Origin of the sequence: Campylobacter canis, assembly GCF_045504005.1 — a bacterium.
Lineage (GTDB): Bacteria > Campylobacterota > Campylobacteria > Campylobacterales > Campylobacteraceae > Campylobacter_A > Campylobacter_A canis.
In genome coordinates this window covers 1-57,671 of sequence record NZ_JBJJXH010000003.1, presented here as the reverse complement: position 1 = coordinate 57,671, position 57,671 = coordinate 1, and the positions used below count along the sequence as shown (strand labels likewise).

The following is a 57,671-nucleotide window of genomic DNA, read 5'->3' as shown; positions in this document are numbered from 1 at the left end:
ACAAGTGCGATTTTAAAAGCTGCAAACGAGCTCATAGATCACAACAGGAACCGCCTTGGAAAGAAGCTTGTAAGCACCAAAGAAGCAGGCGAAGAGATAGTGTTTCTGGAGTCAAACGATGAGAGTATGGAAGCTAGCAAGATAGCAAAGCATATAAAAGATCTCTTAAATAAAGGCGTAGACGCAAGCGATATAGCCGTTTTGTACCGCATAAACGCCCTTTCTCGCTCGCTTGAAGAGGGTCTTAATAAAGAAAAAATCCCCTACAAAATGGTCGGCGGAGTGAAATTTTATGAAAGAGCCGAAGTTAAAGACGTCATCAGCTACTTAAGGCTTATCACAAATGAAAACGATGATTTTTCAATCAAGCGTATTATAAATCGCCCTAAACGCGGACTTGGCAAAGTAAGTCTAGCCAAAATAGAAAAGATAGCCTACGAAAACAAAATTTCCATTTTTGAAGCGATTTTAAATTTAGATGAAAAAGATGAAGCGTTTAGCAAAAAAATCATATCCGCACTTAACGAATTTGTCCTAAATTTAAAAGATCTGAAAGAGTGCGACTCTTTATATGAGCTCATAGATAAGCTTGAAGCGAAATTCGGTATCAAAAAATACTACGAAAGCCTGCCTGACGGAGCTGAAAGAGTAGCAAACATCGATGAATTTTATGCGATGATAAAAGATCAGATAAAGCAAAATCCAAATTTCGAGCTTGAAGAATTTTTAAACGAACTAACTCTTCAAAGCGAGCAAGACGGCATAAGCGAAGACGCCATATCAATCATGAGCATACACGCAAGCAAAGGGCTTGAATTTGATCATCTTTTCGTAATCGGTCTTGAGGAGGGATTTTTCCCGCTAATCGGCGAAGGAAGCGACATAGAAGAGGAGCGAAGACTGGCTTACGTAGCCATAACAAGAGCCAAAAAAACGCTCACGCTAAGCTGCGTAAATTCAAGATTTTACAAAGGACAGCGCACAAGACTTGAAAGAAGCAGGTTTTTAAATGAAGCGGGCGTATGCTCCGGAAGCATTATAATCCAAACGCAAACTTCAAACGAATATAAAAAAGGCGATTTGGTAAAACATAAAATTTTCGGCATAGGTCGCGTTACCGGCGTTAGTAAAGTCAAAAAAGAGCTCAAACTCAGCATAAATTTCGGCGGCATAGAGCGTGATATCATGTCAAGCTTCGTTGAAAAAGTCGTATGAACGCGATTTTTGTTGCAAATAAACCCATAGGAGTTAGCTCAAACCGCTTTTTAACACGCTTAAAGCGTAAATATGGCGTGAAAAAGGCAGGCTTTTCAGGCACTCTTGATCCTTTTGCAAGCGGGTGTCTTTTAGTAGCACTCGGAAGCTATACTAGATTTTTTAACTACATAAATAAAACGCCAAAAGTTTACATAGCTACTATTTGGTTTGGGGCACAAAGCGAGAGTCTGGATAATGAAAATATAAGCGAAGTAAAAAACGTAAAAAAGCTAAATTTAAGCGACATAAAGCGAATTTTAAGCGATTTAACGGGAGAGATAGCTTACACTCCGCCAAAATTTAGCGCAAAACATATAAACGGCACAAGAGCCTATAAACTCGCTCGCGAAGGAGTGGAATTTAAGCTTAAAGAGCAGATCATGAGAGTATATGAAGCTCAAATTTTAAGCTATATGCATCCGTTTTTAACGGTAAAGCTAAGTGTAAATGAAGGCTCATACATCCGATCTTACGCACAAATTTTAGCCTCAAAACTAGGTCAAAAAGCTACGCTTAGCGCGCTTCATAGACAAAGCGAAGGCGGGCTAAAATTTGAAAACGAAAAATTCCTCAATCCTCTTGAAATTTTAAACCTACCGCGCAATGAATACCTAGGCGATACAAGAGACTTAATGGACGGCAAGAAGCTAAATGCGGCGGATTTCAAAGAGAGAGAAAATAAAATATATTTAATATCTTTTGATAAATTTTTAAGCATCATTGAGATAAAAGATCAAACGGTTACGTACCGATTAAACAAGGCTAAACTATGCTAATACTTTCAAGGAAAGAAGATGAGAGCATACTTCTTGGTAAGGATATCAAGATCACGGTCGTTGGCATATCAAAAAGCGGCGTTAAGCTTGGTATAGAGGCTCCTAAAAATATGATTATACTACGCTCCGAGCTTGCTCAGGAGGTTGCAAGCAAAAATAAAGAGGCTATAAATTTAGCCGATGATGCAAGTCTAAGCGAGCTTAGTAAAAAAATACAAAAATGAAAAGCTTTGCAAAGATAAATATCTTTTTAAAAGTTATCGGAACCAGAGGAAACTATCATGAGATAGTTTCTAGGTTTGTGCTTTGGCGCAGGCTTTTTGACGATATAAATTTCGTTCGCTCGGACAAATTTAGCGTAGAATGCAATAATCAAAACATAAAAAACAATATAGTCTTAAAAGCAAAAGAAGCACTTGAAAACGCAGGCTTTAAAGACGAGCTTAATGAATTCTTTAGCTCGCATAAAGTCATAATCAATAAAAACATCCCGATAGGCGCAGGACTTGGCGGCGGAAGCAGTAACGCAGCGACATTTTTAAAGATGACAAACGAGGAGCTTAATTTAAAAATTCCACGCGAAAAACTTTACAAGATAGCCGAGCAAATCGGAGCTGACGTGGCGTTTTTCGTAAGCGATTTTGAGGCTGCAAACGTAAGCGGCATAGGCGAAGTGATAGAGGAATTTAAAGATGAAATTCCAAGTTTAGAGCTATTTACTCCTGAAATTTTCGCTTCAACTCCTGCGGTTTATAGCGAATTTAGAGCAAATTTTATAAACAGGTTAGACGCAAATTTAGCGAACAAAATGTCAAATTTGACTAGCGAGCAACTGCTTGCAGGCTATAAAAACAGCGAACTAAACGATCTTTATGCACCATGCTTTAAGCTTTATCCGCAAATGCAAAAATATAAAGATATGTTTTTAAGCGGAAGCGGAAGCAGCGTGTTTTGTTTGAAATGAGAGAAAAATGGGCAAGGACTTAGCAAAAAATAAAAAAGCGCTTCATGATTTTACTATACTTGAAACTTTTGAAGCGGGTATCGTACTAAAAGGTAGCGAAGTAAAGGCTTTGCGCGCAGGAAGGGCAAATCTAAAAGACAGCTTCGTGCGTGTGATAAAAGGCGAGATGTTTCTGCTAAACGCTCACATCAGCCACTTGGATACGACGCATTCGCACTTTAGACCCGATGAAAGAGCGCCAAGGAAGCTTTTAATGCACAAAAAGCAGATAGATAAGCTGTTTGGTGCGGTTACGCAAGAGGGGCTAACGCTGGTTGCGCTGGTACTTTATCTAAACGATAAAAATATAGTTAAAGTAAAAGTCGCTCTTGCAAAAGGTAAAAATTTGCACGATAAGCGCGAAAGTCTCAAAAAACGCGAAGCCGATAAAGAGGCTCGTGCCGCCATGAAAAGATATATCTAGCCTTGCAAATTTGAGCGTTTTTTCGTAAAATCTATAAAAACTAAAAAAAGGAAAGAGATGAAAAAGATATTTGTAGCGCTTTTATGTGCGCTATTTTTAGTGGGTTGTGGCAAAGAGGATGAGAGCGCAAAAGCTCCTAAAAAAATAGAAGGATACAAAACAGGCGAAGAGATTAAGCTTACAAGCGTATTTGGCAAGGAGCTAACTCTAAAAAGAGTTGATGGCGGATTTGTGATAAAAGGCGATGAAAGCAAAATCATTATGTTTGATATTTTTGGAACTTTTTGTCCGCCATGCCAAAAAGAAGCGCCTGAACTTATGGATTATCAGCTTAAAAACGACAAAGATTTCATACTTATCGGACTTACTCATTTTGAAAACGTAACAAACGAGTACGTAATCGAAAATTTCGCACAAAAATACAACGCTTACTATTTTATATCAAACGATATGCCTATAAATGACAAGATAAGCGCGCAACTGCTTGAAGACATCAAATATCCACGTCTTGAATCGGTGCCGATTAAAATGGTGCTTAAAAACGGCATTTATCAAACACTAACCGATATCGGAAGTGGGAATTTCGGAGTGCCTTACTATCTTGGCGGAATTCACATGGGCAAGCTTGAAAAGGATATGGAGCGCATTAGAAATGCCAACTAAAACAGGCAAGCAAGAACACGAATTTACAAGCCTAAAAGACAAGTTGGAGTTTCCGAAGAAATTTAAAGTCATCTTGCTAAACGATGATGTTACGAGTATGGATTTTGTGGTTGATGTATTAACGCAAATTTTTCATCATAGTGCCCAAAACGCTATAACGATAATGCTTAAAGTGCACAATGAAGGAAGTGCGATTTGTGGAGTGTATCCTAAGGAAATCGCACTCAGTAAGCAAGAAGACGTGCGCAAAGCTGCGATTGGCGCCGGGTATCCTTTAAAAGTAAAGGTTGAGGAGGAGTAATGCTGGATTCAAATTTAAGCTATTTTTTAGAAAAAGCGGAGCAGTTTGCTTACTCGAATTCTCACGAATACTTAACTAGCGAGCACATACTCTTCGTGCTTATAAATCTAAACGAAGAGAGCAGAGATATACTCATAGCAGCTGGTCTTAACGATATAGAGTCTCTTAAAAACGACCTAAAAAAATATCTTTCGCAAAATAACGAGCGCATAACGCCGGTTAAGCATCCTCGCATGACCCTTTTGCTGGAGCAAATTTTCAAAGAGCTTGGCGATGAGGTAAAAACTCAAAATAAAAATATCGGAATAAAAGATCTGCTCTATAAAATCGCTACAAGCAAGGATAGCTTTTGTGCAAAAGCGCTTGAATTTTATGGAGTTGAAGCGGATAAGCTAAAACAAGAACAAGCAGAAAAGAGCGATAAAGCTCAAAATTTATCAAAATTCTCTATAAATTTAACCGATCTTGCAAGAGAGGGCAAGATAGATCCGCTTATCGGAAGAGAAGTTGAACTTGAACGCATGATGCAAACCTTAAGCCGCAGAAAGAAAAACAATCCCTTGCTTGTAGGAGAAGCGGGTGTCGGAAAAACTGCCATAGTTGAGGGCTTAGCGCTTAAGATTGCAAATAAACAAGTGCCCGATAAGCTTCAGGATGTGCAAATTTTCGCTCTTGACTTGGGCGCTATGATAGCAGGCACAAAATATAGAGGTGACTTTGAAAAACGCCTAAAAGACGTGATAGATGAGGCAAGCGAGCAAGAAAACGCGATAATCTTTATAGATGAAATTCACACGATCATAGGCGCGGGCTCTACAAGCGGCGGAAGCCTTGATATGTCAAATTTACTAAAACCCGCCCTTGCAAGCGGTGCTATTCGCTGCATCGGCGCTACTACTTATGCGGAATACAGAAGCTTTTTCGAGAAAGAAAAAGCTCTCTCAAGACGCTTTGCAAAGCTTGACGTAGAAGAGCCCAGCATAGATGAGAGCTTTGAAATTTTAAAAGGGCTTAGAAGTAAATACGAGAAATTTCACGGTGTAAAATATAGCGATGAAATTTTAAAACTAAGCGTGGAGTTGGCTAAAAAATATATAAACGATAGATTTTTACCCGATAGCGCCATTGATCTGGTAGATGAAGTCGGAGCCAGCCTCTCGCTAAAACAAGCCAAAAATACCAAGGTCAAACAAAGCGATATAACCGCGGTCGTAAGCAAGATAGCAAACATCCCTGATACAAATTTAAAGACTGACAATATCTCATTTCTTAAAAATTTAGAAAGCAAACTCAAGGCTGAAATTTTCGGTCAGGATAGCGCGGTTAAAACTCTAGCCGATGCGATCAAACGCTCATACGCCGGGCTTAAAAACCCAACCTCTCCCATCGGAGTGTTTTTATTTACAGGCTCAAGCGGAGTCGGTAAAAGCGAGCTAGCCATATCGCTGGCAAGAAATTTAGGCATAAATTTCGAGCGCTTTGACATGAGCGAATACATGGAAAAACATAGCGTTTCAAGACTCATCGGAGCGCCTCCGGGGTATGTCGGCTTTGAAGGTGGAGGCATGCTTACAAATGCTATCAAAAAGCATCCTTATAGCGTGATATTATTTGACGAGATAGAAAAGGCAAACGACGAGCTTGTGAACGTATTTTTACAAATTTTTGATAGTGCAAGCCTAACCGACAATACCGGCGCAAAGAGCGATTTTAGAAATACCATCATCATAATGACATCAAATTTAGGCTCAAAAGAGGCTCCTAAAATGGGCTTTAGCAAGGATGAAAGCGGCAAAGCAGATAGTGCGGTTAAAAATTTCTTTAGCCCGGAATTTAGAAATAGAATCGACGCAATAGTGCATTTTAACGACCTAAACGAAAATGTGCTAGCCCTCATAACTCAAAAGATACTAGATGAGATAAGCGCAAGCTTGCAAGATAAAAAAGTGGTCATCAAAGCCGACATGAAAGCCAAAAAATACCTTTGGGAAAAAGGATACAGCAAGGAATTTGGCGCTAGAAATCTAAAGCGCGTGGTCCAGGATGAAATTTCAACCAAGCTTAGCGAGGAAATTTTGTTTGGCAAGCTTAAAAACGGCGGTGTTTTAAATATCGGTGTAAAAGACGGCAAATTAGATTTTAAATTTGATAAATTAGCAAAATAAAACAGATAAGAGCGAGCCTGGAAGTGGAATTTACAAGAATTTACAACTTCCCCGATCCAAGCCTTGCTCCTTCAAATGCTCCGCTTTGCATAGGCGGAGATTTAAGCGTTGAGGCACTTTTACAAGCTTACGACAAAGGAATCTTTCCTTGGTTTTTACCGCACGAGCCGATATGCTGGTGGTGTCCCGACCCGCGCGCAGTGCTATTTCCAAAAGATATCAGAATCCAAAAAAGCATAAAATCCGCACTTAAAAAATTTAACGTCAAATTTGATCACGACTTTGCAAGTTTTTTACAAATTTGCAAAAACGAACGCGCCGCAAAGGAAGACACTTGGCTAAGCGATAACATCATAAAAGCCTATACTGCCATGTTTAAAGCCGGATATGCTCATAGCGTGGAAGTTTATGAGGATGAAAAACTAATCGGCGGACTTTACGGGCTAGTTTTTGGCAAAGTCTTTTGTGGAGAGAGTATGATAAGCCTAAAAACAGGCGCTTCAAAAGTCGCTCTCATAAAGCTTTGCGAGGCTTTAGGCAAATTTGATTTTATGATTGATTGTCAAGTGATGAATAATCACCTTAAATTTATGGGCGCAAAAGCTATGAAGCGCAATGAGTTTTTAAAAATATTTGAAATTTTAAAAAAAGAGACAAGCGGATTTGAAAATTTTAAAGATTTGCAAAATTTAGTTTAAAATTTAGAATTTTAGGAACAAAACTTGCTTATAAATCTAGTGAAATTTAATCAAAAAGGCTAAAGATGTTTGCAGGAATATCAAGTTCAAAATCAAAACAGCTAGTAGAAAGCGCACTGGCTAGCAGAAATTTGCGCCAGCAGCTCATATCAAGCAATATCGCAAACATCAACACGCCGTTTTATAAATCACGCGATATCGCATTTGAAAGCGCTCTAAGCGAAAGAGCGGCTGAAATTTACGGCAAAAAAGAAAGCAAAGAGCTTGAGCTTGCCAATACTGACGAGGCTCATTTGCCAAAGGTAAAATTTCCCAACTCAAAGCTAGCTACGATCTTTCTTCGTGACGGACACATGGCTAGAAATGACGGCAACACGGTCGATCTTGATGTAGAGACAACCGAGCTTAGCAAAAATGCGATCATGATAACTGCGCTTGATAACGCAATGAAGCGCGATAGCGCGAACTTTAAAAGCGTGATTGAAGCAAGTAGCAAGATTTAAAGGAAATTAAGATGAGTTATTTAAGCGATTTTGATATAAGCGGATACGGACTAAGCGCACAGAGATTTAGAATGAACGTAATTAGCTCAAACATAGCTAATGCAAACACTACAAGAACGGCCGAAGGCGGACCTTATCGCCGACGCGAAGTGATATTTAAAGCGGTTGATTTCGATAGCACACTAAATGAGCAAATCGCAAAAAAAACGAACATGCTTGAGTATGAAAACCCGCTTGATGATAGCTTTTGGCAAAAAGACGCAAAACCTGCTATAATGAGCGTCGTAGTTGATAAAGTGGTGCGCGACGATAAGGATTTTAAACTAAAATACGATCCAAGCCACCCTGACGCTAATGCCAAAGGATACGTCGCATATCCAAATATAAATCCGGTCATCGAAATGGCTGATCTGATCGAGGCTACAAGAGCCTATCAGGCAAACGTCTCTGCATTTCAAAGCGCAAAGACGATCGCTCAAAGTGCGATAGAACTATTAAGAGGTTAATAAAAATGACAAATATCGATAAAATCAGCTCTGTTGCTTCGCCATTTAAAAAAGAAAATGCAAATTTGACCCAAAAAAACCAAAATGAATTTGCAACCATGCTTGATAATTCGCTTAAAGAGCTAAACGAAGTACAAGTAAATGCCGATAAAGCAATCGCCGATCTAGCAACAGGCGAAGTAAAAGACCTTCATCAAGCCGCAATCGCTATAGGCAAGGCGGAAACCAGCATGAAGCTAATGCTTGAAATCCGCAACAAGGCGCTAAGCGCATACAAAGAGATATCAAGGACACAAATTTAGCCTTAAATGAACTCTAGAAAATCAAAAATTTTAATTTTATTTTCACTGATCTTAATAGGGATATCCATATTTTTAGCGGTTATCTTTTATAGGGCAAACATCGAAAGACGCTTGCCAAAGCTTGAAACAAGCGAAGTAAATACCGCACTTCGCGGCAATATAGTCACAAAAGACGGATTTAGCGTTGCAAGCAGTCAAAAACTATATAAAGTGATGGTTGATACAAGAAACATCGATCCAAACAAAAAAGATCTCTTTATTAAGCTTTATTCACTTTACAGCGGAGATGATCCAAAAAAAGTTAAAAAAAGCATAAACAGCACAAAAGGGCTTGTAACTCTCTCTTATAAGATCGACTCCAAAGGCGCTGCTTACCTTCAAGAACTTGCAAGAAAGCTATACAGAAAGAAAATTTTTGTTCCTTACGAAGATCCTAATACCGGCATAGCCTCTCTTCGCGGCATGAGTATAGTCGAAAGCGGCGAAAGCAGGCAGTATATGGCAAAAGATGCCTTAACTCCGCTTATAGGCTACGTAAAAAAGATAGAAAAGGAAAATATCACCAAAGTTACCGGCGTAAAAGGAGTTGAGAAGTCATACGAATACTACATTTCGGCCATTCAAGATGCTAAAATTTTAGGACCCAAAGATATCGGAAACAACATCATCTTAACAAGCGATTCAAATTTAGCTAACCGCGTAGACGGGTATGATACCATCTTAACCGTTTCTCTTAAATTTCAAAGCGCGCTAGAGCAAATCATAGACGAAAGAAAAGAATTTCTAAACGCAAAAGAGATAATCGTAGGCGTTATGGAGTCTAAAACCGGCGAACTGTTGGCGCTTGCAACTACTTCAAGATACAATCCTTCAAATATAAAAAAGCAAGATTATAAATCCTTAAATTCATCGGCAACCGAATATGCTTACGAGGTGGGCTCGGTATTTAAGCCGTTTATTTTTGCACTTTTGCTTGCCGAAGATAAGCTAAATCCCTTCGAGCGCATAAACACCTATAACGGCAAATATCAGCTTGGCAAACGTATAATAAGAGATACCCATCCGCAGCCCTTTATGACCGCAGAAGACGTGCTTGCGCACTCATCAAATATAGGCATGATACAAATAGCCCAGCGTCTTGAAGGCTCTCAAATTTACTCGGGGCTTTTGAATTTCGGCTTCACGCAAAAAACGGGTATCGATATGCCGTACGAACAAGTGGGCAATATGCCTCCCGTAGCAAAGCTAAACTCGCAAATTTATAAGGCAACTATCAGCTACGGATACGGGCTTCAGGCGACTTTTATACAGCTTTTAAAAGCATATAACGTCTTTAACAACAAAGGAGTTATGGTAACGCCAAAAGTTGTGAGCTCTCTTTACAAAAACGGTAAATTTTATGTAGTAAACAATCCTGAGCCTACGCAGGTACTCACTCAAGATGTAGCAAAACGCATGAAGCGAATACTCATCAAAGCCGTTGAGAGCGGAACGGGCAAAAAAACAAAAACTTCCGGACTTGAAATAGGCGGTAAGACAGGCACGGCTCACATCGCATCTGCAGGCGGTTATTCAAACAAATATAACGGTTCGTTTTTTGGATTTGTAAATGACAGTGAAGGCAACAGCTATACTATCGGGGTTTTAGCAAGAGAGCCGAAGAAACCATACTATCACTTTGGAGCTCAAAGTGCTCTACCTGTATTTAAAAAGACGGTTGATCTGATGATTGAAGAGGGATTTTTAAAACCAAGCGATGAGAATTTAACCCAAGATAAAAACGCTAAATAAATCTCAGTCTAATAAAAATTCTAAAACAAAATACTTTATTGGCTTTGATGGAAAAATAAAAAGCTAAAAATGAACTTTAAATTTTGATATCCAAACTATTCATGAGAAGTATAGACGAGCAAGCCATAAAAACCATCAAAAGCCCTGCTATCAAAAGCCTATCTTTTATAAAATTTCCGCTTACTATATCTCTTAGATTATAAGCCGTTACGCATATCACGACAATCGAGCTAAAATAATAAACAAACCAACTAAGTCCGTCAAGACTAAAAGAGTGAAGCAACACAAGAGCGTTAAACGAGATAGATATCACGGCACAAATGACGGCTATAGTAAATGAAACTCCGTAGGATATGAAGCCCGCGTGATCTTTCATATATGATTTCAAAGCTCTTGAGCAAAAAAATATAAAAGTAACGGCTATGATTATATAGTTTTTCATAAAATCAACCGCCATATCGTATAAGACGGTGATTCCGCTTGTAAGCAGATCAAGCTCCATCATTATGTTATAAACTATGGCTATAAAAAGTATAGATACAACCAAAACGATAAAAGTAATAACCGAAGAGACGATCAGCGCTAAAAGCACCGCCCAGAAAGTTTCAAGCACTCCGTAGGGCTTAAGATCGCTATTTTTTATAAATTCTTTTAAATTCAACCAAAACTTCTTTTATAAATTTCTTAGTCCATATAAATAACAACAGGGCTTGTCTAAATGCAGATTTAAAGCTAAAAGCAAGCTCAAATATATTATAAATAAAAATTTAAGGCTGAAATATTAGCATAATTTAAATTATATTCAAAGCCAAATTCAAAGGCGATGCGTGTCTAGCAAGCTTTTGTTGCTTTTCAAGAAGCGAGTTATCCTGAGCTCTAGCAAGTAAATCTTTTCTAAATTTTTCAAGCATATCTTCAAGCACGCCAAGAAGCTCTTTGATCTCATTTGCGCTTTTGCTTTTAGTGCTCTCTTCATCAAGCCCAAGAGTTTTGATGAGTTCTGCTCGCTTTGCCTCGACCTTCTCTTCTATCTTTAGCTCGTTTAGATAGCTTATAAATTTAATTGACCCCATCTTAGTTAAATTTTGTCTAAAGCTATCTACATCCATGCTCTTTAGCGAGCTTTTAGCCTTTAAATTTATGCTTTCTAGCTCTTTTTGAAATTCGCTTTTGTCGTTTTGAATGATTTTTTGAGTCTTGTAAAGGTTGTTTAAATCCTCTAAAAATTTAAGTGTGGAATTTTCGCTTGATATCTTCAAATTTTCTCCTTACGGCAAATAATCATTAAAGATAAAAAGCAAATTTTATTCCGTTTAAAATTTAGTGCCGCCAAATCAATCAGCGACACCAAAGACGCTTTTAAGCATGATGATAGTCGTCGTATATCACTTTGTTTGTTTGAAATTTCTCGCGTTTTAACTCCCTAACGCGTAAAAATTCATCCTCGTCTATCTTTTTAATCTGAATTGCCGCTTTAAATGTAGGAGTTTTACTTATAAAGTCCCATCCGCTACTTGTTATCTCATTACAGCAACTCTCCCAGTAGTGATAAGTCATTTGTATGATTCCATCGGGCACGATATCGGTCACATCAGCCTTAACTACGATGTAGCCGTATCTGCTCCAAGCCTTTATAAAATCACCGTGTTTTATGCCGTATCGCTCCGCTAGCGCAGGGCTCATCTCTGCTATAGGCCCTACACTGTCACCGCCTTCTTCTATCGCCTTTGAGCGACGAGTCATCGCTCCGCCTGCATACTGATAAACTTTGCGAGTAGTAAGTAGCTGGATAGGATACTCCTCATCCGCAGGCTCATCGACACTTCCTGCCATTATCGGATAATCAGCCGGCATATTCATTCGTTTTGCAAATTCCGCTTTAGCAGGCTCTATATCGGCGACACTTTTTACATGCAGACACGGCACAAATTTGCCTTTGCCATCAGGTGTAAAAAATTTCCTGTCCAGATACAAGCTTTGTCCGCCCATATCATCCTCCGTAGGACATGGCCAATGAAGCCCGTAATACTTCTTAATACGATAATAACTCATTCCGCCGTATCTATAAGGATCGCACTTGCGTTCCTCTTCCCAAATTTCTTCAGGAGATTTGAAGTTAAATCCCTCTTTGGCACCAAGCCTTCTAGCTATCTCACAGATGATCCACCAGTCTTGTCTAGCGTCTCCGGGAGGCGTGATGACAGCTTCATTATGCTGCACACGGCGCTCTGCGTTGGCAAAGAGACCTTCCTTTTCACTACTTGCGACACCCGGCAAAACAACGTCCGCCTTACGTGAAGTTTCAGTTAAGAATATATCTTGCACAAGATACATATCCACTTTTGATATCGCTTTTAAGAAGTGGTTTGTGTTTGGATCGGTCATTACGGGATTTTCACCCATTGTCCAGAAGAAATGCACCCTTCCATCAAGTATCGCGTCAGGAACTTCGGTCTTATGAATGCCTATCTTGTTGCTTAAAAATCCCGGCTCCAAATTCCAAACCTTCTCAAACCAAGCAAGCTGCTCAGGATCGGTCACTGAACCCAAATTTGGCAATACGTTTGGAAGAACACCCATATCGCAACAACCTTGGACGTTTACTTGACCACGTATAGGAAGATCGCCACTTCCAAGCTCGCCGATATTGCCGGTCAGTAAAAATAAATTTGATATATCACAAACTCCGCCTACGCCGTGGTTAAAGTGAGTAACACCCATGCCATGAGTAATAACCGCAGGTCTTATAGTAGCATACATTCTGGCGGCTTTTCTGATATCTTCGGGGTTTAAATTTGTATATTTCGCAACCGCTTCAGGTGAATAATCCCTAACAGCTTCGCGCACGTACTCTACGCCGGTCGTGCACTCATTTACAAAATCCCAATTTACTAAATCCTCTTCAAAAATGACATATAAAAGCGCATTTATAACAGCAATATTATGCTCTGGTGCAAGTTGCAAATGCACGTCCGCACGGCTGGCAAATTCCGTCTTAATCGGATCGATTACGATTAGTTTCGCACCTCTGTTTAAGGCTCTTTGAATATGCATGGCAGCTATCGGGTGTCCGTTTTCAGGATTTGATCCGATCATCATAATGCAGTTGCTGTAAGGACCTATCTCTATGAAGCTATTTGTCGCGGCTCCGTTACCGATTGTCTTGGCAAGACCTGCCACAGTCGGAGCGTGTCAAATTCTAGCGCAGTGATCTACGTTATTTGTTCCTATTACTGCACGCATGATCTTTTGAGCGACATAGTTATCCTCAAGCGTACATCTTGCAGAGAAATTTCCCACGATCGCATCAGGACCGTATTTTTCCTTTACTTCTTTTATTTTTGAAACGACCAGATCAAGCGCCTCATCCCAACTCGCTTCCTCCAAGTCTCCATCTTTGCTAAAGACGCCATCTTTTTTTCTTATAAGCGGGGTAGTGAGTCTATCAGGAGCTCCTACATAATCCCACCCATAAAATCCTTTTAAGCAAAGATTGCCTTGATTTACAGGATTTTCTTCAACTCCGGTTGCATATTTGATAACATTGTTTTCAACATGCAACTTGATCTGACAGCCTGTTCCGCAATACGGACAGATTACTTTTCCTTCTTTTGTCATGTTTTCCCCTTTTTATATATGCAAATACGGCATATATTAGATATGCTATATTTGCATATATCTGCTTAAATTTAAATAAATTTATTAAGAAAAAAAATCAATTTATAAATTTAATATTTATTTAATATTATTTGAATTTAATTAGTATTAATTGCCTATATTTAGGGATTTAAAAATTTTATATTAAGTATTTAAATTTTAGAATTATTGATAAAAATAGACGATATGAGAATGTAAGATATTAAATCTTAACCATATAATAAAATATATTTTTTAATTTATACAGTTAAGATTTTAATGATAATAAATTTATTTTAAGGCTATTTGAATTAAAAATTTAGCAAATTCTTCGCTGTCGTTAGGGCAAGTAACAACATCATAATACTCAAATTTAAGCTCATTGGCTACATCTTTATACTCTTTTGCCAGCTCAAAAACGCTCTCTGAATTATCTATACAAAAGGATATAGGATAGATTAGCGCTTTTTTATTTTCAAGTTTTGCCAGTTCATCGCCAAGTGCCGGCTCAAGCCATTTTACCGGTCCTAAACGCGACTGATAAGCAACGCGAATTTCTTTAAATTTCATCTCTTTATTGATTAAAGCAGAAAGAATTTCAACATGCTCTAAAGTATGCTTTTCATAAACATCGCCATTATCTATAATCTTTTGAGGCAAAGAGTGAGCCGAAAATATAAGCGTTATCTCCTCTGTTTTTAAATCCCTTACCATATTTTTTATAGAATTTACTATGACCTGATTATAAAGCTCATCTTTATAAAACGGCTCTATGATTTTCACTTTAGCCTTTAAATTTAGCTCCTCAAACGCTTTGTTAAAGTCATTTAAGCTTGAAACCACGGTTGTTATAGAGTGATGAGGATATAAAGGCAAAACTATAATCTCATCAAAATTTTCATACTTTTTAAGCACCTCTTTTGCAAAAGGCGGCGTGTAGTTCATAGCAAAATCAACCGCATCAAATTCATCGCTTAAGCTTGAAATTTTACCGCATAGCTTTTGGGTTATCTCGCAAATAGGCGACTTGCCTCCGATTTGTTCGTAGTTATGCGTAGCCTCTTTAAGCCTAGAGCGAGTTATCATAAAGGCTATAAATTTACGCAAAAATTTATTTTTAATCCCTAATATACAGGGGTCGTTAAACATATTTTTTAAAAATACCTCAACCTCGCTAAGATTATTTGGTCCGCCCATATTTAAAAGCAACAAAAGCCTTTTCATGCGCACACTCCATAAACCTTAAGCACCTCGTCAAAGCTTGCCAAATTTTCGAATTTTCCCAATTCGCAAAGCTTACCAAATTCTATCTGAGCCATTCTTGCAGGCGATATATCACAATTTACTTTCAAATTTTGCTGTCCTTCGGCAGTATATTTATTAAGTTTGAGTCCAAGCAAATCGCCAAAATAAATTCCGCTCTTTGCCGCTACTTCCACTATAAAACGGTTGATAGGATACTCTTTTGAGCCGTGAATACTAACCAAAGCTTGATTTTTCATCTTTAGCTCATAAAGCATACTAAGAGCCTCTTTTTTGTTGTCGTTTTTGGATTCGAATTTAAAAAATCCCCCCACTTCACTGCTTGTTAAATACCTTGCCAAATCGATATTATAAAGCATTTGCATAGACAAATTTTCATCCTTGCAAATACCGCAAGTAATATTTATAGAGTAAATTTTCTCCTCTTTTTCAAGAGATTTTTTTAAAGAGGCTATCACAGGGTTAAATCTATCGCAAAGGCACATAGCACTTACGGCTCCGCTTAAATTCGAGCAGTATTTCATCTCCTGAATAGCGCTACTGCTTTTAGCCAAAGGTGCGTTTATAAAGATAAATTTAGATGCTTTTACGCACTTTGAAAACAGATCAAAATACTCTATTCCGTCAGTTATTATAAGCGCTTCGGGATTTGTTATCTCAAAAAGCTCGTTTATATCATCGTAAATTTCAACTCTGGCATGATTATCGCCGCATTTATTACTATAAATTCCCACTAGTTCAAAATCATCAGATCTTCTAAGCTCGTTATAGTGCATTTTGCCGGTATCTTCAAAGCCTATGATCGCAAGGCGTTTTTTCATAATCTCATCCGTTTTTTGATAGACATTATATTTTATTTTGGTAATTATATGTTTAATCCACTTTAAATTTCGTAAAATATATTTTACAATGTAACAAATTTCAAACCCTCTTACCTCTAACTTTAAAACCAAGCCTTTAAAAATTTAATGAAAAATATGGTAAAATCAGCACTATTTTATAAAATTTGATAGGAAAAATTATGGATATCAGACAGGCTTATTTGGATTATTTTGCAAGCAAAGGTCACGAGATCATACCTTCATCGCCACTTGTGCCAAACGATGCGACGTTACTTTTTACAAACGCGGGAATGGTGCCTTTTAAAAGCATATTCACAGGCGAAGTTCCACGCCCTACTCCGCCTATCCGCACTAGTTGCCAAACCTGCATAAGAGCGGGCGGTAAGCATAACGATCTTGATAATGTGGGCTATACTGCGCGCCACCACACGTTTTTTGAAATGCTTGGAAATTTCAGTTTTGGCGAATACTTTAAAAAAGACGCGATCGCTTACGCTTGGGAATTTGTTACAGATGTGCTAAAGCTGCCTAAAGATCGCCTCTATGTCACGGTTCATGAAAGCGACAACGAGGCTTATGCTATGTGGCAAGAGCACATATCAAAAGATAGAATTTACAAATTTGGCGACAAAGATAACTTCTGGCAGATGGGCGATACGGGTCCTTGCGGCCCTTGTTCGGAGATTTTTTACGATCAAGGAGCGGAGCACTTTAACTCAGACGAGGACTATATGGGTGGAGATGGCGATAGGTTTCTTGAAATTTGGAACCTTGTCTTTATGCAATACGAAAGAAGCGCGGACGGCAAGCTAACTCCGCTTCCAAAACCGTCAATTGATACCGGTATGGGTTTAGAGCGCGTAACTGCGATAATGGAAGGCAAATTTAGCAACTACGATAGCTCACTTTTCATGCCGATTATAAATGAAGTGGCTAAAATTTGCGGCAAACCTTACAAATACGAAAGCGGTGCTAGTTACCGTGTGATTAGCGATCATATACGCTCGGTTACATTCCTGCTTGCTCAAGGCGTAGGCTTTGACAAAGAAGGGCGCGGATACGTCCTAAGAAGAATTTTACGTCGCGCGATTCGCCACGGATACCTACTTGGTATTAAAGAGCCGTTTATGTATAGGCTGGTTGATCAAGTATGCGAGCTGATGGGCTCTCACTACACTTATCTAAACGAGAAAAAAGATGCGGTTAAAGAGCAAATTCGCCTTGAAGAGGAGAGATTTTTAACCACTATCGCTTCGGGTCTTGAGCTATTTAACGATGAACTGGCAAAAACAAAAGAAATTTTTAGCGGAGATGCGGCATTTAAGCTTTATGATACTTTCGGCTTCCCGCTTGATCTAACTGCAGACATGCTTAGAGACAAGGGATTAAAAGTTGATGAGGCAAGGTTTGATGAGCTTATGAACGAGCAAAAAACTCGTGCAAAAGCCGCATGGAAAGGAAGCGGAGATAAGAGCGCAAAAGGCGATTTTAAAGAGCTTTTAGAGGAATTTGGCGAAAATAGATTTAGCGGGTATGAAACCTTAGAGCAAAAGAGCAAAATTTTAGCTCTGCTTGATGATGATTTCAAACGCGTTTCAAGCTTAAAAGCGGGCGAAGTTGGCTGGATCATGCTTGATGTAACGCCGTTTTATGCTCAAAGCGGCGGTCAATGCGGAGATGCGGGCGAAATTTTAAACAGAGCCAAAGTGCTTGATACGCAAAAATTCTTTGGGCTAAATTTATCTCAAATTTCAGTTACCAAAGAGTTAAAAGCAGGAGATGAAGTTGAGGCGAAAGTTTCTAACGAAAGAAGCGAGATAGCGCGCCACCACAGCGCAACTCACCTTTTGCACTCGGCTTTGATTAAAATTTTAGGCAGTCATATAGCACAAGCCGGCTCAAGCGTAGAGGCAAATAAGCTTAGGTTTGACTTCTCGCATCCTAAAGCGCTAACCAGCAAAGAGCTTGAGAAGATAGAAAACTTCGTAAATAACGCGATAGCAAAAGGAGCACAAGCCAAAATAGAGATCATGGACTTAGATGAAGCCAAAAATAGCGGAGCTATAGCTCTATTTGGCGAGAAATACGGCGAAAAAGTGCGCGTGCTAAGCTTTGGCGATGTAAGTAAAGAGCTTTGCGGAGGAACGCACGTAAAAGATATAAGCGAGATCGGAGCCTTTTTTATCGTTAAAGAAAGCGGAGTAAGTGCGGGCGTAAGAAGAATAGAGGCGGTTTGCTCTAAAGCTGCGCTAAATTTAGCAAGAGAGTTTAGAGCCGAACTTGACGAGCTAAAATCCGAGCTAAAAAGCGTCGAGCCTATAAATGCGGTTAAAAAACTAAAAAACGAGATAAAGGCGCTAAAAGACGAGCTTAAAAACGCAGGCGGGTCAAAAGCCATAAATTTAAGCGAGCTAAACGGCGTAAAATTTGGAGTCGAGATCCTTCAGGGCGGAGATATCAAAACCGCAATCGATGAGATAAAAAATGCGAACGAACGCGTTGCAGTGCTGTTTATGCAGGAAAAAGAAGGCAAAGCGATAATCGTCGCAGGAGTCAAAAACGCAAATTTAAAAGCCGGAGAATGGGTTAAATTTATAGCTCAAATTTTAGGCGGCAACGGCGGAGGAAGAGATGACTTTGCTACCGCAGGCGGAAAAGACATCGGCAAAATGAACGAAGCAAAAGAGGCAGCGGTGAAATTCGCAAAAGAAAAACTAGCATAATGAGCAAAGATAGCTTGCGTCCTTTGCCGTATTATTTTTAAAAGGATAAAAATGCCCGAATTTAACATCGCATTTGCAAAGTTAAGCCATATAATTCCGTTTTTGCACATAAGCGCGACTATAGTATTTATAGGATTTCAGGCTTGCTTTTGGTTTATGTGTAAATTTTTCATGCAAGGCATAGCAAACAACCACAAAAGATACCTGATGGTTATAGAGGCTCTTAAGCGCCTTGGATACGCGGTTTATGCGGCTTTATCGGTGATGGCGGTAACGGGCATTCTTATCAAGGATAGCGACTATTCAAAGATCGCAGATCCTATGTCAAACACGATAATAGCGACAAAATGGACGATATTTGCCTTCTTGCTCATAAACGTCCTTTACGTAACATATAGGCTAAAAAAAGCTATCAAATCAATCGATGACAGCGAGTATATAGAGCTTCACGAAAATTTAATCGTAATAATTTATTATTTCATACCGCTTAACGTTGTTGCGGCTTTATTTGCGACCTATCTTGGTGTCGCATATAGGGGGTTTTAATGATAATTTTAGCTTCAAGTTCAGTTACTAGAGCTAAAATTTTAGAAGAAAACAGAGTAACTTTCAAGCAAGTTTCCTTTGAATTTGACGAAAGCGGCATAAGTAAAAAACTGCCTCCTGCAAGCTATGTCCTAAAAATTGTTCAAAGCAAAAAAGAGCAGTTTTTAAAAGCCTATCCAAATTTAAAAAATATACTTCTTGCAGATAGCGCTGTCGTGTGTGGGAATGAAATTTTAGGCAAGGCAAAAGATGCCAAAGATGCTATCAGAATGCTAAATTTACAAAGCGAAAGCGTAACTAAGATAATAACCGCAATGATATTTTTAGGCGAAAATTTCGAGCTTATAAACGTAAGCGTGGCGGCCTATGAGTTTGGCAAATTTGACGAAAAAGAGCTTGAGGCCTACATCAAAAGCAACGAGTGGCAAGGCAAAGCCGGAGCCATGATGATAGAGGGCTTTAACAAAAAATACATCCTAAAACAAACAGGCAACGAAAGCACAGCCAGAGGGTTAAACTACGAACAATTAAAGGCATTTTTATGAGATATATAGTTTCGTTTCTTTTTATCGTATTTGTTTCCGCGTCCGCGGCAATTATCTATCTTTACTCGCAAATTCGATTTGATGCGACAAACATCATCGAATTTAAGCCAAAACTAACGACTCAAATTTACGATAGAAACGGCGAGCTAATCGCTAATATCTTTGATGAAGAAAATAGAATTTACGCAAGATACGACGAGATACCTCCGCGCCTCATAGAAGCTCTTGTGGCGATCGAAGATACGAGCTTTTTTGAGCATGGCGGAGTAAATCCCGAAGCCATCACAAGAGCGATCATAAAAGACATCAAAGCCAGAAAGCTTGTAGAAGGTGCTAGCACCATCACTCAGCAGCTCGTAAAAAATATGGTCTTAACCCGCGAGAAGAAATTTACAAGAAAAATAAAAGAGATGGTTCTTGCTATGAAGCTTGAAAACGAGCTTAGCAAGGAAGAAATTTTAGAGCGATACCTAAATCACGTATATTTTGGACATGGTTATCACGGTATAAAAACAGCCGCAAGGGGGTATTTTAGAAAGGAGCTAAACGAACTTAGCCTAAAAGAGATAGCCATACTCGTGGGTCTTCCAAAAGCTCCAAGCACATACGATCCTACCAGACATCTTGACTTGTCGCTAAGTCGCGCAAACAACGTTCTTTGGAGGCTGAATATACTTGGCTGGATAAATAAAGAAGAGTATGAAAAGTCTCTCATGGAAACGCCTGTAGTATATGATGATACCCTTACGCAAAACAAAGCTCCTTATATCGTAGATGAGGTTATAAAAGAGGCTTCAAAACACTTTAACGACATAAAAACGGGCGGATATATCATCGAAACAAGCGTTGATCTAAAGATTCAGGATATGGCGATAGAGGCGCTTAAATTCGGGCATAATGAAATTTTAAAGCGAGATAAGGACGCAAACGCTTCGGTGCTAAACGGAGCTATCGTAGTAACATCACCCAAAGATGGGGGTATCTTGGCACTTGTCGGAGGAGTTGACTACTCCAAAAGCAACTACAACCGCGCTACGCAGAGTATGAGGCAACCGGGCTCCAGCTTTAAGCCATTTATCTACCAGATAGCGCTTGATCTGGGCTACTCGCCGATGAGCAAGGCTGCTGATATCTCGCGTGTGTTTGATACGGGTAAAAATCAAGAGGCGTGGAAGCCTAAGAACTATAGCGGCGGCTTTCAAGGCTATATCACACTTAAAGACGCGCTTCGTCAGTCAAGAAACTTAGCTACCATAAATTTACTTAGCGAAATCGGACTTGACACGGTTTATAAGCGTTTAAGCGAGCTTGGCTTTAAAAACGTGCCAAAAGATCTGTCTGTAGCGCTTGGAAGCCTTGGGATCTCTCCGCTTGAGTTTTCTAAATTCTACTCTATATTTTCAAATCAGGGCGAGATGGTTGAGCCAACGCTCATTCGAAGAGTTATGAGCGCGCAAAACATAGAAACTATCTTCGAGCCAAAACGCACAAGAGTGACCGAACCTGAGCAGGCATACCTGATGAACGATATGCTAAAAACCGTCGTAAACAGCGGCACCGGACAAAATGCCAAAATCGCGGGCGTACAGGTTGCGGGCAAAACGGGAACCACAAACAACAACATAGACGCATGGTTTTGCGGTTATACTCCTGAAATTCAAGTGATCGTATGGTACGGCAACGATAACAACACTCCGATGAGAAAAATCGAGGGTGGCGGACGAACAGCTGCACCTGTATTTAAAAAATTTGTGCAAAGTTATATGAAGGAATTTCCAAATTCAAAGAAAAATTTTACCGAGCCCGAAGGTGTTTTTCACACGATATATGAAGGCAAAGACGAACTTTATACGAAAATTTCACCGCTTCCAAAGCAAGACGCTCAGGATAATCTAATCAAGCAAGATAACGAAGGGATGATATTTTAATCATCCTCTTGCTTAATACATTTGATTAACATCAAAACAGCCAAAATTTAGACAACAACAAGAAATATGAGCGGTATATTTCAGCTCTTGCTAAACTTCGCTTTTTGGTTCAAATTCAATTTTATTCGCCCAAACGCAAGCTATAAAAACCAAAAAACAGATAGGATATGAAAATGCAAGAAAATTTTCCACAATCCCAACATCCAAGTAATCAATAAAAAACAACATAATAAACAAAATCAGTAAATTCCCAATAAACATAAAAAACAACACAGCCATTTCAAGTTTAAAAATTCTAAGGCTAAGCCTAGGGTTATTTACAAACAAAAGGCTAAATTTTAGGCTCTTATCTCTCCTTACTCTACGCAAGAAAAAAGCAAGAGAAAAAATAAAAACACCGATACATGAAGCCCAATAAACACTATGCTCAGGAGTTTGAAGCGAGCTTGCGATAGACTTTAAAGCAAATTCAAAAGGCATAAGCAAGATAAACAAGGCAAGCACGCAAATCTACGCGTAAAAAGGAGCTAAAACGTAAGCTCTAATTTTTCTTAGTGCATTAAATTTTAGCTTTAGATATCCCGGTATCAGGATAAATTTCTCGTCCAAATTCAAGCACGGCTTCCTTGCGCCCTACTCTACTAGCCTTAATTGCTGCTCGCAGATACTCTTCCACGAACTTTCAAAATTTAGCTCCAAGCACTCTTTTATATAAGGCTTCGCCTCGCTTGGTTGCTTACGCTTTATATAAATCTCTGAAATTTGAGCAAGCGCTCTGGCTCTATCGCTTGGCAAAAGTCGCGAGCCTACAAGCTCTTTTGACGCTTGCACCGCTTCATCAAGCCTATCAAGCCTATTTAAAGAATCAATGTATTCAAAATTTATTTTCGGGCTAAAGGTAGTGATATTTAGCCTTTTTTGTAGATCAATGGCTTTTTTGGCATAGACGGCGGATTTTACAAAATCGCTACTTGCATAAGTTACGCTTGAAATTTTGTCATAAGTTTCAATAACCTTAAAATCATCTTCTCTAAGCGTCTCTATCGCGCTTATGGTAGCTACCGCGTCGCTTATTCGGTTAAGTTTAAGTAAAGCTTCAAAGCGATAAAAAAGCACAGGCGAAACGTCCGCATACTCTTCTTTAGTTGCGATAGCAAGCGCCTCATCAGCCACGCGCAAAGCCTCGGCATACTTTTCTACTTTGATAAGTGCGGAGCTTAAATTTATGAGCCACTCGATACGATCAAGCATATCTTGCGAATTTATATTAGCACGTGCTAGCTCATAAGCGCTTTCAAACCTTAAAAGCCTCATATAGCAATTAAACAGCTTAAATTTCGCATCTATACTGCCGCTTATCTCATAGTTTTCCACTAGCGAAACCACCGTTTTGCAGTTGTCTTGGCGAATCATCTCATTAGCAAGCGCCAAAGCCGCATTATTTACGCTAATGATCGCCTCCGTATCGTTCATATCGCGAGCCGTGTTTGTATAGCGAAGCACATCGCTGAATTTTCCCTCTTTTAGATATAAGCCGGTCTGCTCTTTAAGAGCTCTTTGGGCTATTTCGTTTTTACCATATTTATCCATAAGAGTATCGTAGTATTCGTGAAGTTTGGTTGCATTATTTTCGTTAAGTTCAAAAAACAGTCTATCAAGACCCATTTGAACTTGCGAGATAAATTCGCCCTCCTTAAACTCATCTTTATAGCGTTTTAAGTAGTCGTAGGCTTTATTTACATCTTTTGTACTACTTAAGCTAAGGGCTAAATTTTTAAGCACTATTTCATAGTGATCATCGTTTCTATTAGAGTTTTGGGTTATGATCTCATAAATTCTTGAAGCCACATCGTCCATTTTACGCTCGTGAAACACGGCAGCAAGCTCCATAGCTTGAGGTATATCGTTTAGCAGATAGCTCTCATTTGCGTTTAGAATTTTTAGTATATAATCTTTAGCTTGCTCAAATTTCGCTGCATTTATACTGGTTTGCGCTAGGGCTAAAGCGGCTCTGCTTGCCACATCTACGCTACTAGTTGAGTAAAGAACCTTTTCATACATTTTTATAGCGTCGGCGGCTTTGCCCGTTTTGTAAATTTTATCTGCAAATTCAAGTATCGCCATCTTCGTCCAAAGCGAGTTTGAATGCTCGTTCATCAGTATATCAAGAGTGTAGTTAGCATCGCTCATCATATCTTGTCTGATGTATGATTTGGTAACGAGATAAAGCACTTCGGAGTAATTTTCATCAGAAGCAAATCGTCTCATCCATGCTTTGCCTTCGTTTGCGATATCCATAGGCAAAATTTCATTATAACTCTCTTCTTTTTCTAAAATTTTATCAAGAGCTCGCAAGCGATAAAGCATAAACTCGCTTGCAAATATACTGTTTGCATATCTTTTTAAAGCCGTTTGAGTTGAAACTAAAACCGCTTCGTAGCGCCTAGCGTCATAGTCTTTTTTGATTTCAAGATATAAATTTATATCGTGGCTGTCCAGGTTTTCTATCGGGGCTTTGTTCAGATCAAGAGCTCCCACGCTTGGAAGTTTCATATCATTAAAGCTGGGAGCGAAATTTATGCCGTCTCGTTTTGGCTTATCAAATTCGCTTAAAGCAGGATCTATGAGTATCGTATGATGAAGAGCGAATTCATCTTTGCTTTCTTTTACGTCGCTACTTCCAAAAAGCGGGCTTTTATAGCTTATCAGCTTTGAATTCGCGTGCGGAGTTATGGTTATCTTGGTCGTATTTTCATCTTGAGTGAAATTTATCTTGACCAAAGAGAGTATCTTGTCATCTATTTTAGGGATTGAGCTACTAGAAATTTCGCATACATAAAGCTTTTTATCGTAAGCTAAAATTTGCTCCTTGCAGCTAAATTCCTTCTCGTCTTTTAGATGAAGGACGCTATAAGTTCTATTTGCCTCTTTGCCTGAATTTAAGGTCAAAGAAAAGCCAAACGCAAGAAGCGGAGCAAGAAGAAAAATAGGTAAAATGGCTAATTTTTTCATATTGATATTATATGATGTTTAATTTTAAAAACCACTTGCAACTACAAATTTGGCGATAAACTCAAGCAGTGGATTTATCATAAGCATCGCCGTTAAAGTTGTGATGACCGCAAAGCCGACGATAACTTTAAGAGCGTTTGAAGTATTTGCGATGTAGAGGTTTTTATCTTTAACCACAGGCTCTTTTAAAAACATATAAACAACAAGCTTTAGATAATAATAAATCGCCAAAGCGCTGTTTAAAACCATAATCACGGCTAAGACGATGTGGTCGGTTGCAACGGCTGCAAAGATGAGATAAATTTTGCCCCAAAAGACGCTAAAAGGAGGAATCCCTGCAAGGGCAACCATAAAAATAGCCATTATCACGGCATAGCTTGGCAAAGTCTTTATAAGTCCTGCAAATTTCTCGTAAGGGTGCTTAAATCTCCTGTCCCAACACACCGTATCATCGCAGCGTGCAACCCAAAGCATCGAAAATGCGCCCAAATTCGCAAACAAAAACATAATCCAATACAAAAACAGCGCAGTATTAGCACCGCTTGTGCCGACAACTATCGCGCAAAGCACAAAGCCCGCGTGAGCTATGGAGCTAAGAGCAAGCATTCGCTTGACGTCGCGCTGCACAAGAGCCATCGAATTTGCTATAGTCATCGTTAAAACCGCACTTATATAAAGCATATCGTGCACCCACTGGATACCGGAATTTGCAAGACTTTCAAAAAGCCTCATCGCTACGATAAATCCCGCAACCTTTGGCACTACCGACATGTATCCTGCAAGAGGGGCGTTTGTGCCCTCATAGACATCTGGCACCCATGTATGAAAAGGTATCAAAGATAGTTTAAATCCAATCGCGCTAAACATAAAAACGCACCCTAATATAACCACCATGCTATCTTGCAAATTTAAATCCCTGATAACCTCTCCGGTGAAATTTATCTCCAGACTTCCGCTTGCAAGATAAAACATCGCCGCACCAAACACGAAAAATCCGGCACCCAAAGCACCCATAGTAAAATATTTAATCGCAGCTTCTATGGATTTTAGTTTATTATGAAGCGCGATAAGCGTATAAAGCGCTAGAGATGAGGTCTCAAGCCCGATAAATATCAAGATAAGGTTGTTGCTACTAACCATAAATTCAAATCCGGCTATCATAAACAAAAATAGCGCGTAGTACTCGCTCATCTCGTATTCAAAAAACCGCTTCGTACTAAGTGCAAGCGGTATAAACAGCGCAGAAGCCGTAAGTATGACAAGCTGAGAGATGATAGATATGCCATCTATCACCATAAGACCGAAAAATCCGCTCATCATGCGGTTTGAATCAATAACTATGCCGATATTTAGCATTATGGCGATAAGGCAAAAAACAGTATAAAAAGTGCGCGAAAGATCCTTTTTAAAAGTGCCGATGCATAGTATAAACAGCCCAAAAACTATAAGCGAAAGCATAGGCGCTATGGAGGCTAAATTTAGCTCTTGTAAATTTAAAAGAGTAAGATTACTCATCGCTCCCTCCTAGCTTGTTTGAATGCTCTATAAATTCCTTTGCTTTTTTGGTTTTTGCATTTACATGCATCTTCTCAACCATGGTTTTCACGCTTAGATCAATAGGCGCTAAAACCGCATTGGGTCTAACGCCAAGATAAATAACAAGCAAGCAAAGTGGCACAAGAGCGACTAATTCGTTTAAATTTAGATCACAAAGCTTTAAATTTTCTTCTTTGCATTCTCCGTAAAATACCCTAGCAAAAAGATGAAGCATATAAACAGCGCCCACTATCACGCCGACCGTGCCTAAAATTCCATAAACGAAATTCGCCTTAAAAATTCCAAGCAGACTTAAAAATTCTCCCACAAATCCTATCGTAAGAGGAAGCCCTATGCTACCAAACATCACTACGCCAAAAGCAAGAGCAAAACGAGGCATTACCCCAGCAAGCCCACCAAATTCGGCTATCATCTTGGTATGTCTTCGCTCATATATCACGCCTACAAGTAAAAACAGAGCGCCGCTAGTTACGCCGTGGCTTATCATTAAAAACACCGCCCCGCTAACGCCTTCTACGTTCATAGAAAATACCCCAAGCACCACAATACCCATATGAGATATCGAACTATAGGCGATTACTTGCTTCATATCATCTTGAGCGTAAGCTATAAACGCGGTATAAATCACCATTGTAACAGCCAATATCGCTACTATATCAAACATCATCACGCTTGCATCGGTAAATAACGGCAGTAAAAATCTCACCATGCCGTAAGTTCCCATCTTAAGAAGCACCGCGGCAAGCAGCGTAGAACCTATGGTAGGGGCTTGTCCGTGAGCGTATGGAAGCCATGTGTGAAACGGAAACATCGGAGTTTTTATCGCAAACGCTATAAAAAATGCTAAAAAGAGCCAAATTTGAGTATTTTCGGGCAAATTTAAACTCTGCCAATCAAGAAGCGAAAAGCTCCAAACTCCGTTCATATCGTAGTGATAATAAGCCATCACCAAGATCGCAACAAGCATAAAAACAGAGCCAAAAAACGTATATATAAAAAACTTAACCGCAGCGTAAATTCGCCTGCCGCTTCCCCATGCGCCGATGATATAAAGCATAGGAAGCAGACTAAGCTCCCAAAATATATAAAACAAAATCGCATCAAGCGCTAAAAATACACCCATCATAGTCATCTCTAAAAACAAAATAGAGATGATAAGATGCTTTAAATTTTCTTTTATAGTAAGAGCGATTAAAGATACAAGAGTCATAAACGCACTTAAAACAACCAAAAACAAAGAAATTCCGTCGATGCCCACAAGGTAGTTTATGTTTAGAAATTCAATAAGCGAAATTTGATTTACGAAGCTGTATCCGCTATTAGCCGAATCAAAGCCAAGCCATATGAAAAGAGTAAGCAAAAGCTCTATAAACGCTATGCAAACCCCATAGACTTTGATACTTTTTTCCTCTATCAAAAACCCAAGCATCGCAGCAAGCGCAGGGAAAAATATAACCAAACTAAGCATAAATAACCTTAATAAAAAACGCCAAAGTAAGCAGTATAACAAAGCCTATAACCATAAGGCGCAACATAAGAGATAGATTTCCGCTTTGCATGCTGTTTGAAAAATTTGCAAATTTATATATCACAACCGCAACCAAATCGACACTCTTATCTATAACCGCTTCGTCTAATTTCTTACAAATTTTAGCCAAATTAAAGTATCCGTTTATAAAAACTCTCCTATAAATTTGCGGGATAAAATACTCGTTTTTTAGCAGCTTGTAAATTTTAAGCTCCTCTAAACTACTTTTAAAAATCTCTTTTTTGTAAGCAAATACCGCAAAAATCGTAGAGATCAAAACAAGCGCAAGCGTGGCAAATATCATGATTAGGCTCGTGCCGCTTGGTATATCAAATTCGAATTTAGGCAAGATATTTTCCGTTAGAAGCTCGAATTTATGCTCAAAAAACCCTGCAAACAAAGCCAAAATCACAAGCGGCATAAGCGATATGAGAGCGGGTCTACTTGCTTCATGTGGTTCATGCTCAAATTTAGCTTTGCCAAAAAATACAAGCATAATCAGTCTAAAACTGTAAAATGCCGTCATAGCAGCACCGGCTAAAAGCAAAGCATAGATAATAAATTTATCGCTGCTAAAAGCCGCTTCTAAAATTTTATCCTTTGAGAAAAAGCCGGCAAACGGATAAAATCCTGCAAGTGCCACCGAGCCTATTATCATAAATACCGCGGTTATTTTCATAAATTTATAAAGCCCGCCCATCTTTTTTATATCAAGCTCATCGTTCATAGCGTGCATTACGTTGCCCGCGCACAAAAACAGAAGCGATTTAAAAAACGCATGCGTAGCAAGGTGAAAAAGCGCCACCCAATACGCTCCAAGCCCTGCGGCTACGAACATATATCCAAGCTGAGATAGCGTCGAGTAGGCGATTATCTTTTTCAAGTCGTTATTCACAACCGCCATAGAGGCTGCAAAAACCGCCACAAATACTCCAAGATACGCTATGAAGTTTGAAATTTCAGACACGGCGGCAAAGATGGAATTTGCTCTAATTACCAGATAAACTCCTGCCGTTACCATAGTAGCTGCATGTATAAGCGCCGAAACGGGCGTAGGTCCTTCCATAGCGTCGGCAAGCCAAGTGTGAAACGGAAACTGCGCACTCTTACCCATCGCACCTATAAATAAAAACGAAGCGATCAAAGCAAGCAAGGCATCGTCTGAATTTGGCACCATCCTAAACACATCTACATATCTCACGCTTGCAAATTCGCGGTATATCAAAAATATCGCCACAAGCATGCCAAGATCCGCGATTCGGTTCATGATAAAGGCTTCGTTTGCAGCCCAGCTTGCACGAGGCTTTTTATACCAAAACCCGATAAGCAACCACGAGCAAAGTCCTACGCCTTCCCAGCCGATAAACAGCCCTATAAAATTATCGCTTGAAACCAAAACGAGCATAGAAAAGACAAAGAGTCCAAGATAACTAAAGTATCTGTTAAATCCGGTATCATTAGCCATATAGCTGATCGAGTAGATATGCACGACACTCGCTACTACGCCCACTACGCACATCATAATAACGCTTACGTCATCAAGCATAAAGCTAAAATCGCTCTCAAACCCGCCCGCTATAATAAAATCCATAATATAAACTTCTATCGCACCCGCAACGCTTACTAAAGTAAGCAAAGCTATGGATGCAAGTGCGCTTGCAACTATCAAAAACGAGCAAGCTATGCCCACAAAGGCTGACCTTGCAGTATGTGAAAACGCACCTGCCAAAATGCTTGCAAAAAGCGGAGCAAATAAAGCCACGGCAAAAAGAGTCATGATACTCATCACTCGCTCCTCATGCTTTTTAAGCTTGAAATTTCGATCGAACCCGTCTTTTTATACCAAAGCACAAGCAAGCCAAGACCTATAGCTACTTCGCTTGCGGCAACGGCGATAATAAAAAACGCAAAAATTTGCCCTATCATGTCACCGTTAAATTTCGATATCGCGGCAAGCGCTACGTTTGCCGAATTTAGTAAAATTTCGGTTGAAAAAAAGAGCATTATAAGATTTCCTCGTTTTATTATGCCCACAAGCCCGAGCGCAAACATCAGCGCAGCGACGATGAGATAGTGGCTAAGCGTTATCATCGCTCACTCCTTTATCCATATCCTTATGCACAAGCGCGATAGCTCCTACCATAGCGACAAGCAACATAACAGCAGCCAGCTCAAAGACGACAAGATACTTGGTAAAAAGCAAAATTCCAATCATCTCTATATTGCCCATGGTTTCAACGATGGGATATCTAGCCTCTAAATTCGCAGAAGCTATCGGAGCTGCAAATATAAGCACAAGTATAAGCGCGCTAAGTATGCCAAGCGTATATATGAGCCTTGAAGCGGCCTTGCTTCTGCTCTCGTTTACATCTTTACTAAGGTCAAAAAACATCATCGAAAATGCATATAGCACCATAACGGCACCCGTATATACGATGATCTGCACCACTCCTAAAAACTCCGCATCAAGCAAAAAGAAAAATCCCGAAACAAATATCATGCCTCCTGCAAGCGAAGTCATCGCGTAAAGGATATTTTTGCTAAACACGCTTATAGCAAAACAAGCAATAGTAAATGCTGCAAAGATATAAAACGCAACAGCCTCAAGCATCGCTTCCGTCCTTTGTATCTTTTACGCTTTCTTTAACCGCTTGCTCGGCATTTAAATTTTCATCCGAATTTAGCTCTTTGGGCTCTTTTTCTTTCAAAGCTTCCTCTCTTGAAATTTCCTCATAAACCTCTTCACGTAAAATTTCATCTAAATTTTTATATGCAGTAGGCGTTTTTTTCACAAACCTATCCGCATCTTCGCCAAGCGAACCAAATCCGCTAAATTCGACTTGGCTTTTAAGCTCGCTAATTGGAGTTAAAAGATCTTCTTTAAGCCCAAAATACGCTCTTTGTTCGCTTGCGTTTTCATATTCGCTTCCATGCACAATAGCAAGCTCGGGACAAACTTCCGCACAAAGCCCACAATAAACGCACCTGCCGTAGTTTATGGAGTATTCAAGTACCTTCTTGCGCCCATCTTCGCCCTCTTTAGTCTGCATGGCGATACAGTTACTTACGCAAATTTTCTCGCACAGCCCGCACCCTATGCAACGCTCATTTTCGCTCTCGATAAACCTCATGAGTCTATGCACCGAGCGATATCTTGGGCTTAGCTCGATCTTTTCAAGCGGATATAAAACGGTATGAGACTTACCCCATATCATCTCGCGCAAAACGACCCAAAGCCCCGCAAATAGCTCAAATTTTATCGCGCGAGAGACAAATCTTTTAAATTTCTCAAATTTACCGCTCGGCGGAGTCGGAGTATCTATCAAAACATATTCGCTCATACCAGCACCAGCCCCGTTATCAAGATATTAGCCACAGCCAAAGGCATCAAAACCTTCCAGCACAGCCCCATTAGTTGATCGGCTCTTACGTGAGGCCAAGCCGCTCTCGTCCAAATAAAAAAGAAAAATATAAATGCCGTTTTTAAAATGATCATAATAGCACCTGGCACGAACCAGACGGGATTAAATCCGCCTAAAAATATAAGACTAACAAGAAACGACGCGGTTATCATATTAGTATATTCGCCGATAAAAAACATACCCCAGCGCATGCCCGAATACTCCGTGCCATATCCTGCTACAAGCTCGGTTTCATTTTCCGTTAGACAAAACGGCGTTCGATTGGTCTCCACAAATGCCGCAATCAAAAAAAGTCCAAACGCAAGCGGCTGCCTAAAGATAAGCCAACCGCCAAGTCCCGCGTCTTGGTAGTTGTTTATGTCTATTAGCGAAAGTGAGCCTACCATCATAATGACGCTTAAAAGCGAAAGTCCCGTAACGACCTCAAAGCTAACCAGCTGCATACCTGCACGAGCAGCCGCGATAAGAGCGTATTTGTTATGGCTTGCAAGCCCTGCAAGAAGCGGGGAAAATACGCAAACGGCACTTACTCCAAGCACATAAAGCACACCGACTCCCACATCGGCCAGTATTGGCCTAACCGTATGCCCAAATAGCTCAAATTCGGGCAAAAAGGGCACCGTAGCAAGCGCTGCAAAAGCTCCTATTGCCGAGATTAAAGGCGCTATTAAAAATACTTTTTTATTGGCAAATTGCGGCACGATATCCTCTTTGGTAAAGAGCTTGATCATGTCGGCGACAAGTTGAAGTATGCCGGCAGGTCCTACCATACTAGGTCCAACGCGCCTTTGCATATAAGCTAGCACCTTTCGCTCCGCATAGGTTCCAAGTCCCGCAAGAGTAGCAAAAACCGTGATGATGATAAGAGCTTTTACGATGGTTTCTACGATATAAAATCCGCTCATCTATCACCCTTTAAAATCTCTAAATTTGCATATCTGCTCTCAAAAAATGCGTCTATATCTATCTTTTCGTCAAATTCGCCAAGATACGCCACGCATGAGCTTAAATTTTTATCAAGCTTAACGTGAAGGGCTAAAATTTTATCGCCCAACTTTATCTTTACCGCCTCATTTTCGCAAAGCTCAAATTTATCCAAAAAAGCCTGCGAAGCATAAAGAGCTCCTACTTCGTTTAACTGCGAAGCTCTGTTTGTAAATTTTGAAAACTGATGAATAGGATTTGCTTTATAAACGCTAAATTCCTGCTCATCAAATTTCAGCTTATCAAACTCAAATTTAGCCTGCACCTCTATATCTACGGCATTTAAAAGATATCCGCGGTGGGAATTTCCCGCATTATCGTAATAGTTTTGCAAATCATCAAATTTCACTTCGCTAAATTCACTAACTCTGGCAAGCTTTGGAGTGTAGTCTATGGTGTAGCGAGATTTAAGCCCAAGCTCGTTTGCAAGATCGTTTAGCGTATAGCCAAGATATGGCAAAGCCGCATTTGTAGGCACTACGCGCTTGTCGTAACTTACAAATGTGCCCTCTTGCTGCGTTAGTGCAGGCGCGCAAAGATCGCCTCCATATACGCTCATACTAAAGTCGGCTTTTTCGTTGTAGCCGAAGCTAAAGCCGCTTTCGCGCTCACTCAAAGTGCAAATTTTAGCAACTCCAAGCGAGTTTGTGCGAGGCGGCAATATAACAATCTTAAATTTGCTGAATTTAGCGATCATTCCTAAAAGCGAAGCCAAATTTAGCGCCTCTTTATGATAGATAAAATCCTCTCCGATAACGAGAGCAAAGCTCTCTTTTTTAGCTCTAAGTTCGGCTATTTTAGCTTCATCAAGCCCAAGCTCGTCGGCAAATTTTAGCTGCTTTTTGATCTTAGTCTCTTCGCCTTCAGCCACTTCAATATCTATCAAATTTCTATCCAGAAATTCCTTTGTATCTTCATCTAAATTCTCGCCAAATTCATGCAATATCCATAGCAAAATTTTAGCCTCAACGCCCGCCTTATGCTCTATGAAAAGCAAATTTTTGGAGTAGGATTTCACAACCTCATCAGCAACCGTATGAAAATAGATCGCCGATGATTTGTTTATCTTAAGCGCGTTGTTTAAGGCATAACTAGCGTTTGGAGCGTCATATCTTAAGAAGCTTCCCGCGGTTATAATGAAGTCCGTTTTGCTTAGGCTTGCCGCGTCGCCGTTATATAGGCTCTCGCCGCTAAATTTAGCATACTCGTTTAAAAATTCCTGATATTTTTTTGCCTCGTTATTTACTAAATTTAAGCCAAATTTCTCCCTTAAAAGCTCTAAAATAAGAACCTCTTCATTTGTTATGAAGCTGTTAAATATGATATTTTTAACCTCTCCTAGGCGAAATTTCTGGGCTATATTTTTAAAATTCGCCTCATCTTTTAAGGCGTTTTCATTGGCAAAGTCATATCCGTATCTTGCGGCGGGATTTAGTGTAGCGAAGTGAAAATCGTTGCTGACTCTATAAATTTTCCTTTTTCGCTCGCTTATGCCCGTGGTTTTTACATCATAATAAATCAGCTCGCAGTCGCTTGAATGCGGATTTGCGGCAGGGATTTTTTCTAGCTCCCATACGTTTGAGCTGTATTTAAATTCACTTCCCACAAGCGCTCCTACGGGACATACGCTCGTACACTCCCCGCAAAAAGAGCAGTCAAGCTCCTCGCCGCCGCTTGGCGCTATAAGGCTCTTTTGAAATTTACTCCATACGGCAAAAGCGTCTTTTGGCATGAGATCTTTCATCTCTTTTGCGACCTGATCGCCTCCGCGCGCAGTGGTTTTTAAAGCGCCCTCGCCTATTTTGTCCTTACAAACCGTTATGCATCGCTCGCAAACTATACAAAGAGCGGGGTCATAACTTATCTTGCCCCATTTTACGTGTGGTTTATGAGTGTCTTTTATCGCGTAGTTTTGAGCGGTAACCTGCATAAGAGCGGTTAAATTTTGCAATTCACACTCGCCGCTTTTATCGCATACTCCGCATTCCAAAGGGTGATTTATGCAGTAAGTTTGCATAATGGCGTTTCGCTCGGATATTATCTCTGGCGAATTTGTAACTACGGCCATGCCGTCTTTTGCCTTGGCGTTACAGCTGTATACTCGCTTCCCTTCGGCTTCGACCATGCAAAGTCTGCAGGCAAGCGTAGGCGAACAGCCGCTAAGATAGCAAATCGCAGGGATATAGATACCGTTGCGCCTTGCGATATTTAGTATGCTCTCACTTTCATCCGCCTTGCAGTGGATACCGTCGATAAAAACGCTTATTTGCTCGCTCATATTTAGCCTATTTTTGAAATTTTTGCAACCTTAAAGTTATAGCCGTCAACCTTTGCGTCGTTAAAAATTCCAACCGTTCCTTTCATCAAGCTATCAAGCCTAAATTTACGCGTTATGTCAAGATCGCGCGCTTTTATACTCACCTCATCGCCGTCTTTTATCTTAGCAGCCGCCGCAAACGAAGCAGATCCTACAAGCTCACTACTCTCTCCGACAAGCCCAAAAACAACGCTTCCGTCAAAGCTTTCAAGCTCTTTTAGTTCGGTTAAATTTCCGCCGGTCTCAACCTCTTTAGCTTCGCCGTCCGCTAATATGACGTTTAAATTAAGCAAATTTAAAAACTCAAAGATAAGCTTTGAATCAGGATGAGTAAAAAACGTGCTGTCGATGATGATGTTTTTGGCATTACCTAAAAACTGGGCAATAGCTTCAAATTCCTCTTCTCCTACGCTACTCTCGCCACTTAAAAATCCCTCATCAAGCTCGCTTAGATATTCGCGCGCCTTAGGAGTTAAATTTAATCCCTCCGCGCAGTATTTACAAATAAGAGCAAGCACATAGCTAACAGCTCCTATCTCGCATCTTATTAGATTTTCGTTGCCTAAATTTTGATCCTCAAAGCATGAGATATACAAAAACTCGTTTTGTTTTAACCTCTCAGCCAAATTTGGATTTTGCACGCTAAGCAAACTTGCCATACTTAAAGTCTTGCCGCCGTTAAATTCACTAAATTTCATATCCCGCCTTTTAATTCTTCTTTATCGCCATCATCCAATCAACTTGGTTAAATTTAAGCGAATTCATTATCTCACACCCGTTTCTAACAGCCAAATTCGCACACCTTTCTATACACTCAAAATCCCCGATCTCAAAAAGATAGATACATACCTCGCCGCTTCTTAGCTTCAAAACACATCGTTCAAATTCGCGTTCAAATTTGGCTTTTAAATGCCTCAAATCAACTCTTTTCATCTGTCTATCTCGCCTAAAATGATATTTGAACTGCCGATTATGGTAACGACATCGGCGATATATTGCCCCACTAAAAGATGCTCGTAAAGCGCGCAGTGAAAGAAGCTAGGAGCGCGAATTTTAAGCCTATAAGGACTTGCTTCGCCGGTTGAATATATATAAAATCCAAGCTCGCCCTTTGGCGACTCGGTAGCATGATAAACTTCTCCCTGCTTTGCTCTTAGTCCTTGAGTAACAAGCACGAAATGCTGCATCAAAGAGTAGTTTTGAGTCATGATCTGCTCTTTGCTTGCGCTTACGAACTGTGGCGAATTGGCTAAAATTTCAGGGCTAGTAGTATGATAAAGCTTTGCGCATTGAAGCAAAATCCTAATGCTTTGCCTCATCTCCTCCATATAAAGCTTGTATCTTGCATACGAGTCTCCGCTAGTAGCGTAAGGAACGTCAAATTCAAGCTCGTCATAGATAAGATACGGCTCGGCCTTTCTGATATCCCAAGGCACTCCGCTTGCTCTTAGCATAACCCCCGAGCAACCCATACTAAGAGCGTCTTCTTTGCTTAAGACGCCAACTCCTTCAAGCCTCATACGCCAAATTCTATTATCACTTAAAAGCGTTTCGTAAGTTTTGATATCGTTTGGAAATTTATCGCAAAACTCAGTCATCTGCGCAAGCCAACCGTTTGGCAGATCAAGCGGCATGCCGCCTATGCGAACGCTTGAATGAGTTAGCCTAGCACCACAATACCCCTCCATCAGATCAAGCACATATTCACGCTCTCTAAAAGCATATAAAAACACGCTCATAGCGCCCACATCAAGTGCGTGAGTAGCCAAAAAAAGCAGGTGCGAACTTATGCGATTAAGCTCTAATATAATCGTTCTAATTATCTGTGCTCTTCTTGGCACTTCTATATCACAAAGCTTCTCAACCGCCGCGCAAAGTGCGTAGTTGTTCGCGCTTGAGGCTATATAATCAACTCTATCCGTTACTGGCAAAAACTCCTGAAAGGTCATGTTTTCAGCCATCTTTTCAACGCCTCTATGCATAAAGCCTATTTCAGGCATGGCGCGCACGACCTTTTCGCCGTCAAGCTCAAGCACGAGCTTAAGCTGCCCGTGAGCCGAAGGGTGCTGAGGACCGAAATTTAGTATCATCTTGCCGTCATTTTCTTCAAATTCGATATTTTCAAAAAACGGCTTAAGTCTGCTTGGATTTTGCATTTACGGTCTTTTCTTTAAAATTTTAGCTTTGTCGCGCTTTACTTTTTTTACAAACGCCACGCCCTCATCCTCTTGATACTCTTGTAGTACTCTGTCATCTCTTGGAGGCTCGCCCTTGCCAACCTCATGATAAATTCTTGAAAAATTAAACGTATCTTTGCTATCAACCCTTGCGCTGTCGCGATTTTCAGGACCTATGACCTCTCGATATTCGCGTCCGAAAATTTTATCGACTTCATACCACTGCGCCTGCTCGTCACCGTAAAGCGGATAGCTCTTTAAAAGCGGGTGCGAGTGCCAATCATCAGGCATTATAAGACGCTTTAAATTCGGATGATCTTTGATTAAAATTCCAAACATATCATACATCTCTCGCTCGGACCAATTTGCGCTTTTATACAGTGGCGTCACGCTTGCAAGCATTTCGCGCTCTTTTACGAAGCACTTTAGTCTTGCGCGCTTTATTTTTGATACGGATAAAAGCTGATAAAACACTTCAAAACCGCCTTTGCCGGCGATAAAATCAACGGCTGAAATTTCACATAAAATTTCATATCCAACTTCTCTTAAAATTTCAAGCGCTTTTAAATTTTCTTCGCTATTTACATACACCACAAGCTGATCAAGCTCTATATATGAGTCTAAAATTTGAATTCCCACACTAGCCAAAGCCTCTATGTCTTCTTCAAATTTACTCCCGCAAACGTCAAATTTCTGCGTCTTTTCAGGCACATAAAAGCTGTCTTTATAGTAGTGCTTTTTCTGAGCGTTATTTCTATCTTTATACTCTCTCATTATATCAGCCTCTTTGGTTTTGCAGCTCTAAAGGCACTTTGCTTGCGAATTTTCTTTTGAAGTATCATGAGTGCGTATTGAAGAGTTTCCGGGCGCGGAGCACAACCCGGCAAGTAGATATCAACAGGTATTATCCTATCCACGCCCTGCACCGTTGAATAGGTGTTAAACATACCGCCCGTGTTTGCACAACTTCCCATGGATATGACCCATTTTGGCTCAGCCATTTGATCATATAGTCTTCTTGTAAATTCGGCATGCTTTTTTGTAAGGGTGCCTGCGATTATCATCACTTCCGAATGTCTTGGCGAGGCTCTAAAAATAGTTCCAAACCTATCAAAATCATACCTACTAGCCCCGCTTGCCATCATCTCTATCGCGCAGCACGCAAGCCCGTAGCTAAGCGCCCAAAGCGAGTTACTACGACCCCACTGTACAAGCTTATCGACTGTCGTTAAAACTACCGGCAAACCGCCGTTTGCGGCATAATTCATTTCACGCCCTGCCACTCAAACGCTCCTTTCCCCCAAGCATAGATGAATCCGACCGATAAAAGCGTGATAAAAAGCAGCATCTCAACAAATCCGAAAACTCCTAAAATTTTAAAATCAACCGCCCACGGAAACATAAATATAACCTCAACGTCAAAAAGGATAAAAAGTATCGCGTATGTAAAATAGTGAGTATTTATGCGGTTTGGCTGCTTTATCGTTTCAGGTCCGCACTCGTATATGGCAAGCTTTAGACGCTCGGAGTTTTTATTTGCTAATTTTGCGCCTATCTTGCTTGATAAAAAGACAATCAAGCCAAAAACGAAAGTCGCTAAAAAAAGTATGACAAAAGCGCCGAAATATAAACCGCTAGTTTCGGAGTGTGACACGAAAAACCTTTGAAATTTTATAATTAACAAAGATTTTATAAAAATTTATTTTAATTGAGAGTTAAATTTGAGAATTTAAGCGCAAATTTGACTGATCGGCTTCAAATTTGCGCTTAAATTTTACTTTTGAAGTCCGAATTTCACAGCCGCTTTTGCAAGCTCAAGAGTCGCATCTACAAATTTATCTTTTTTATCCGCATAAGGCAAAAACAGCGGAATTTCAGTGCAAGCCGCTATATAAGCATCAGCCTCTATACGCTCTATTGTTTCGTTAAAAAGCGAGACATAGGCTTCCAAGTTGTTTGCTTTAGCGCCTTTATAGATGCAGTCCATGATATTTGAAAGCAAATTTTCAGGAATTTGGACGCACTCAAATCCGCTTGCAACCAGCTCATCTTCATAAATTTTAGCCTTTGTAGTGCCGGTAGTCGCTATGACGGCTATTTTTTTAGCATTTGGGAAATTTGTGCTTATCGCCTTAGTGGCTATTTTTGCTATATGAAGGATGTTTATACCGCACTCCTCTTCAAGCCTAGGAGCAAAATAGTGAGCGGTATTACAAGATATGCAAACAGCCTCACATCCTGCGTTTTTAAGCCTAAGTGCTGCTTCTTTCATAAAAGGAAACGGATCTTCGCCACCGTGAAGTATATAAGCCGTTCTATCGGGAATTTGAGGGTAGTTATCTATGATGATAGGTATGTTGTCTTGATCTTTTTTTGCGTCCGTTAGCTCAACTATCTTTGCATAAAGATCAATAGTCGCAAGAGGTCCCATTCCGCCCATAATTCCGATTCGTTTCATTTAATTTCCTTAAATTTAAAAGCCAAGAGATTTTCTCTTGGCTTAATGTCTATTATAAAGCTCTTATATCAATACAGGAGCTATTAAAAATCCAAGCGCAACAGATATCGCAACCATTATCGTTCCAGGGATAAAGAACGAGTGGTTAAATACGAATTTGCCCACTTTCGTAGTTCCGGTATCGTCCATTGCGATAGCGCCAAGCGTTGTAGGATATGTAGGAAGAACAAATAGTCCTGAAACAGCTGCAAATGATGCAACCAAAATCCAAACGTGCTGTGCATTTTCAGGACTTGTCATACCAAGAGCAACCGCAACCGCAGGCATCATAACGCGAGTTGTTGCAGCTTGTGAATAGAGCAAGCAACTTAAGAAGTAAAGCGCTACGGCCAATATAAACGGATACTTAGTAACAACTGCTTGAGCTATATCTTTGATACTCTCAATATGTCCGTTTACAAATGTGGTTCCAAGCCATGCAATACCGATAACGCAGATGCACGCATTCATACCGCTTTGGAAAGTGCTGGTTGAAAGCAATTTGCCTGTATCAACCTTGCAAAGCACTACGATAACAAAGCCGATAGTTAGCATGAAACTGATAATAGCGTTATCTCTTGTTAGGATAGGATTTTCGATAAGTCCTACGCTCTTTGAAATCATAAGCGCATAAGCTACGATAATCAAAACGCCTATACCAAATATCGCAACCGATCTTTTTGCATAAGGTTTAAGCTCTTTATACTCTGCATCTTTAACCTCTTCCACAAGACCTTTTGCTAGTCTTTCTTGATATATAGGATCTTTTGAAAGGTCAAGATCGTAAAATTTATTTACGAAAAACGATGTTGCAATCATAGCGACAAATGTCGTAGAGATGCAGATAAATAAAAGCATCGGATAGCTAACGCCAAGAGGCTCTACAACGCCTGTCATCGCAACAAAAGCCGCTGAAATCGGGCTTGCTGTAATTGCAACCTGAGATGATACAACGGCAAGCGCAAGAGGCGCACTAGGCTTGATATTTTGTCCTTTAGCAACTTCGGTAATAACAGGAAGCATTGAAAAAGCCGTATGTCCGGTGCCCGCAAATATCGTTAAAAGATAAGTAACGACAGGAGCTAAAAAGTTAATTTGTTTTGGATTTTTGCGTAAAATTTTAGACGCAACCTGAACAAGATAATCAAGTCCTCCGGCAACCTGCATAGCAGTAATTGCAGAGATAACAGACGCGATGATAAGGATAACGTCCATAGGAATACCCTTCATCTCGACTTTCATACCAAGCATTGCTAAAACGACAACGCCAAGACCGCCTGCGTAACCAACTCCCATACCTCCTAGTTTAACACCTAGGTAGATACCCCCAAATAGGACTATAATCTGTAAAATCAGCATTATATCCATAAGAATCTCCTTTATGAAATTTATTTTTCACTTTTAATCAAATTTTGGCGCGCCGACCAAATTTGACACGCCAATTATCAAATAAGCCTAATTTTACTCGCCCATGTGTGGGTTTAGCATATTTTTAGGCTCTAAAATTTTGTCTATCTCTTCTTTGGTTAAATAACCTCTTTCTAGGCAGATGTCTCCGACCGCTTTACCTGTAGAAAGAGCTTCTTTAGCGATACTTGCTGATTTTTCATAACCTATATAAGGGTTAAATGCCGTAACTATACCGACTGATCCCAGAACTGATTTTAAGCAAGCTTCAGGATTTGCAGTTAGTTTTTTGATAGCTTTTTCAGCTAGCGTATTCATAGCATTTTCAAGAATTACTAAAGAGTTAAATAGCCCATAAGCAATTCCCGGTTCAAATGCGTTTAGTTCAAATTCGCCTCTTTCAGAGCAAAGCATTATAGTTACGTCGTTGCCGATAACTTCATAGCAAGCCTCGCCTACAACTTCGGCGATAACAGGATTTACTTTACCGGGCATGATTGAGCTACCTGGTTGCATTTGAGGTAAATTTATCTCACCAAGACCGCATCTTGGACCTGAGTTCATAAGACGAAGATCGTTTGCGATTTTACTTAGGCGAACCGCGGCTGTTTTTAAAGCGCCGCTTACATGAACAAAATCACCGGTATCTTGAGTAGCCGCAATAAAATCCTCGGCAGGTTTAAAATCAACACCCGTAATTTCGCTTAAAATTTTATGAACAGCCGCTTTATAGTCAGGATGGCAATTTATACCTGTACCTATCGCAGTAGCGCCCATATTTAGATATGTCATGCTCTCTCTAGCCGCTTTAATCTTTTCTATATCGCTTTTTATATAGCTTGCAAATGCGTTAAAAGTATTTCCAAGTGTTGTAGGAACAGCATCTTCAAGCTCTGTTCTACCCATTTTTATTATATCTTTAAACTCTTTTGCTTTAATTTCAAGTTCGTTTTTCAAATTTTCCATAGCTTTTAGCAGGTCTGTTAGCTTCGCGTAAGCTGCCACTTTAATAGAGCTTGGATACGTGTCGTTGGTGCTTTGACCTAAATTTGTATGATCGTTTGGATGAAGGTATTGATATTCGCCTTTTTTGTGCCCCATGCTCTCAAGCGCAACGTTTGTGATAACCTCATTTGAATTCATATTTGTAGAAGTTCCTGCACCGCCTTGGATCATATCAACTACAAATTGATCTTGGAATTCTCCCGCAATTAATCTATCGCAAGCTTTAGCGATAGCATCGGCTTTTGCAGCATCAAGTACTCCCACTTGTTTATTTGCTAAAGCTGCCGCTTTTTTGATTTGAGCAAATGCTTTTATAAAATAAGGATACTCGCTTAGCTTTCTTCCTGTCATGTGGAAATTCTCAAGGGCTCTAAAAGTCTGAACGCCATAATAAACGTCATCAGAAATTTCAAGCTCACCTATAAAATCGTGTTCTTTTCTAGTTCCCATAATGGATTCTCCTTTGAAAAAATTTAATTATTGAAACTATACTACAACTTTTATAATTTTTAAATTAAAAAATTAATTTTTAAGCGGTTTTTTGCATATTTAAATTTATTTTTTATTTATAATTTTAGACTTCGCTTAAATTATATTTAGATTAAGGATTGTTTTGATTTTTATATGTAAAAAATATTATTCAAAAAATTTCAATGTTTGTAATAAGCGAAATTTCAAGATCAAGATGAAATATTTATCAAAAAATAATATGCAGATCATACTATCTTCAGTGTAAAATAAAATTTAGATTAAAACATGTGGTTTTAAATAAAGAAAATGTAAATGCGTAGTTAATATATTCTATCAACTATGCACAATAATTAGATATTTTATAAAATATAAATTTTAATTTTTTAAATTAAGTTTTTAACCGTTTAAAACTTTAAAAACTCGACTTACGTCATCATTTTTACTTAAGCTTAATCTAACGATACTATCTTCAAGTGCATTTAATGCATGCGGGATATTGGCATCAAGTGCGATCATATCAAGAGAATTTAAAATTTGCACATCGCTTCCTACGCTAAATTCGATTTTTCCACTAAGCACTTGAACCATTATAGCTCCAGGCGCTTGATGCTCTTTCATTTCATGCCCTTTTTGCAAATTTATGCGTATCTCTTTACTGCCTGAGCCTTCAAATAGTTTTACTACCTTTATACCGTTAAAATTCTCGTCTTTCCAAACAATCTTTTGCATCTGTATCCTTTTAAAAATATGCGATAATTTTAACTTTTAGATATTAATTTTTTATTGATTTAAATTAAGAGTATTTTTGTATTTTATAAAAGACTTTAGATGGAAATCATTTTTAGGCATAAAAGCCGATTAAATTTATATTCTATTAGCCTAATTAAAATTCCACGATAAACAACAGTATTGAATATACTACAAGCCCGAAATCAAATTCAAATTTATATCTTTTTACTTTCATGTTATTGAACTAGAAAACAAAAACTTAATTGTAATAAAAATTTTAGACAAATATCCTCAAACAAGCAACAAAAGCTCTTTCATTTTTTACTGCTCATTTTAAACTAAAAAACAAAAAAGTTTAATTCAAACTAATGCGATTCTTAAAAAGTATAAAAATGGTTAGACATATAGCCTCTTGCAGATATCAAATTAAAAATTATTTAATATAAAAATTAAGCTTCAAAGTTATTAGAAATGGTTAAAAGCCAAAAGAAAAATCTCTTTTGGCAAGTATAAAATTATTTTTTAAGCTCTCTAATACGTGCAGATTTACCACGTCTATCGCGTAGATAAAATAGTTTCGCACGTCTTACACGACCGCGTCTTAATACAGTTATACTCTCAAGGCTATCGCTATAAATAGGGAAAATTCTCTCAACGCCAACACTGTTTGCACCTATTTTTCTAATCATAAACGTTTCACCTGTTCCGCTTCCGCGTCTAGCTATACAAATACCTTCAAAGTTTTGGACTCTAGTTTTATCGCCCTCTTTAATGCGAATAGCTACACGAAGTGTGTCGCCGGCACGAAATTCAGGCACAGACTTACTTGCGATTTGAGCATTTTCAAATGCTTCAATATACTTATTTCTCATCTTTTATCCTTCATCAGCGGCTTGTATTTTCGGTATAAATCAGGACGGAAAAACCTAGTTTTGAAGCACGCCATATCATTTTTTAAAGCCCTGATTTTAGCATGATTTCCCTTTAAAAAGTCTGAAACAACATTTAAATTTTCATATATATTTGGCTTGGTAAAAGCCGGAGATTCTAAAATTCCTTGCTCAAAACTCTCTTCGCTTAAACTCTCATCATTGCCCAAAACTCCGCTTATATTCCTAGATATCGCATCACTCATACAAAGAGCTGGCAACTCTCCGCCGGTAAGCACAAAATCACCTATGCAAAAAACTTCATCAACGTATCTTTCGACAATTCTCTCATCAACCCCTTCGTATCTTCCGCAAATAAAGCAAATATGCTCTTTTTTGGACAACCTTTTTGCATCTTCTTGTTCAAATTTTTTTGCAGCAGGAGTTAAAAAAACAAAATGAGTGTTTGAGTTTTTTGCTTTTACATATTTTATCGCATCTTCAAGAGGTTGAACGCTCATAAGAAGTCCCGCTCCGCCTCCTATCATATAATCATCAACTTTTTTATGTTTATCTTTACTAAAATTTCTTGGATTTACAAACTCAAGCTTTATTAGTCCTTCGTTAGTTGCGCGACCTAAGATAGAGTCCGCAAAATAAGGCTTGATTAAATTTTCAAAAAGCGTGATAAATGTGAATTTAATCATGAATTTTCTAAGATCAAAAAAGCGTTTTTGGTATAAATTATCTTGTGTTGTATATCTATTTTTTCTATATAGGCATTTATATAGGGTATGTAAAAATTCTTAGCAAGTCCTTTTTGCACAAGCTCTTCGCCTGTTTTTACATAAAAAAGATGATTTGCACTGCCATCTTCTATATCCTCAACTACTCCTAAATTTTGATCATTTTCATAAATTTTACATCCCAAAATGTCAAAATAAAAAAACTCATCTTTTTTTAGCTTGCAAGTTTGACGAGTAAGTTCTTTAGTGGTATATATAGTGCGATTTGTAAGAGTTTTAGCTAAATCGACATCTTCAAAATCATAAAAAAGGATAGAGCTATTTGCATTATTAAAGCTTTTTACAACTAGCTCATTACCGTCTTTATCTATAAATTTTGCGTCTTTTTTAAATTGTTTAGGAAAGTCACTTTTGTCATGAAGCCTAACAAAGCCCTTTAAGCCGACGCTTTTACCGAGTATGCCGACTTCTACCAGATCACTCTTCAAGAGGCTTTACCGTAACCCTATATGAAGTCGCATCTTTTGCCTTGCAACCTATTATTACAGTTTTTATAGCATTTATCATTCTGCCGTCTTTTCCTATAAGCTTGCCGGTATCTACCTTATCGGCATAGACTATCACTTCGGCGAAATTCTCTCCCAACTCTACTCTTTCGACTTTTACTTTGTCGGGAAAATCTGCTATAAGTTTTGCGTATTCGCGTAAAAAATCTTCAACCATTGTTATTATTTGCTAGTTATTTTTGCAACTCTATCGCTAAGTTGTGCACCGACACCCTTCCAATAAGCAAGGCGCTCAGCATCAAATTTAACTACTTCAGGCTCAACCATTGGATTATAGTATCCTATAGACTCTATCCAGCCGCCATCTCTTCTTTTTCTGCTGTCTGTTACAACTATACGATAAAATGGTCTTTTCTTACGTCCCATTCTTGTTAGTCTTACTACTGTTGCCATATCTTGTTTCTCCTTCTAAATTTTAAATAAGGCTTAAATTTAGGCACAATTATACCTAAATTTAAGCCCATTTTTAACTAGGGCGATTTATCTTGGCTTGAGAGAGTAAATTTCCAAGTCCTCTCATGCCGTCTTTTCCTGAAAATTTCTTAGCGATTTTTGAAGCGTTTGTAAATTGCTTAAGAAATCTATTAACTTCTACCTGACTAAGACCCGCGCCTTGTGCCAAACGTCTTTTTCTGCTATTGTTTAAAAGATCGGGATTTTCACGCTCTTTTAAAGTCATAGAATTTATCATGGCTCTTATATGAATTATCTCTTTTGAGTTATCCAAATCTATATCTTTTATCTGATTTGCCACGCCTGAAAGGCCAGGGATCATGCCTATGAGCGATTTCATATTTCCAAGCTTTTTAACACTTTCCATCTGTTCCAAAAAGTCGTTAAAGTTAAACTGTCCTTTTTTTATCTTTTTATTAAGTCTTTTTGCCTCTTTTTCATCGATAATAGCGCTTGTTTTTTCAGCCAAAGTGGCCAAGTCGCCCTCACCCATAATCCTGCTTACTATGCGATCAGGTATAAAGCTCTCCAAATCAGCGGTTTTTTCGCCGATTCCAACGAATCTAAGCGGTATATTTAGCTGCTTTGCTATTCCTATAGCGACACCACCTTTGCTGTCTGAGTCAAATTTAGATAGCACAACGCCTGTTATCGACAAAGCATCATTAAAACCCGCTGCTGATTTTATACCGTCCTGCCCGCTCATCGCATCAGCAACATAGAAAATTTCATGCGGATTAAGCTCTGCTTTTATGCTTTTTATCTCGCTCATCAAAGCTTCATCTATCGCAAGACGTCCCGCGGTATCAACTAAAAGCACGTCATAAAGTCCGCTTTTTGCCTTTTCAAGTGCCGCTTTAGCTACTTTTATAGGGTTTGTTTCGTTTTCTATACTAAAAAGCTCTATCTCATTAGCCTCGCAAAGTTGGCGAAGCTGCTCAACGGCTGCAAGCCTTTGAAGGTCGCAGGCCGCCACTAAAACTTTCTTTTTTCTAAGCTTTAGATAGCTTGCAAGCTTTACGGTCGTGGTTGTCTTGCCGCTACCTTGAAGTCCCGCCATCAAAACCACAGTTGGAGCTACAGGCGCATAGACAAAGCCTTGATTTCCGGGAGCCGTTAAAATTTTAGTCAAATTTGATTTTATAGAGTCCAAAAACTGCTTTTGCCCTATACTGCTTTGTTTCAAATCAGCCTCAATCAGCGCCAGCAAATCTTTAGTAACTTTGTGATGAACGTCAGCTTTTAAAAGAGCCTTTTTAAGCACATCAAGAGCGTTTTTTAACGCTTTTTCATCATCAACAAATCTAATTTTACTAACAGCCAAACGAAAAGATTCACTGATTTGTTCAAACACAACTTTACCTTTTTTAATTTTATTTGCTAGCCAAATATGGCTTTTGGCTTATCCTAAGCACTTTAAAATACCTAAAATTTTGCCTATTTATAATTAATTTAAATACATAAGGGACGCATTTTACTAAATTTTAGCTTTATCACTCTTTAAACTTCAAAATTCTTGCCTATCTCAAAGCCAAAATCATTAAAATCACTTCCCAAATTCGCCCTAAATTTATATCCTAAAATTTCTATCTTATGCGCATGCAAATACATTCGCTTTGATCTATTTTTAGCGTATTTTTCATCGCCGACTATACCAAAGCCGATATGATTTAGGTGCACTCTTATCTGATGCGTTCTGCCTGTTGGGATTTCAACTCTCACCAAGCTTTTTTTGCCTGCCACCATGATAGGTGAGATTATAGAAACAGCCTCTTTTCCGTCTTTTGAAATTTTCGAATACGCTCCGCCTTTATTTTTAAGAGTGATTATAGGTTCATCAACTCTTACATCTTCGCTTAAAATTCCTTTAACCATCGCTATATACTCTTTTTTCACTCGATGATGTTTAAATTCCTCAATGGCTTTTTTTTGAAATTCCTCATTTTTAACGAGCAAAAGCACTCCGCTAGTCTCTTTATCAAGACGGTGTAAAAGCGGAAATTTGTAAATTTGACTTACTTTTTCGGATGTCAAAAACGCAGGCTTATTGATAGCGATTAAATTTTCATCTTCAAATATCACGCTAGGTTTTGGCATCTTCTGCACGCTAAATTTAGTAGCAACACTCATCATAGCTCTTGCAACTACGATTTTTTGTCCCTTTGCGCTTACTAATCCGCTATCTATGAGCTCCTTTGCTTCGTTGTTTGAAATTCCCTCTTGCAAAGCAAGGAGTTTATAAGCTTTTTCTTCTTTCACAACTATCCTTAATGTCTTTTATGATCTCATCCGCACTTCCAAGCGAACGGATTTTACTCTTTTTTAACTCTTTTTTAAGTAAATCGCCGATATACTCGGCTTTAGTAAATACCACGTCATCAACCTGTTCAAAAAGAGCCTTTTGGTTAAATATAAACTCTCCCGTAATTATACTATTTTCAAACTGAGCCGCCTCAATCGGATTGTGTCCGCCGACATTTGGCACAAAGCTGCCGCCCAAAATCACGATATCCGATATCGCATAGATATTTACAAGCTCACCCATAGTATCAACAAGAACGCATTTGGCGCTAAAATTTTGAGATTTTGAAAATCTCTCAAAACTAAAGCCATGATTGCGGGCAAATTTAGCCAAAATTTCACCCGCTTCATCAAATCTCTCAGGGTGGCGCGGAACCAAAATAAGCTTATCGTTATCTCTTAAATTTATACGATTTAGCAGTAGCTCTTCTTCGCCTTTGTGTGTGCTTGCAAGCACGATAACGCGCTCTTTTGGCTTGGTATAAGCTTTACTAATACTAGGCAAAAAAGCCGATTTGATATTTCCGCTTACGACTACGTTTTTTGCGCCAAGACCGATTAGTCTTTGTTTATCAAGCTCGCTTTGCGCATAAATTTTATCTATAAATTGAAAAATTTCATTATAAAAAAACTTAAATTTCAAGTATCTTTTATAGCTTCTATCTGAAATTCTGGCATTTATCAAAATAACTCTTGAGCTTTTAAATTTAGCCCAAAATACAAGCATAAGCCAAAGCTCCGCTTCAAAGATAACTAACATTTTAGATCTTCTAAGCCAAAATGGGATAAAAATTTCAAACGGCAAAAACCTTGTATTTGGCGTTATCTTCTTGGCCTCATCAAATCCTGTTTTTGTTATCACGCTTACGGCAATGCTTTTAAATTTCTTTAAAAGTGGCTCGATAGAACGAATTTCACCAAACGAGCAAGCATGAAAATGAATGTCCGCTTCATCAAATTTGGGATTGTTAAAAAGAAAAAATCTAGCAGGAATCGACTTGCGATATTTTGATTTAAAAGAGACTAAAATAAGTGGCAAAACCCCGATCAAAAAGGCGATCAGGGCTAAAATATAATAAATTAAAATCAAATTTCAGGGCTACTCAGCCGTCTCTTTGTATAAAATTCTTCCGCAGTGAGGGCAAGTAACTACATCTTCGCCCTTTATAACAGCAGAATAAGTTTTATCGTTTATCTGCATGAAACAGCCATAGCATGCTTGTTTTTTTACAGGTACTACGGCGGTGTTGTGAGCCCATTTACGAATTTTCTCGTAAAATGTAAGAATTTTTTGATTCATATCGCCGATTAATTTCTCTTTTTTTGCATAAATTTCAGCTCTTTCTTTTTCTATCGCGCTTACCTCTTGAGCGATGTCGGCTTCAATTTTTTGCAGGCTTGTTGTAAGCTCGGCGCTTTTAGCTTCAAGCTCGGTTTTTAGATCGTTTTTATTTGCGATTATCTTTTCAAGCCTTTCAATCTCCTCATTTGCAGCCTCAAGTTGCTCTCTGGCAAGCTCATCTTCAAGCTGAAGGGCCTTGATCTCTTTTTCTGTCTTTGCTGCCGAGCTTTTCTTTGAGACATCTTTGATCTTGGCAGAAAATTCAGCGATATGAGCGTTGGTTTGCGATTTTTGAGATTTTAACTCGGCTACGGCTTCATCAATATTTGAAATTTGCTCGGCAATGCCTGCTTGCTCATCTTTTGTCGCTCTTAAAACACGCTCGACTTTTTCTAGTCTAGGTCCAAATCCGTCAATCTCTTTATCGATTTGGGCAAGATCGACAAGCTGCTCTAAATATTTATTCATAACTTTCCTTTTTGTTTAGCGGTATACAAATGGGTTTTTTGAGTTAGTTATTATAATGAAAACTCCCAAATTTTGCAAATATTTTGCCAAGGATTCCCCAAAATAGCGCTCTGTTTCAAAATGCCCTATGTCTATCAAATTTAGTCCGTTCATCTTAGCTTCAAGCGCTTGATGATATTTAAAATCTCCGCTTAAAAATGCATCAGCTTTAACTTTTGATATCAGATCTCCGCCGCTTCCAGTGCAGAGTGCAAGACGGCGAATTCTATTTTCGTTAGTAGTTTTTGCAACTCTTAAAGTTTGCAGGCTAAATTTATCCTTTATAAAATCACAAAGCTCATCAAAGCTGAAATTCACATCCATATAAAGCAAAAATTCATCTTTTTCATACTCTTTAAAGCCCAAAATTTCGCTTGCTACATATTCGTTTAGATGGCTTAAATCGTAATTCGTATGAAGGCTTATTAATGAAATTTCTTGTTTTATCATCTGCGTTATGAGTGAGCTTGGATAAAGGCTTGAATTTATGCTTTTTAGTCCTTTAAATATCAGAGGATGATGTGTAATAATAAGCGAATTTGGCTTAACTTCGTTCAAAAGCTCAAAATCAATATCAAGGCTTAGATAAATTTGATTCACTTCATCGTGGGGCGAGCCGATTATAAGTCCGCTATTATCCCAGCTCTCTTGGTTTTCAAACGGGCTTAGTTCGTTTAGAAATTTATAAATTTCAGCTATTTTCATTTACGAATTCGCCTCTTGCTCATCTATGCTAGCCTTGTAAGTTAGAGCACACTCTTTAGCCAGCTCGCGAATTTTCAGGATATAATCTTGTCTTTGAGTTACGGAAATCGCTCCACGCGCGTCAAGCACATTAAAAGTATGTGCCGCAAGCATACAATAATCATACGCAGGAAGCGAAATTTTAGCCTCCAGGCAGTTTTTGCACTCGTTAAAGGCATTTTCAAACTGATTAAAAAGCATCTTCGTATCGGCAACTTCGAAGTTATATTTACTCCACTCATACTCGCCTTGCTTATGCACATCGCCGTAAGTTACGACATTGCCGCCATTATCGTCCCAAACGATGTCATATACGCTATCAACATCTTGCAGATACATAGCAAGGCGTTCAAGCCCGTATGTTATCTCGGCACTTACCAGATCGCATGTGATGCCGCCTACCTGCTGAAAATACGTAAATTGCGTTACCTCCATACCGTCAAGCCAAACTTCCCAACCAAGCCCCCACGCGCCAAGCGTCGGGCTCTCCCAGTTATCCTCCACAAAGCGGATATCATGCTTTTTAAGATCAAAACCAAGTTTTTCAAGGCTTTTTAGATAAAGCTCTTGGATGTTTTCAGGACTTGGCTTGATTAAGACTTGAAATTGATAGTACGCTCCCAAGCGGTTTGGATTCTCTCCGTATCTACCGTCGGTAGGACGGCGAGACGGAGCTACATAAGCTGTCGCCCAAGGCTTTTTGCCAAGACTTCTTAAAAATGTCGCTTGATGGTATGTTCCTGCACCTGCGGGCATATCGTATGGCTGAAGTATCACGCAGCCAAGCTCTTGCCAGTAGTTTTGCAGTGTTAAAATAATTTGTGAAAATGTCATTTTTATCCTTACTTTATAGATACATAAATTTCTATTTTGTCTTTTAAATACTTTTCAAAATCTGTCACATAAGCTCTTTTTAAATTTGAGTTTTCAAAAAACTCCCAAATTTCACGCCAAAGCTCTATCACGGCTTTCTCGCTAGCGCCATCTTTACTAAATACGGCATATTTGCCCGCTTTTGCAATCACTTTTTCATAAACTCCGCGCGGCGAGCCTTTAGTGCCTACAAGCAAAGAGTAAGAGCCGTTTAGATCGCTTTCATACTCATGATAAACAGCGCAAATTTCATCTGTTCCGTTATAGCTGGAGTTTAAAAACTCTCTCCATAGATCAGCTATTCTGCCCTCGCCGTTCATCTCGCTAGCGTTATCTGTGCGAATTTTTAGTCCGCAAATTTCAAAGCTTTCTTTTAACTCTAATGTTTGCACTAACTATCCTTGAAGTTTTCTACAGCCTTATTCCACATGAGCTTATATTTACGCTTTAAGAACTCAATTTCTTCATTAGCCTTTTTAAGCTGCTCGTTAAGCGTATCTATCGTCTTTCTATCCTCATCGTAAAGCTCTTGCATCGAATAAAGCGCCTCTTTTAAAAATTTATTCTCATTTCTTAAGGCCTCAAGCGTTTCGTCTTTAGCGTCAAGAACCTTTTCGTGCAAATTTAAGATAGTTCCTATCGTCTTTTCAACAAAACTAAATCCCTCACTTGGCTTGCTTGTTATGCTTAAATTCGCACTTACGCTTGGAACTACGCTCATCGTGCCTTCGTTTGCCTCTATGTAAATTTTGCCGTCTTGCTCTTTTGTATTTAGCACTCCACGCTTTATCATGCCTTCTATCACTTCATGATCCAAATGCACAAGCTTGCAAAATTCATCGATGCTTAAATAAGTCTGCATTTTTGCTCCTTTTACGCGAGTAAGACCTCCACTTTTTTCGAGTCTTCCTCGACCGCTTTTGCTTTAGCGTCTCTATCGGCTCTTAATCTCTCATCAAGCGAGCTATCGTTAAGCGCTAAAATTTGAAGCGCAAGATAGGCCGCATTCACCGCTCCGGCCTTGCCGATGGCAACTGTTCCAACCGGCATGCCTGCAGGCATTTGCACCGTAGAATAAAGCGCATCAACGCCGCTTAATGAGCTTCCGCCCATCGGTATGCCGATAACAGGGCGAGTTGTATTTGCAGCGATCGCTCCTGCTAAGTGAGCCGCCATACCTGCCGCTGCGATAAATACCTGAGCCCCCCTGCTTTCCGCACTTGATACATATTCACTGGTTCTTTTTGGGCTTCTATGCGCCGAAGAGATGATAAGCTCGTAGCTTACTTCAAATTTTTCTAAAACTTTCGCCGCTTCATTTACTATCTCGTAATCGCTCTTGCTTCCCATTATGATCGAAACAAATTTCATCTTATCTCCTCTCTTAAAAAGCTAAATTCAGGCAACTTCACGCCTAAATTAACCTCATTTTCATTTCCGCTGTGAATTTCGCTCATCTCTTTGCCTTTTTTCGTGATGAGCTTCTTAAACTCTATAAATTTCTTGCCATCTTTAGCATAAATTTTACAAATTTCATTTTCAGTTTCGCTTGCGTCTTTGCCGATTGGCATTACAAGCTCGTAAGGTCTGTTTAAAACTATCTTAAATTTGCACTTAAAGAACTCTCCATCCTCACTTATGGCGTTTACTTGATGAGTGCCCTCTTCTAGGCTACTAAAGTGATTTTGTGTACTTGGTCTTTCAAAGGGCCTATGCACTAAATATCCGTCGGTAAAGCCGCGATTTTTAAGCGTATTTAGCTCCGCCTCATAAATTTGCGCGTCAAATTTACCCGCCATAGCGTCATCTATCGCCATTGTATAAGCTCTTGCAGTGCAAGCTGCGTAGTATTCGCTTTTGGTGCGCCCTTCTATCTTAAAGCTATCAACCACGCCTGATTTTATGATATCTTCTACGTGAGCAGCGAGCTTTAAATCCTTTGAATTCATGATATGAGTGCCGTTTTCATCCTCTTCAAGGCGAAATAGCACTCCTCTTTCATCGTTTTTGGCGTAAAGCTCGTATTTAAAGCGACAGTCATTCGCGCAGCTTCCGCGATTTGCCATACGACCGCTTTGCACGGAGCTTACCAAACAGCGCCCCGAATACGCAAAGCACATCGAGCCGTGCACGAAAATTTCGATATCAAGCGTAGGGATCGCCTCTTTTATCTTGATCACGTCTTTTAAATTCATCTCGCGCGCCACGACTATACGCTTTGCGCCCATGTCATGATAAATTTTAGCGTCCAAGAAATTTAGCACGTTTGCCTGCGTAGAGAGATGAACCTCTATGTCAGGCGCTATCTCTTTAGCTAGGCTCATAACGCCGGGGGTTGCGATGATAAAAGCATCCGGTTTCATCGCTGAAATCGTCTTTAAATGGCGCTTTAAAGGCTCGATTTGCGAGTTAAAAGGAAAGGCATTAACCGTAGCGTAAAATTTCTTGCCCTTTGAGTGGGTGTAGTCTATCGCCTCTTCAAAGGTTTGCAAGTTAAATTCTCTAGCCGAGCGGGTTCTAAGCGAAAAGCTAGCTACACTTGCATATACGGCATCCGCTCCGTATTCAAGCGCGATTTTTAGTTTGGTTAAATTTCCTGCAGGACTTAATAACTCGGGTCTTTTCACTTCTTACCCAAACTTTCGATCAAGGCTTCGATATCATCATTACTTACCAAATTTTCAGTAGTAGTATCGCCCGCGATATGTACCGCAGATCCTACGCGCTTTTCATCATCGATCTTGCCCTCAAACAGGCTGCTCATATACTTGCTAAGTGCACGCATAACGTTTATAACGCGCTCTATCTTTTGGCGGTGAATATCTTGATACTGCATCATGTCCATAGTCATCATCACTTCATCTTCACCCATTTGGATATTTCCAAGTACGTCCTCGGCGCTATTTTTAAGCTCGTTGTTTTTATCAAGAGCATCTTTAAATGCGGCTACGTTAGGGAATTTATCATTTAGCTTCGTAAAAATTTCTATGTTGCTTTCAAGCCCTTTGATGATAGCGTTACAACCGCTTTCGGCATCCATAAAAAAGTTATTGATCGCATCAAGCTTATCAAACATCTGAGTAGCTTTCTCTTCGCTATCTTTTGTGACATCGTCAAGCTGATGAACCATCTTGTGATCGTCAGTCGGCGGAGGCGGAGGCCAAGCTACGCTAGCCGATACTCGGTAGTCGGCATAAATGTCAGCGTCTTTAAGCTCACTTGTTTCGTTTATATTTTCAATCTTTTTATCCTCTTCTTGAGGTGGATTTTTTTCGCTATCCGCCTCTTCTTCATCAAGTCCGTCAAGTCCGCCTGCCATAAGGGCGTCTAACTCTTCTTGCGTCATAACAACTCCTAATCCAAATTTCGCAAGATTATATTAAAATTTAACGAAATATTAGTTTAAACAAAAAAATTGCCTTTAAATTTAATAAACTTTTGATAGCATTTTGATTGCTATTTATAAAGTAAAAGGAAATTTAATGAAGGTTGATCTACATAACCACACTCCGCTTTGCAAACACGCAGTAGATGAGCCGCGAGAGTATGCTTTAGAGGCAATTAAATCGAATTGCTCTTATTTTGGATTTTCAGATCACGCTCCGATGAACTTTGACGAAGCTTATAGAATGAGCTTTAACGAGATGGAAATTTACGAGAGAGAAATTCTTAATTTGCAAGATGAATTCAAAGACAAAATCGAAATTTTGCTCGGATATGAGGTTGATTTTTTAGAGGGCTTTATGGACGAGCGAGTGCTAAATAGAAAGGTTGATTATCTAATCGGCTCGGTGCACTTTATAAACGGCTGGGGCTTTGACAATCCCGAATTCATAGGCGAATACAAAAATAAAGACATAAATAAAATTTGGGAGGATTATTTTTACTGCATAAGTGCGCTTGCAAGAAGCGGTAAATTTGACATCGTAGGACATCTTGATCTTATAAAAGTGTTTAAATTTTTGCCAAAAAAAGATGTAAGAATGATAGCCAAAGACGCTCTAAACGCGATTAAAAAGGCGAATTTGGTAGTTGAAATTAATGCCGCAGGGTTTAGAAAACCGATAGCCGAACAGTATCCGTCAAATCTGCTTCTTGAAGAGCTTGTAAATTTAGACATCGCCATAACTTTTGGCTCTGATGCGCACGCAAAAGATCAAGTCGGACTAAACGGGCAAAAATGCGAAGATATAGCTAAAAGATTCGGCTTTAGCAAATGTGCTTGCTTTAAAAACCGAGATAAATTTACGGTTGAATTTTAAAACGGGTAAAATATAAATATAAAAACAAACTTAAACATTAAAAAATGTGGTAAAATTACGAGATTTAAATCCAAGGAGATATAAGACAATGGGAAAATTTGTGAGGAGTGTCGATCACTTTTTTGAATTTTGCAAAGAAAACGAGGTTAAATTTATAGATTTTAGATACACCGATATGAACGGCGGATGGCACTCTCTTACATACAACGCTAAAGTTATAGAAAAAGACGCTTTTGAGTATGGGATACCTTTTGACGCAAGCTCTACGGGAGGTTGGCAGCCTATAGATAAGTCTGATATGTTACTTAAGCCTGAAGCCCAAAGCGCGTTTTTAGATCCGTTTACAGCCGATATGACAGCGGTTGTGTTTTGCGATGTATTTGATATATATAAAAATCAAATGTATGAGAAATGCCCGCGCTCAATAGCCAAAAAAGCCATGGCTTACGTAAAAGAAAGCGGCATGGGAGACGTCGCGTATTTTGGTCCGGAGAACGAATTTTTCGTATTTGATAACGTCAAAATCATCGACAGGGCAAACTGCGCGATGTATGAGGTTGATACCGAAGAGGGCGAATGGAACGACGCAAGAGACTTTGCAGATAGCTACAATACGGGTCATAGACCGCGCACAAAGGGCGGATATCTAGCCACTCAGCCGACAGATAGCATGGTCGATCTGCGCGCGGAGATGGTTCAGGTGCTTGAGCAAGTTGGTCTTGAAACCTTTGTCGTGCATCACGAAGTAGCTCAAGGACAAGGCGAGATAGGCGTCAAATTTGGCACTTTGGTTGAGGCTGCTGATAACGTGCAAATTTACAAATACGTGGTTAAAATGGTCGCTCACCTAAACGGAAAGACGGCTACGTTTATGCCAAAACCGCTTTACGGAGACAACGGAAGCGGCATGCACGTGCACCAATCAGTCTGGAAGGATGGCAAAAACTTATTCTACGGCAAAGGAAACTACGCAAATTTAAGCGATTTTGCACGCTGGTATATCGGGGGAATTTTGCATCACGCTAGAAGCGTGGCGGCATTTACAAACCCGAGCACAAATAGCTATAAGCGCTTAATTCCCGGATTTGAAGCGCCTTCTATATTAACCTACTCAAGCCAAAACCGCTCGGCTTCAATCAGAATTCCTTACGGCTCAGGCGAAAAATCAGTAAGAGCGGAAATTCGCTTCCCTGATAGCACAGCTTGTCCGTATTTGGCGTTTTCTGCGATGCTTATGGCGGGACTTGACGGAGTTAAAAAGCAAATCGAACCGGTCGGTCCGATGGATGAGAATTTATTCAAACTGCACCTTGATGAAATTCGCGAAAGAGGGATAGAGCAGCTACCACACACCTTGCGCGGAAGCCTTGAAGCGCTTATTCGTGACAACGAATACCTAAGCCCGATAATGAGTGAGCTCTTTATAGACGCATTTCAGCACTATAAATTTGAAACTCAAGTTTGGCCTTACGAGGCTCGTCCTACGGCTTATGAGTTTAAAACCTGCTACTCGTGCTAGTTGATTAGGCTCGCTTTCATAACAGGTCGCCAGCCTTAATTTGATTGGCTTAAATTTTAAAAGCGACACAAGGGTAAAATCAATAAAAATTTCAAGATTTTACCCTCCTCTTTTTTTCTATCAAAAATCTTTCTACTTAAGCTTAAAAAACTAACTAAATTTTCATACAGCAAGTTTTATTAATGTATCTAAAAATTTTAATTTCATAGAAAATCTCAAGCACGCAATGGCTTAAAATTTAAGCTGGTGCTTACAAAACAGACGTGTTTAGCTAAATTTATCTAGCCAAAGACCGCTTAAAAGCTTGACAAATAAGTTCTTTTTGCGTATAATCACAACTTCAATTTTTGAAATCGTGTCTTGTTAGCTCAGTCGGTAGAGCATTTCACTTTTAATGAAGGGGTCGCTGGTTCGAGTCCAGCACAGGACACCATTTTCGGTCGCTTAGCTCAGTTGGTAGAGCGCCACCCTTACAAGGTGGATGTCATAAGTTCGAGTCTTATAGCGACCA

At 39.3% G+C, this 57,671-nt stretch carries 60 protein-coding genes and 2 tRNA genes (1 of these 62 running past the window's edge); 21 read left to right on the top strand and 41 right to left on the bottom strand.

Going from position 1 to position 57,671, the window contains the following annotated elements:
• From ACHJH3_RS03780 to ACHJH3_RS03720, 13 genes are all read left to right on the top strand, one after another.
• On the top strand, positions 1-1,215 hold the 3' portion of the coding sequence (locus ACHJH3_RS03780; RefSeq protein WP_407063640.1) for an ATP-dependent helicase. It extends 864 nt beyond the left edge of the window; only the last 1,215 of its 2,079 coding nucleotides appear in the window; the start codon falls outside the window, past its left edge; its stop codon occupies positions 1,213-1,215.
• The gene (gene truB, locus ACHJH3_RS03775; RefSeq protein ID WP_407063639.1) at positions 1,212-2,033 is read left to right on the top strand and encodes a tRNA pseudouridine(55) synthase TruB; all 822 of its coding nucleotides are present in this window, start codon (positions 1,212-1,214) and stop codon (positions 2,031-2,033) included. The genes ACHJH3_RS03780 and truB overlap by 4 nt, the downstream gene beginning before the upstream one ends.
• Entirely contained in the window at positions 2,027-2,257 is a 231-nt protein-coding gene (csrA, locus tag ACHJH3_RS03770; RefSeq protein ID WP_173030833.1) for a carbon storage regulator CsrA, read from the top strand. The genes truB and csrA overlap by 7 nt, the downstream gene beginning before the upstream one ends.
• Positions 2,254-2,997: a 4-(cytidine 5'-diphospho)-2-C-methyl-D-erythritol kinase gene (locus ACHJH3_RS03765; protein ID WP_407063638.1), complete on the top strand. Its 744-nt coding sequence runs from the start codon at positions 2,254-2,256 to the stop codon at positions 2,995-2,997. The genes csrA and ACHJH3_RS03765 overlap by 4 nt, the downstream gene beginning before the upstream one ends.
• A 7-nt stretch (positions 2,998-3,004) precedes the next feature.
• Positions 3,005-3,460 (top strand): SsrA-binding protein SmpB, encoded by a 456-nt coding sequence (gene smpB, locus ACHJH3_RS03760; protein WP_172200569.1) that lies wholly within the window; start codon positions 3,005-3,007, stop codon positions 3,458-3,460.
• A 57-nt stretch (positions 3,461-3,517) separates the two neighbouring features.
• Positions 3,518-4,123 carry a thioredoxin domain-containing protein gene (locus ACHJH3_RS03755; protein ID WP_407063637.1) on the top strand — a complete coding sequence of 202 codons (606 nt, stop codon included), beginning with the start codon at positions 3,518-3,520 and terminating at the stop codon, positions 4,121-4,123.
• On the top strand, positions 4,113-4,424 hold the full coding sequence (locus ACHJH3_RS03750; protein ID WP_173030830.1) for an ATP-dependent Clp protease adaptor ClpS: 312 nt from the start codon (positions 4,113-4,115) through the stop codon (positions 4,422-4,424). The genes ACHJH3_RS03755 and ACHJH3_RS03750 overlap by 11 nt, the downstream gene beginning before the upstream one ends.
• On the top strand, positions 4,424-6,589 hold the full coding sequence (locus tag ACHJH3_RS03745; RefSeq protein ID WP_407063636.1) for an AAA family ATPase: 2,166 nt from the start codon (positions 4,424-4,426) through the stop codon (positions 6,587-6,589). The genes ACHJH3_RS03750 and ACHJH3_RS03745 overlap by 1 nt, the downstream gene beginning before the upstream one ends.
• A 23-nt stretch (positions 6,590-6,612) precedes the next feature.
• Positions 6,613-7,287, top strand: a complete 675-nt coding sequence (gene aat / locus ACHJH3_RS03740) for a leucyl/phenylalanyl-tRNA--protein transferase (RefSeq protein ID WP_407063635.1) — start codon at positions 6,613-6,615, stop codon at positions 7,285-7,287.
• Positions 7,288-7,352: 65 nt separating this feature from the next.
• Positions 7,353-7,790, top strand: coding sequence for a flagellar basal body rod protein FlgB (flgB, locus tag ACHJH3_RS03735; protein ID WP_407063634.1), 438 nt, complete (start codon positions 7,353-7,355; stop codon positions 7,788-7,790).
• An 11-nt stretch (positions 7,791-7,801) separates the two neighbouring features.
• Entirely contained in the window at positions 7,802-8,296 is a 495-nt protein-coding gene (flgC, locus tag ACHJH3_RS03730) for a flagellar basal body rod protein FlgC (protein WP_169942005.1), read from the top strand.
• 5 nt (positions 8,297-8,301) lie between these two features.
• Positions 8,302-8,598, top strand: a complete 297-nt coding sequence (gene fliE / locus ACHJH3_RS03725) for a flagellar hook-basal body complex protein FliE (protein ID WP_407063633.1) — start codon at positions 8,302-8,304, stop codon at positions 8,596-8,598.
• Between the two features lie 6 nt (positions 8,599-8,604).
• Positions 8,605-10,389, top strand: coding sequence for a peptidoglycan D,D-transpeptidase FtsI family protein (locus ACHJH3_RS03720; RefSeq protein ID WP_407063632.1), 1,785 nt, complete (start codon positions 8,605-8,607; stop codon positions 10,387-10,389).
• Positions 10,390-10,465: 76 nt separating this feature from the next.
• Here the strand turns inward: ACHJH3_RS03720 and ACHJH3_RS03715 are convergent, their stop codons facing one another.
• The 5 genes from ACHJH3_RS03715 to ACHJH3_RS03695 form a co-directional block, all read right to left on the bottom strand.
• On the bottom strand, positions 10,466-11,050 hold the full coding sequence (locus ACHJH3_RS03715; RefSeq protein ID WP_407063631.1) for a hypothetical protein: 585 nt from the start codon (positions 11,048-11,050) through the stop codon (positions 10,466-10,468).
• Positions 11,051-11,180: 130 nt separating this feature from the next.
• Positions 11,181-11,648, bottom strand: coding sequence for a hypothetical protein (locus ACHJH3_RS03710; protein WP_407063629.1), 468 nt, complete (start codon positions 11,646-11,648; stop codon positions 11,181-11,183).
• Positions 11,649-11,748: 100 nt separating this feature from the next.
• Positions 11,749-14,007: a molybdopterin oxidoreductase family protein gene (locus ACHJH3_RS03705; RefSeq protein ID WP_407063628.1), complete on the bottom strand. Its 2,259-nt coding sequence runs from the start codon at positions 14,005-14,007 to the stop codon at positions 11,749-11,751.
• Positions 14,008-14,316: 309 nt separating this feature from the next.
• Positions 14,317-15,249 carry a ferrochelatase gene (hemH, locus tag ACHJH3_RS03700; RefSeq protein ID WP_407063627.1) on the bottom strand — a complete coding sequence of 311 codons (933 nt, stop codon included), beginning with the start codon at positions 15,247-15,249 and terminating at the stop codon, positions 14,317-14,319.
• Entirely contained in the window at positions 15,246-16,109 is an 864-nt protein-coding gene (locus ACHJH3_RS03695; RefSeq protein ID WP_407063626.1) for a Gfo/Idh/MocA family oxidoreductase, read from the bottom strand. Before ACHJH3_RS03695 ends, hemH begins: the two co-directional genes overlap by 4 nt.
• A 200-nt stretch (positions 16,110-16,309) precedes the next feature.
• On the opposite strand from ACHJH3_RS03695, the gene alaS reads away from it, so the two are divergent.
• Genes alaS through ACHJH3_RS03675 form a run of 4 tightly spaced genes read left to right on the top strand, consistent with a single transcriptional unit; the run spans position 16,310 to position 21,872 of the window.
• Complete coding sequence (gene alaS, locus ACHJH3_RS03690) at positions 16,310-18,853, top strand: alanine--tRNA ligase (protein ID WP_407063625.1); 2,544 nt, start codon at positions 16,310-16,312, stop codon at positions 18,851-18,853.
• Between the two features lie 51 nt (positions 18,854-18,904).
• Entirely contained in the window at positions 18,905-19,399 is a 495-nt protein-coding gene (locus tag ACHJH3_RS03685) for a 3-isopropylmalate dehydratase (protein WP_169941987.1), read from the top strand.
• Complete coding sequence (gene maf / locus ACHJH3_RS03680; protein ID WP_407063624.1) at positions 19,399-19,944, top strand: septum formation inhibitor Maf; 546 nt, start codon at positions 19,399-19,401, stop codon at positions 19,942-19,944. The genes ACHJH3_RS03685 and maf overlap by 1 nt, the downstream gene beginning before the upstream one ends.
• Positions 19,941-21,872 carry a transglycosylase domain-containing protein gene (locus tag ACHJH3_RS03675; RefSeq protein WP_407063623.1) on the top strand — a complete coding sequence of 644 codons (1,932 nt, stop codon included), beginning with the start codon at positions 19,941-19,943 and terminating at the stop codon, positions 21,870-21,872. Before maf ends, ACHJH3_RS03675 begins: the two co-directional genes overlap by 4 nt.
• A 90-nt stretch (positions 21,873-21,962) precedes the next feature.
• Here ACHJH3_RS03675 and ACHJH3_RS03670 read toward each other — a convergent pair whose 3' ends face one another.
• The 36 genes from ACHJH3_RS03670 to ACHJH3_RS03495 form a co-directional block, all read right to left on the bottom strand.
• Complete coding sequence (locus ACHJH3_RS03670; protein ID WP_407063622.1) at positions 21,963-22,376, bottom strand: hypothetical protein; 414 nt, start codon at positions 22,374-22,376, stop codon at positions 21,963-21,965.
• Positions 22,377-22,505: 129 nt separating this feature from the next.
• Positions 22,506-24,884, bottom strand: coding sequence for a tetratricopeptide repeat protein (locus ACHJH3_RS03665; protein WP_407063621.1), 2,379 nt, complete (start codon positions 24,882-24,884; stop codon positions 22,506-22,508).
• 24 nt (positions 24,885-24,908) lie between these two features.
• Positions 24,909-26,399: an NADH-quinone oxidoreductase subunit NuoN gene (nuoN, locus tag ACHJH3_RS03660; RefSeq protein WP_407063620.1), complete on the bottom strand. Its 1,491-nt coding sequence runs from the start codon at positions 26,397-26,399 to the stop codon at positions 24,909-24,911.
• The gene (locus ACHJH3_RS03655) at positions 26,392-27,909 is read right to left on the bottom strand and encodes an NADH-quinone oxidoreductase subunit M (protein WP_407063619.1); all 1,518 of its coding nucleotides are present in this window, start codon (positions 27,907-27,909) and stop codon (positions 26,392-26,394) included. The genes nuoN and ACHJH3_RS03655 overlap by 8 nt, the downstream gene beginning before the upstream one ends.
• Complete coding sequence (gene nuoL / locus ACHJH3_RS03650) at positions 27,902-29,746, bottom strand: NADH-quinone oxidoreductase subunit L (RefSeq protein ID WP_407063808.1); 1,845 nt, start codon at positions 29,744-29,746, stop codon at positions 27,902-27,904. Before nuoL ends, ACHJH3_RS03655 begins: the two co-directional genes overlap by 8 nt.
• Positions 29,747-29,754: 8 nt before the next feature.
• Positions 29,755-30,060 carry an NADH-quinone oxidoreductase subunit NuoK gene (gene nuoK, locus ACHJH3_RS03645; RefSeq protein WP_169941973.1) on the bottom strand — a complete coding sequence of 102 codons (306 nt, stop codon included), beginning with the start codon at positions 30,058-30,060 and terminating at the stop codon, positions 29,755-29,757.
• Complete coding sequence (locus ACHJH3_RS03640) at positions 30,047-30,580, bottom strand: NADH-quinone oxidoreductase subunit J (RefSeq protein ID WP_407063618.1); 534 nt, start codon at positions 30,578-30,580, stop codon at positions 30,047-30,049. The genes nuoK and ACHJH3_RS03640 overlap by 14 nt, the downstream gene beginning before the upstream one ends.
• Positions 30,573-31,310, bottom strand: a complete 738-nt coding sequence (gene nuoI / locus ACHJH3_RS03635) for an NADH-quinone oxidoreductase subunit NuoI (protein WP_407063617.1) — start codon at positions 31,308-31,310, stop codon at positions 30,573-30,575. Before nuoI ends, ACHJH3_RS03640 begins: the two co-directional genes overlap by 8 nt.
• Positions 31,307-32,296, bottom strand: a complete 990-nt coding sequence (nuoH, locus tag ACHJH3_RS03630) for an NADH-quinone oxidoreductase subunit NuoH (protein ID WP_407063616.1) — start codon at positions 32,294-32,296, stop codon at positions 31,307-31,309. The genes nuoI and nuoH overlap by 4 nt, the downstream gene beginning before the upstream one ends.
• The gene (locus tag ACHJH3_RS03625; RefSeq protein WP_407063807.1) at positions 32,293-34,641 is read right to left on the bottom strand and encodes an NADH-quinone oxidoreductase subunit G; all 2,349 of its coding nucleotides are present in this window, start codon (positions 34,639-34,641) and stop codon (positions 32,293-32,295) included. Before ACHJH3_RS03625 ends, nuoH begins: the two co-directional genes overlap by 4 nt.
• A gap of 14 nt (positions 34,642-34,655) precedes the next feature.
• Positions 34,656-35,390, bottom strand: a complete 735-nt coding sequence (locus ACHJH3_RS03620) for a hypothetical protein (protein WP_407063615.1) — start codon at positions 35,388-35,390, stop codon at positions 34,656-34,658.
• Between the two features lie 10 nt (positions 35,391-35,400).
• Positions 35,401-35,625 (bottom strand): NADH-ubiquinone oxidoreductase subunit E family protein, encoded by a 225-nt coding sequence (locus ACHJH3_RS03615; protein ID WP_169941964.1) that lies wholly within the window; start codon positions 35,623-35,625, stop codon positions 35,401-35,403.
• Positions 35,622-36,848, bottom strand: a complete 1,227-nt coding sequence (gene nuoD / locus ACHJH3_RS03610) for an NADH dehydrogenase (quinone) subunit D (protein ID WP_407063614.1) — start codon at positions 36,846-36,848, stop codon at positions 35,622-35,624. Before nuoD ends, ACHJH3_RS03615 begins: the two co-directional genes overlap by 4 nt.
• Positions 36,849-37,643, bottom strand: a complete 795-nt coding sequence (locus ACHJH3_RS03605) for an NADH-quinone oxidoreductase subunit C (protein WP_407063613.1) — start codon at positions 37,641-37,643, stop codon at positions 36,849-36,851.
• Complete coding sequence (locus tag ACHJH3_RS03600; RefSeq protein WP_211436690.1) at positions 37,643-38,137, bottom strand: NuoB/complex I 20 kDa subunit family protein; 495 nt, start codon at positions 38,135-38,137, stop codon at positions 37,643-37,645. The genes ACHJH3_RS03605 and ACHJH3_RS03600 overlap by 1 nt, the downstream gene beginning before the upstream one ends.
• Positions 38,134-38,523: an NAD(P)H-quinone oxidoreductase subunit 3 gene (locus ACHJH3_RS03595; protein ID WP_407063612.1), complete on the bottom strand. Its 390-nt coding sequence runs from the start codon at positions 38,521-38,523 to the stop codon at positions 38,134-38,136. Before ACHJH3_RS03595 ends, ACHJH3_RS03600 begins: the two co-directional genes overlap by 4 nt.
• Before the next feature lie 120 nt (positions 38,524-38,643).
• A complete protein-coding gene (gene cuyB / locus ACHJH3_RS03590) occupies positions 38,644-39,327 on the bottom strand; it encodes a cysteate racemase (RefSeq protein ID WP_407063611.1) in 684 nt (227 codons plus the stop codon).
• A gap of 63 nt (positions 39,328-39,390) precedes the next feature.
• Positions 39,391-40,734, bottom strand: a complete 1,344-nt coding sequence (locus tag ACHJH3_RS03585; RefSeq protein WP_407063610.1) for an anaerobic C4-dicarboxylate transporter — start codon at positions 40,732-40,734, stop codon at positions 39,391-39,393.
• 93 nt (positions 40,735-40,827) lie between these two features.
• A complete protein-coding gene (locus tag ACHJH3_RS03580) occupies positions 40,828-42,228 on the bottom strand; it encodes an aspartate ammonia-lyase (protein ID WP_407063609.1) in 1,401 nt (466 codons plus the stop codon).
• A 417-nt stretch (positions 42,229-42,645) separates the two neighbouring features.
• On the bottom strand, positions 42,646-42,978 hold the full coding sequence (locus ACHJH3_RS03575; protein ID WP_172200662.1) for a cupin domain-containing protein: 333 nt from the start codon (positions 42,976-42,978) through the stop codon (positions 42,646-42,648).
• Between the two features lie 515 nt (positions 42,979-43,493).
• Positions 43,494-43,850, bottom strand: coding sequence for a 50S ribosomal protein L19 (rplS, locus tag ACHJH3_RS03570; RefSeq protein WP_169941944.1), 357 nt, complete (start codon positions 43,848-43,850; stop codon positions 43,494-43,496).
• Positions 43,847-44,551, bottom strand: coding sequence for a tRNA (guanosine(37)-N1)-methyltransferase TrmD (gene trmD, locus ACHJH3_RS03565; protein ID WP_407063806.1), 705 nt, complete (start codon positions 44,549-44,551; stop codon positions 43,847-43,849). Before trmD ends, rplS begins: the two co-directional genes overlap by 4 nt.
• Positions 44,551-45,081, bottom strand: a complete 531-nt coding sequence (gene rimM, locus ACHJH3_RS03560; RefSeq protein WP_407063608.1) for a ribosome maturation factor RimM — start codon at positions 45,079-45,081, stop codon at positions 44,551-44,553. The genes trmD and rimM overlap by 1 nt, the downstream gene beginning before the upstream one ends.
• A complete protein-coding gene (locus ACHJH3_RS03555; protein WP_169973604.1) occupies positions 45,071-45,316 on the bottom strand; it encodes a KH domain-containing protein in 246 nt (81 codons plus the stop codon). The genes rimM and ACHJH3_RS03555 overlap by 11 nt, the downstream gene beginning before the upstream one ends.
• A 5-nt stretch (positions 45,317-45,321) precedes the next feature.
• Positions 45,322-45,552, bottom strand: coding sequence for a 30S ribosomal protein S16 (gene rpsP, locus ACHJH3_RS03550; protein WP_169941939.1), 231 nt, complete (start codon positions 45,550-45,552; stop codon positions 45,322-45,324).
• 73 nt (positions 45,553-45,625) lie between these two features.
• Positions 45,626-46,966, bottom strand: a complete 1,341-nt coding sequence (gene ffh, locus ACHJH3_RS03545) for a signal recognition particle protein (RefSeq protein WP_172127848.1) — start codon at positions 46,964-46,966, stop codon at positions 45,626-45,628.
• A 146-nt stretch (positions 46,967-47,112) separates the two neighbouring features.
• Positions 47,113-47,871, bottom strand: a complete 759-nt coding sequence (locus tag ACHJH3_RS03540; protein ID WP_407063607.1) for an RluA family pseudouridine synthase — start codon at positions 47,869-47,871, stop codon at positions 47,113-47,115.
• Positions 47,849-49,003, bottom strand: a complete 1,155-nt coding sequence (gene waaA / locus ACHJH3_RS03535; protein ID WP_407063606.1) for a lipid IV(A) 3-deoxy-D-manno-octulosonic acid transferase — start codon at positions 49,001-49,003, stop codon at positions 47,849-47,851. Before waaA ends, ACHJH3_RS03540 begins: the two co-directional genes overlap by 23 nt.
• Positions 49,004-49,012: 9 nt before the next feature.
• A complete protein-coding gene (locus ACHJH3_RS03530) occupies positions 49,013-49,723 on the bottom strand; it encodes a zinc ribbon domain-containing protein (RefSeq protein ID WP_407063605.1) in 711 nt (236 codons plus the stop codon).
• Between the two features lie 15 nt (positions 49,724-49,738).
• Positions 49,739-50,467: a Nif3-like dinuclear metal center hexameric protein gene (locus ACHJH3_RS03525; RefSeq protein WP_407063604.1), complete on the bottom strand. Its 729-nt coding sequence runs from the start codon at positions 50,465-50,467 to the stop codon at positions 49,739-49,741.
• Positions 50,468-51,340, bottom strand: a complete 873-nt coding sequence (gene glyQ / locus ACHJH3_RS03520) for a glycine--tRNA ligase subunit alpha (protein ID WP_170019156.1) — start codon at positions 51,338-51,340, stop codon at positions 50,468-50,470.
• Between the two features lie 8 nt (positions 51,341-51,348).
• Positions 51,349-51,771 (bottom strand): GyrI-like domain-containing protein, encoded by a 423-nt coding sequence (locus tag ACHJH3_RS03515; protein ID WP_407063603.1) that lies wholly within the window; start codon positions 51,769-51,771, stop codon positions 51,349-51,351.
• The gene (locus ACHJH3_RS03510) at positions 51,771-52,241 is read right to left on the bottom strand and encodes a DUF3972 domain-containing protein (protein ID WP_173030792.1); all 471 of its coding nucleotides are present in this window, start codon (positions 52,239-52,241) and stop codon (positions 51,771-51,773) included. Before ACHJH3_RS03510 ends, ACHJH3_RS03515 begins: the two co-directional genes overlap by 1 nt.
• An 11-nt stretch (positions 52,242-52,252) precedes the next feature.
• Entirely contained in the window at positions 52,253-52,750 is a 498-nt protein-coding gene (gene purE, locus ACHJH3_RS03505; RefSeq protein WP_170019159.1) for a 5-(carboxyamino)imidazole ribonucleotide mutase, read from the bottom strand.
• Positions 52,747-54,006 carry a peptidase U32 family protein gene (locus ACHJH3_RS03500; protein ID WP_407063602.1) on the bottom strand — a complete coding sequence of 420 codons (1,260 nt, stop codon included), beginning with the start codon at positions 54,004-54,006 and terminating at the stop codon, positions 52,747-52,749. The genes purE and ACHJH3_RS03500 overlap by 4 nt, the downstream gene beginning before the upstream one ends.
• Positions 54,003-54,725: a chemotaxis protein gene (locus tag ACHJH3_RS03495; protein WP_407063601.1), complete on the bottom strand. Its 723-nt coding sequence runs from the start codon at positions 54,723-54,725 to the stop codon at positions 54,003-54,005. Before ACHJH3_RS03495 ends, ACHJH3_RS03500 begins: the two co-directional genes overlap by 4 nt.
• A gap of 136 nt (positions 54,726-54,861) precedes the next feature.
• On the opposite strand from ACHJH3_RS03495, the gene ACHJH3_RS03490 reads away from it, so the two are divergent.
• The 4 genes from ACHJH3_RS03490 to ACHJH3_RS03475 all read left to right on the top strand — a co-directional run bounded on the left by ACHJH3_RS03490 (position 54,862) and on the right by ACHJH3_RS03475 (position 57,671).
• Positions 54,862-55,641: a histidinol-phosphatase gene (locus tag ACHJH3_RS03490; RefSeq protein WP_407063600.1), complete on the top strand. Its 780-nt coding sequence runs from the start codon at positions 54,862-54,864 to the stop codon at positions 55,639-55,641.
• Positions 55,642-55,729: 88 nt separating this feature from the next.
• Positions 55,730-57,160 (top strand): type I glutamate--ammonia ligase, encoded by a 1,431-nt coding sequence (gene glnA, locus ACHJH3_RS03485; protein ID WP_407063599.1) that lies wholly within the window; start codon positions 55,730-55,732, stop codon positions 57,158-57,160.
• Positions 57,161-57,517: 357 nt separating this feature from the next.
• Positions 57,518-57,593: transfer RNA gene (locus tag ACHJH3_RS03480), tRNA-Lys, on the top strand.
• Positions 57,594-57,598: 5 nt separating this feature from the next.
• Positions 57,599-57,671 (top strand) — tRNA-Val (locus ACHJH3_RS03475).

Coding starts and splice junctions, on each gene's coding strand:
- alaS (WP_407063625.1), top strand. CDS start 16,310: ATGGATATCAGACAGGCTTATTTGGATTATTTTGCAAGCAAAGGTCAC.
- maf (WP_407063624.1), top strand. CDS start 19,399: ATGATAATTTTAGCTTCAAGTTCAGTTACTAGAGCTAAAATTTTAGAA.
- ACHJH3_RS03665 (WP_407063621.1), bottom strand. CDS start 24,884: ATGAAAAAATTAGCCATTTTACCTATTTTTCTTCTTGCTCCGCTTCTT.
- ACHJH3_RS03755 (WP_407063637.1), top strand. CDS start 3,518: ATGAAAAAGATATTTGTAGCGCTTTTATGTGCGCTATTTTTAGTGGGT.
- rpsP (WP_169941939.1), bottom strand. CDS start 45,552: ATGGCAACAGTAGTAAGACTAACAAGAATGGGACGTAAGAAAAGACCA.
- ACHJH3_RS03685 (WP_169941987.1), top strand. CDS start 18,905: ATGCCCGAATTTAACATCGCATTTGCAAAGTTAAGCCATATAATTCCG.
- ACHJH3_RS03615 (WP_169941964.1), bottom strand. CDS start 35,625: ATGAAAAGAGTTGATTTGAGGCATTTAAAAGCCAAATTTGAACGCGAA.
- ACHJH3_RS03495 (WP_407063601.1), bottom strand. CDS start 54,725: ATGACGCAAGAAGAGTTAGACGCCCTTATGGCAGGCGGACTTGACGGA.
- truB (WP_407063639.1), top strand. CDS start 1,212: ATGAACGCGATTTTTGTTGCAAATAAACCCATAGGAGTTAGCTCAAAC.
- flgC (WP_169942005.1), top strand. CDS start 7,802: ATGAGTTATTTAAGCGATTTTGATATAAGCGGATACGGACTAAGCGCA.
- ACHJH3_RS03585 (WP_407063610.1), bottom strand. CDS start 40,734: ATGGATATAATGCTGATTTTACAGATTATAGTCCTATTTGGGGGTATC.
- fliE (WP_407063633.1), top strand. CDS start 8,302: ATGACAAATATCGATAAAATCAGCTCTGTTGCTTCGCCATTTAAAAAA.
- glyQ (WP_170019156.1), bottom strand. CDS start 51,340: ATGACATTTTCACAAATTATTTTAACACTGCAAAACTACTGGCAAGAG.
- ACHJH3_RS03640 (WP_407063618.1), bottom strand. CDS start 30,580: ATGCTTGAGGCTGTTGCGTTTTATATCTTTGCAGCATTTACTATTGCT.
- ACHJH3_RS03490 (WP_407063600.1), top strand. CDS start 54,862: ATGAAGGTTGATCTACATAACCACACTCCGCTTTGCAAACACGCAGTA.
- nuoH (WP_407063616.1), bottom strand. CDS start 32,296: ATGAGCGGATTTTATATCGTAGAAACCATCGTAAAAGCTCTTATCATC.
- nuoI (WP_407063617.1), bottom strand. CDS start 31,310: ATGAGCGAATATGTTTTGATAGATACTCCGACTCCGCCGAGCGGTAAA.
- rplS (WP_169941944.1), bottom strand. CDS start 43,850: ATGAGAAATAAGTATATTGAAGCATTTGAAAATGCTCAAATCGCAAGT.
- ACHJH3_RS03695 (WP_407063626.1), bottom strand. CDS start 16,109: ATGAAAAAACGCCTTGCGATCATAGGCTTTGAAGATACCGGCAAAATG.
- ACHJH3_RS03745 (WP_407063636.1), top strand. CDS start 4,424: ATGCTGGATTCAAATTTAAGCTATTTTTTAGAAAAAGCGGAGCAGTTT.
- ACHJH3_RS03750 (WP_173030830.1), top strand. CDS start 4,113: ATGCCAACTAAAACAGGCAAGCAAGAACACGAATTTACAAGCCTAAAA.
- hemH (WP_407063627.1), bottom strand. CDS start 15,249: ATGAAAAGGCTTTTGTTGCTTTTAAATATGGGCGGACCAAATAATCTT.
- ACHJH3_RS03655 (WP_407063619.1), bottom strand. CDS start 27,909: ATGCTTAGTTTGGTTATATTTTTCCCTGCGCTTGCTGCGATGCTTGGG.
- nuoN (WP_407063620.1), bottom strand. CDS start 26,399: ATGAGTAATCTTACTCTTTTAAATTTACAAGAGCTAAATTTAGCCTCC.
- glnA (WP_407063599.1), top strand. CDS start 55,730: ATGGGAAAATTTGTGAGGAGTGTCGATCACTTTTTTGAATTTTGCAAA.
- smpB (WP_172200569.1), top strand. CDS start 3,005: ATGGGCAAGGACTTAGCAAAAAATAAAAAAGCGCTTCATGATTTTACT.
- ACHJH3_RS03575 (WP_172200662.1), bottom strand. CDS start 42,978: ATGCAAAAGATTGTTTGGAAAGACGAGAATTTTAACGGTATAAAGGTA.
- ACHJH3_RS03620 (WP_407063615.1), bottom strand. CDS start 35,390: ATGAAATTTAGTGAATTTAACGGCGGCAAGACTTTAAGTATGGCAAGT.
- ACHJH3_RS03525 (WP_407063604.1), bottom strand. CDS start 50,467: ATGAAAATAGCTGAAATTTATAAATTTCTAAACGAACTAAGCCCGTTT.
- flgB (WP_407063634.1), top strand. CDS start 7,353: ATGTTTGCAGGAATATCAAGTTCAAAATCAAAACAGCTAGTAGAAAGC.
- ACHJH3_RS03580 (WP_407063609.1), bottom strand. CDS start 42,228: ATGGGAACTAGAAAAGAACACGATTTTATAGGTGAGCTTGAAATTTCT.
- ACHJH3_RS03675 (WP_407063623.1), top strand. CDS start 19,941: ATGAGATATATAGTTTCGTTTCTTTTTATCGTATTTGTTTCCGCGTCC.
- cuyB (WP_407063611.1), bottom strand. CDS start 39,327: ATGAAACGAATCGGAATTATGGGCGGAATGGGACCTCTTGCGACTATT.
- nuoK (WP_169941973.1), bottom strand. CDS start 30,060: ATGATAACGCTTAGCCACTATCTCATCGTCGCTGCGCTGATGTTTGCG.
- ACHJH3_RS03720 (WP_407063632.1), top strand. CDS start 8,605: ATGAACTCTAGAAAATCAAAAATTTTAATTTTATTTTCACTGATCTTA.
- ACHJH3_RS03765 (WP_407063638.1), top strand. CDS start 2,254: ATGAAAAGCTTTGCAAAGATAAATATCTTTTTAAAAGTTATCGGAACC.
- purE (WP_170019159.1), bottom strand. CDS start 52,750: ATGAAATTTGTTTCGATCATAATGGGAAGCAAGAGCGATTACGAGATA.
- ACHJH3_RS03530 (WP_407063605.1), bottom strand. CDS start 49,723: ATGAATAAATATTTAGAGCAGCTTGTCGATCTTGCCCAAATCGATAAA.
- ACHJH3_RS03600 (WP_211436690.1), bottom strand. CDS start 38,137: ATGAATTATGCCGCAAACGGCGGTTTGCCGGTAGTTTTAACGACAGTC.
- ACHJH3_RS03555 (WP_169973604.1), bottom strand. CDS start 45,316: ATGGTTGAAGATTTTTTACGCGAATACGCAAAACTTATAGCAGATTTT.
- ACHJH3_RS03510 (WP_173030792.1), bottom strand. CDS start 52,241: ATGCAGACTTATTTAAGCATCGATGAATTTTGCAAGCTTGTGCATTTG.
- nuoD (WP_407063614.1), bottom strand. CDS start 36,848: ATGCAAAATCCAAGCAGACTTAAGCCGTTTTTTGAAAATATCGAATTT.
- csrA (WP_173030833.1), top strand. CDS start 2,027: ATGCTAATACTTTCAAGGAAAGAAGATGAGAGCATACTTCTTGGTAAG.
- nuoL (WP_407063808.1), bottom strand. CDS start 29,746: ATGACTCTTTTTGCCGTGGCTTTATTTGCTCCGCTTTTTGCAAGCATT.
- ACHJH3_RS03605 (WP_407063613.1), bottom strand. CDS start 37,643: ATGAGAGAGTATAAAGATAGAAATAACGCTCAGAAAAAGCACTACTAT.